This is a genomic window from Leisingera sp. G5_S3_59_S7 (genome assembly GCF_054968485.1).
The window spans coordinates 1-43040 of sequence record NZ_JBQKUH010000039.1 but is presented as its reverse complement, the minus strand read 5'-3'; the positions used below and the strand labels follow the sequence as shown (position 1 = coordinate 43040).

The window sequence follows — 43040 nt, the reverse complement described above, 5'->3', positions numbered from 1 at the left end:
GCCCTGCCTGCCCTCTGGATGTTTGCGGATTCGCAAGCCTTCTGCCGCAAAAACTGGCATTGCTGCCGCCCTCCCGCTGGACGCTGCGGCAATCTGCGGATAGCGATAGGGCTAACAGATTTGAGGAGCCTCACCCATGGAAACCGTTTCCGAGAACCGTGCCTTTGGCGGCACCCAGGGCGTCTACAAACACGCCAGCACCGCCACCGGCGGCGATATGACATTCGGCCTGTTCCTGCCGGAAGAGGCCAAGGACGGCCCGGTGCCGGTGCTGTGGTATCTGTCGGGCCTCACCTGCACCCATGAAAACGCCATGACCAAGGCGGGCGCCCAGGCCTGGTGCGCCGAGCAGGGCCTCGCCATCGTCTTCCCCGACACCTCGCCCCGCGGCGAAGGCGTGGCCGATGACGAGGCCTATGACCTGGGCCAGGGCGCGGGCTTTTACGTGAACGCCACCCAGGACCCCTGGGCACCGCATTTCCGCATGTGGGACTACGTGGCCGAGGAACTGCCCGCGCTGCTGGGCGAAAACTTCGCCATCGACCTGGACCGCCAGGCGATCACCGGCCACTCCATGGGCGGCCACGGCGCGCTGACGCTGGCGATGAACCTGCCGGGCCGCTACAAATCGGTCTCTGCCTTCGCGCCGATCTCCAACCCGACCCAGTCCGACTGGGGCCGCAAACAGCTGAGCGCCTACCTGGGCGATGACGAGGCAAACTGGGCCAAGCACGATGCCACCCTCCTGATGCGCGACAAAGGCTTCGACGGCCCGATCCTGATCGACACCGGCACCTCCGACCAGTTCATCGACCTGCTGAAGCCCGAGGCGCTGGCCCACGCCGTGGCCGAACGCCGCCAGCAGGCCACCCTGCGGATGCAGCCGGGCTATGACCACAGCTATTTCTTCGTGTCGACCTTCATGGAGGAGCATGTCTCCTTCCACGCCGACGCGCTGTACCAGAACTGATAAGACAAGGAACGCGGCCATGAGTGACGAATTTGATTATGACCTGATCATCATCGGTTCCGGCCCCTCGGGCCGCGCCGCCGCCATCCAGGCGGGCAAGCTGCACCGCCGGGTGCTGGTGATCGACCGTAAGGACCGGCTGGGGGGCGTGTCGGTGCACACCGGCACCATCCCGTCAAAGACCCTGCGCGAAACCGTGCTGAACCTCTCCGGCTGGCGCGAGCGGTCGTTCTACGGCCGCTCCTACCGCGTCAAGGACCAGATCGGCGCCGAGGACCTGAAGGCGCGCCTGCACATGACCCTCGATTACGAGGTCGACGTGCTGGAGCACCAGTTCAACCGCAACCATGTCGACACGCTGAACGGTCTGGCAAAATTCATCGGCCCGAATGAGGTGGAGGTCGCGACCGAGGCCGGCGAAACCACCCGGCTGACGGCGGAAAAGTTCCTGATTTCCACCGGCACCAAGACCTACCGCCCGGATTACGTGCCCTTCAACGGCAGGACCGTGGTGGACGGGGACGAGTTCCTGGAGATGGCAGAAATCCCGCGCTCCCTCACCGTGATCGGCGCGGGCGTGATCGGTGTGGAATATGCCACTATGTTCTCTGCCCTGGATGTGCGCGTCACCCTGATCGAACCGCGCGAGACCTTCCTCGACTTCATCGACAAGACTCTGATCCAGGATTTCACCCACCAGATCCGCGAAAACGGCGTCGACCTGCGGCTCGGCTCCGCCGTCGAAAGCATCGAGGACCGCGGCGAGCATGTCGAAGTCATCCTCGAAAACGGCCGCCATGTGCGCTCGGAAATGCTGCTGTTCGCGGCCGGCCGCATGGGCGCCACTTCCGCCCTGAACCTTGAGGCCGTCGGGCTCAAGACTGACCACCGCGGCCGCCTCAGCGTCGACCGCAAGACCTACCAGACCGCGGTGCCGCATATCTATGCCGCGGGCGATGTGATCGGCCACCCGTCGCTGGCCTCCACCTCGCTGCAGCAGGGCCGCGTCGCCGCCTGCCACGCGCTGGAAACCCCGACCCTGCCGGAAAGCCCCTGGTACCCTTACGGCATCTACTCGGTGCCGGAGATGTCCACCTGCGGCATGTCCGAGGAAGAACTGAAAGAGCGCGGCATCCCTTATGAGGTCGGCGTCGCCCGCTTCCGCGAAACCTCCCGCGGGCACATCATGGGGCTGGAGCACGGCATGCTGAAAATGCTGTTCTCGCTGAAAACCCGCCGGGTGCTGGGCGTGCAGATCGTCGGCGAAGGCGCGACAGAGCTGATCCACATCGCCCAGGCGGTGCTGAACCTCAAGGGCACGGTGGACTACTTCGTGCAGAACACCTTCAACTACCCGACCCTGGCCGAGGCGTATAAGATCGCCGGCCTTGACGCCTTCAACCGGATGCCGATCCCGGAGGAATTCAAGGTCAAGAAACCCGCCCGCAAAGCCAAGGCAGAGGCCAAGGCGGAGCTCCCCCCCGCGGCAGATAAAAAGGCGGCAGAGTGACCGCGCTCTACATCGACGCCGACGCCTGCCCGGTCAAGCAGGAGGCCGAGCGGGTCGCCACCCGCCACGGGCTGCGCATGTTCGTGGTCTCAAACGGCGGGTTGCGCCCCTCGCAGAACCCGCTGGTGGAAAATGTGATCGTGTCCGAGGGCGCCGATGTGGCCGACATGTGGATCGCAGAGCGCTGCGGCCCCGGTGATGTGGTGGTGACGGGCGACATCCCGCTGGCGGCCAAATGCATCGAGGCCGGCGCCCGCGTGCTGCGCCACAACGGCGAGCGGTTTACGGAAGGAAACATCGGCCAGCAGCTGGCGATGCGCGACCTGATGGCGGATCTGCGCGCCGCCAACCCGCTGGGCGCAGGCGGCAGCGGCAAGGGCTTCACCAAGGCCGACCGTTCGCGGTTCCTGGACGCGCTGGAGCGCGAGCTGCGCGCCGCCAAACAGGCCTGATACCGGGTCAAGACTCCGCGCAGCGGACCGTGCGCAGCACGGCATGGCCTTGAGGCGGGAACAGGCCGACAAACACTCGGGCAGGCGCGTTCAGGGGCAGCCCTGCCCCTGAACCGCTTCTCAGCAAGAACCCCAAGCTTTCCCCAGCCCCCTCCCTCACTGGTCCGCACCCCAAAATTCCGGCCCGGAATTCTGCCCGGAAAAATTGCATTTTCCGTCCCCCGCCCCATTGCCCGGCTGCACCAAATCCGCCACTGATCAAGGTCAGGGAGCAGGAGGCGGCACAGATGAGCGCAGAGGTCAAAATCAGCGTCCCCGGCCTGTTCGCCGCGGCCGGCGCGGGCATTGCCTTCTCCGTCATCGACATGATCTTCAAGTTCCTGTCCGGCGATTACCCGCTGTACGAGGTGGTCCTGTTCCGCTCCGTCATCGCGGTGGCCATCATGCTGGCCATCATCGTGCCGCTGGAGGGCGGCTACCACCTCCTGCGCACCCACCAGCCCAAGCTGCACCTTGCGCGCTGCCTGGTGGTGTTCTTTGCCAATATCTTCTTCTTCACCGGCGTCGCGATCCTGCCGCTGGCCGAGGCGGTCGCGATCGCCTTTGCCACGCCGCTGATCGTCACCGCCCTGTCGGCCCTGTTCCTGGGCGAGCGCCCCGGCCCCTGGCGCTGGGGCGCGGTGGTGGCCGGTTTCCTCGGCGTGCTGATCATCATGCGCCCCGGCGCGGGCACCTTCCAGCCCGCCGCCCTCCTGCCGTTCCTTGGCGCCTGCGGCTATGCCACCCTGCACGTGCTGACCCGCCGCGCAGGCGGCACAGAGGCCGGCGCCACGCTCGCGTTTTACCCGATGATGGGCTTCCTGATCCTCAGCGCCCTGGCCGGCCTGGCCTTCGGCGACGGGCGTTTCGCCAGCGGCGACAGCCCCGCCTTCGACTTCCTCCTGCGCGCCTGGATCTGGCCGAACCCGCAGGACTGGCCCTACCTGATCGGCGCCGGCCTCGCCGGTTCCATCGGCGGCTATCTGGTCAGCCAGGCCTACCGCATGAACGAGGCGGCGCTGGCCGCGCCGTTTGAATACATCGCCATGCCGATGTCGGTCCTCTGGGGCGTGCTGATCTTCAACGAATGGCCCGGCCTGCCGGTCTGGCTCGGCAGCGCCCTGATCATCGCCTCCGGCCTGGTCTCCGTCTGGCGCGAGACCCGCCGCAGCCGCCCCGCCCCGCGGCCCCGCCCGCGCGCAGAAGGATAACCGCGATGCCCGTTGACGCCGTTGTTTTCGACATTGGCCGCGTGCTGATCGAGTGGGAGCCGGAACGCTTCTATGACAGCCGCATCGGCCCCGCCCGCCGCAAGCAACTGTTCGCCGAGGTCCCCCTGCACGAGATGAACCTCAACGTCGACCGCGGCCATCCCTTCCGCGGCAGCGTCTATGCCCTGGCAAAGCAGCACCCGGACTGGGCTGAGGAAATCCGCTGGTGGCACGATTGCTGGCTGCAGATGGTGCCGCGCGCCATCCCCCGCACGCTCCGCCTGATGCAGGCGCTGCAGGCCAAACACATCCCGGTCTTTGCCCTCAGCAACTTCGGCGCGGAGACGTTTGAGCTGGCCTGCGGGACCTACCCGGCCTTGCGTGGCTTTGACCGCACATTTGTCTCCGCGCATCTGAAATCGGTCAAGCCAGAGCCTGAAATCTATGCCATTCTCGAACGCGAAACCGGGGTGGCGCCGGACAGGCTGCTGTTCACCGACGACCGCCTGGAGAACATCGAAGCCGCCGATGCGCGCGGCTGGCAGACCCACCTGTTCACCAGCCCCGCGCCCTTTGCGGCCCGGCTGGTGCAGGCAGGCCTGCTGACGGAACAAGAGGCCGCCTGAGACGGCCCGCACAGGAGGTAAGACAAGCATATGAGCATCCCATTCATCGGTTTTGAGGAAGGCGAAGCGCTGCTCGATTGGGTCAGCTTCACCGGCGCGCTGGCCGCCAGCCACAGCCTGCCCAAGGCAGAGATCGGCGACACCTTCCTGTACCGCGATCCCGACACCGTGCTCAGCCGCTCCGCCTGGATCGACGGGCTGGGCATCGCGGTGAAGACCGCCAATATCTTCCCGCGCAACCCGGATGCGGGCAAGCCGATGATCAACGGCTCTGTCTGCCTCTACTCCGACACGGACGGCACGCTGGAGGCACTGGTGGACTTCCACCTGGTGACCAAGTGGAAGACCGCCGGCGACAGCCTGCTGGGCGCCCTGCGGCTGGCCAACCCGGACGCGCAAGAGGTTCTGATCGTCGGCGCGGGCACCGTCGGCGCCTCCCTGATCGAGGCCTTCGGCGCCGGTTTCCCGCAGGCTCAGATCCGGGTCTGGAACCGCACCGGATCAAAGGCGGAAGAGCTCTGCGCCCAATACCCCGGCACCAAACCCGCGCCCGATCTGGAACCAGCGGTGCGCGCCGCGGACATCATCGTCACCTGCACCATGTCCTCCGCCCCGGTGATCAAGGGTGAATGGCTCCGCCCCGGCCAGCACCTCAACATGATCGGCGCCTACCGCCCCGACATGCGCGAGGCCGACGACGAGGCGCTGAAGCGCGCGCAGATCTACTGCGACAGCTTCGACACCACCCTCGACCACATCGGCGAATTCAAGATCCCGCTGGCCGCAGGCACCCTCCAGCGCAGCGACGTGCTGGCGGATTTCTACGGCCTGGACAGCTTCCCCGCCTATGATCCGGCCCGGATCACCCTGTTCAAGAACGGCGGCGGCGCCCACCTGGACCTGATGACCAGCCACCACATCCTGCAAAAGTGGCAGGCAAAATCATGATATGGCTGCTGCTCCTTGGTGCAGCCCTACTGGTCCTGATCATCACCCCGCCGCTGCGTGAACGGCTGCGCAAGCCTGTTGATGCCAAGGCCCGGCAAACCGCGCCCGGCGCCTTTGCCCGGCTTTCCGGCGGGCTCACCCATTACCGCTGGACCGGCCCCCTGCGCGGCCCCGTCGCGGTCTGTGTGCACGGCCTCACCACGCCCTCCTTTGTCTGGAACGGCATTGCCAAGGGCCTGGGCGCCATGGGCTACCGGGTGCTGACCTACGACCTCTACGGGCGCGGCTACTCGGACCGGCCCCAAGGCCCGCAGGACCGCGCCTTCTTCCTCACCCAGCTGGAGGAGCTGCTGCAGGACCAGGAGGCCGGGGATGATGTCACGCTGATCGGCTATTCCATGGGCGGCGCCATCGCCACCGCCTTTGCCGCCGCCCATCCTGAACGCCTGCGCGAGCTGATCCTGCTGGCGCCTGCCGGCTTCGGCCGCAGCGAGGGCCGCATGACGCAGATCATCCGCCACGTTCCCCTGCTCGGAGACTGGCTGATGCACGCCATCTACCCGGCCCTGCACATCCGCTCGACCGGACGGGAACGCCAGCTGCCCAGCTCGGTGCCCGGCATCATCGACCTGCAGCAGCAGGAACTGCGCTACCGGGGCTTCATCCCCGCCGTGCTCGCCTCCCTGCGCGGTATCCTGAACGAGGATTTCACCGAAGAGCTCCGCAGCCTCCACAGCAAGGGCGTGCCGGCGCTGGCCATCTGGGGCCAGGAGGATGCGGTGATCCCGCCCGCCTCCGCCGGCCTGCTGGCCGAACGCGCCCGCTCTGTCCGGCAGGAGGACATCCCCGGCGCAGGCCACGGGCTGCCCTATACCCACACCGAAGAGGTGCTGGAGATCATCGCCGCAAACCACCGCCGCGGACTGGCGTGACATCCGCGGCGGGCCGCGTTTCCGCTTCACCTTTGCAGAAATACTACGGGGCAGCCATCGGTGCGCCATCGGTTCAAGCCCGATGGCAGCGGGCAGCGCCCAGGTTCCTCCGCCAGCCGCAAACGCAGCGTGCTGCGTTACGCCGCCACCGCAACCGGAGCCGCCGCCAGCGGCCGCTCCTTCACCGGCAGGTGCACAATCGCGCTGAACGCCCCGACGCCAACGCCGATCCACCAGACCATGGTGTAATCGCCATAGGCGTCATACATCCGCCCGCCCAGCCAGACGCCCAGAAAGCTGCCCAGCTGGTGGCTGAAGAACACGATGCCATAGAGCGTGCCCATATAGCGCAGCCCGTAGATATGCGCGACCAGGCCTGACGTCAGCGGCACCGTCGCCAGCCACAGGGATCCCATCGCAACCGAAAAGATGATGACGCTCAGCGGCGTGACCGGGAACAGGATGAACGCCGCCGCCGCAATGGTCCGCCCGGTATAGATCGCCGCCAGCAGGTATTTCTTGGAATGGCGCTTGCCCAGGTAGCCCGCCAGCAGCGTACCGCCCACATTGGCCGCCCCGATCAGGGAAATCGCCGCCGCCCCCAGCGCCGAGGTTGTGGTGATGCCGATCGCATGCAGCGCCCCGCCCGGCAGGATCGGCCCGCACATCTCGGTCACGAAGGCCGGAAAATGCGCGGTGATAAAGCCCAGCTGATAGCCGCAGCTGAAGAAGCCCAGGAAGATCAGCGTATAGGACGGATCCTTGAACGCCTTCATCAGGATGGTTCCCATGCTCTCTTCCAGCTCTGCCTTGCTGGCCGCCTCCGGCGCCCGCATCAGCGGCAAGGTCAGGATAAGCGCCAGTACCACACCGGCAAAGATCAGGAACACGCTCTGCCAGCTCAGGAACCCCAGCATCCACTCCGCCGTCGGCGCCCCGAAAATCTGCCCCGCGGACCCGGCAGCCGTGACAATCGCCAGCGACATTGAGCGGTTCTCGTCCGAACTCGCCCGCCCGACAACCGCCAGCACCACGCCAAACCCGGTGCCCGCAATGCCAAAGCCGACCAGCCATTCATAGGCCTGCATCTCAAACGGCGTCGTCGACCAGGCGCTCAGCACCAGCCCCGCCGCATAGACGATGGCGCCCATGACAATCGCCTTGCGGTCGCCGATCTTCTCGGCAATGGCGCCGAAGATGGGCTGCCCGATGCCCCAGGCCAGGTTCTGGATGGCAATCGCCAGCGAAAATTCCGACCGCAGCCAGCCGAACTCCTCGGCAATCGGGATCTGGAACACGCCAAAGGACGCGCGCACCGCAAAGCTCACCATGATAATGATGCAGCCCACGATCAGAACGGGGGTAAACAGCGGCGCAGAACGGTCCATCGGGTCTCTCCTGAGAAGCCTGGCGACCCTCGGTGAAATCCCGCCACCGGTCAAATCAGGAATTTTGCGCACACCATTAAGAATTTTTGATGTGACCCTCCCAAGATCATCTGCGGCCTGCATTGTTTCAATCTTGGCTGCCCGCGCTTCCCATCCTCCGCGCCCCGCGCTATCCCTTTCCCATGACCCATTTGAGCACGCTTTACCGGCAGAAGATTGATGCAGGCGACCTGAAGCCGGACCCGGCGCAGGAAGCTGTCCTCCCCCATTTCGACCGCATCGCCGAGGGCCTACAGGCGCCGCCGGTCAAGCGCGGCTTCTTCCGCAAGGCGCAGTATGAGCCGGTCAAGGGCCTCTACCTCTGGGGCGGCGTCGGGCGCGGCAAGTCGATGCTTATGGACCTGTTTGTCGACAGCCTGGACGGCATCCCGTCGCGCCGGGTGCATTTCCACGCCTTCATGCAGGAAATCCACGCCAAGATGCATGAGGCCCGCCGGAACGGGGTGGAGGACGCGCTGGCGCCGGTGGCGGCCGAGGTCGCGGAGTCGGTGCGGCTCCTGGCCTTTGACGAGATGCAGATCACCGACATCACCGACGCGATGATCGTCGGCCGCCTGTTCGAGGCGCTGTTCAGCGCCGGCGTCACCGTGATCACCACCTCCAACCGGGTGCCGGACGACCTTTATAAGAACGGCCTGAACCGGCAGCTGTTCCTGCCCTTCATCGACCTGATCAAGGCGCAGATGGAGGTGCACGAGATGGCCAGCGCCACCGATTACCGCCAGGACCGGCTGACCGGCGCGCAAGTCTATTTCGCGCCGGCCGACGCAGAGGCCCGCGCCCAGATCCGCGCGATCTGGGAGGATCTGTCGGGCGGCCCGGCGCAGCCGCTGACGCTGGAGGTGAAAGGCCGCGAAGTCACCCTGCCCGCCTTCCGCAACGGCGTGGCGCGGGCCACTTTCTATGACCTCTGCGGCAAGATGCTGGGACCGGGCGACTACCTCGCCATTGCCGAAGAGGTAAAGGTGCTGGTGATGGAGGACATCCCCCGCCTGTCGCGCAACAACTTCAATGAAGCCAAGCGGTTTGTGACCCTGATCGACGCGCTGTATGAGGCCAGGGTGCGGCTGATCTGCTCAGCCGCGGCGCAGCCCGAAATGCTCTATGTCGAGGGCGAGGGCACCTTTGAATTCGAACGCACCGCCTCCCGCCTGCGCGAGATGCAGGACAAGGACTGGGGCACGGCGGCGCCATGATCGTCCGCGACACGCCCAGCCGCTGGGAGATCTTCCTGATCCTGAACGGATCGGTGGTGCCGCGCATCCTGCCCAACATCACCGGCGCCGCGCTCTGGGCGCTGCTGGTTCTGGTGCTGGACCGCTATGTGGTTGCGATGCCGCAGATTTCCATCGCCGCGATGGGGGTCTTCGGCCTGTCGCTGTCGCTGTTCCTCAGCTTCCGCAACAACGCCGCATACGACCGCTGGTGGGAGGCGCGGCAGATCTGGGGCCGCATGGTCTCCGACGTGCGCAGCCTGGCGCAGGAGCTGCGGATCTTTGCAGGCAAGGGCCCGGACGAGGAGTTCATCCTGACCCGCATCCTCGCCTTCCACCATCTGCACCGCGCCCAGCTGCGCGGCGACGAGGTGGCAGAGACCGTCCGCCATTGGGTCGGGCCGGAGGACGCGGAGGCGCTGATGCAGAACGCCAACGCCCCGAACGCGGCGCTGCAGGACATCGCCACCCGCCTGCGGCAGATGGCAGAGGACGGCCGCATCGACGGTTTCGGCCCGCGCGCCCTGGCCGAACGCCTCGCCGCCTTCCCCGCCGCCCAGGCCGGGAACGAGCGGCTGCTGACCACGCCGCTGCCCTTCGTCTATTCGCTGCTGGTCTGGCGCACCACGTATCTTTACTGCCTGCTGCTGCCCTTCGCCCTCTTGGACAGCGCCGGCTGGTTCGAGCCGCTGGTGGCCGCGGTCGTGGCCTATGTGTTCTTCGGCCTGGCCGAGGTCACGCATGAGCTGGAGCACCCGTTCCGCAAGCAGGCCAATTCGGTGCCGCTCAGCGCCATGTGCCGGGTGATGGAAATCTCGGTCTGCAACGCCCTGGGCCGCGACGCGCCGCCCCGGCTGGAGCCGGTAAACCACGTCCTCGACTAGGGCCAGACAGCAGGAAGGGGGCGCTGCCCCCTCGGCCCTAGGCCTCACCCCCGGGATATTTACGGCCAGATGAACAGGGGAGGCGCCGCGCCAGCGGCGCCCGGCCCAACGGGATCAGACCGGCAGGTCGAAGCCGGGCGGGAGAGCCTCCCCCGCCGCAACCGCAAGCCTCAGCCGTTTTCGCGCAGGATGTGGCCCGCCAGATACAGCGAGCCGCAGATCAGCACCCGCGCCTGCGGGTCCTCGGCGGTGATCGCTTTCAAAGCCGCCATGGTGCTCTGCGCCGTACCCGCCTTGATGCCGACCGATCTGGCCGCGGCCTCGGTGTCTTCGGCGCTCAGCGTGTTGATCTCATCGGGGATCGAAATCGCCGTCAGGCTCGCCGCATGCGGCGCCAGCGGCGCCATATAGCCGCTCACGTCCTTGGTGTTCAGCATGCCGCAGATCAGATGCGTGGGACGGTGCGGCAGTTTCGCCAGCACATCCGCCAGCGCCGCGCCAGCCGCTGCGTTATGGCCGCCGTCCAGCCACAGCTCGGCCTCCGGCGCCGCCTCGATCAGCGGGCCGGTTTTCAGCTTCTGCATCCGCGCAGGCCATTCAGCGTTCAGCATGGCGGCCTCGCAGGCCGCCTCATCCGCGCCCAGATGGCGCAGCGCCGCCAGTGCGGCACCGGCGTTCTGGATCTGATGCGCCCCCAGCAGGGCGGGCAGCGGCAGGTCCAGCAGGCCGTTTTCATCCTGGAACACCAGCCGCCCGCGCTCCTCAAAGACGTGCCAGTGCTGGCCATAGGCAATCAGCGGCGCGCCGAGGCGGGCGGCGGTGGCCTCGATCACTTCCATCGCCTCCTCCGGCTGCGGTCCAACCACAACCGGCACGCCGCGTTTGATGATACCGGCCTTCTCGGTGGCGATTTTGGTCAGCGTGTCGCCCAGGAACTGCTCATGGTCGATCGAGATCGGGGTGATCACGCTAATTGCGGGTTTATCAATCACGTTGGTGGCGTCCAGGCGCCCGCCCAGGCCTACCTCCAGCAGCGTGTAATCCGCAGGCGTGCGGGAAAACGCCAAGAGGCCGGCCACCGTGGTGATCTCGAAATAGGTGATATTCTCGCCGCCGTTCCTGGCATAGCACTCGTCCAGCACCTCGGTCAGATGCGTCTCGGAGATCAGTTCGCCTGCCAGCCGGATCCGCTCATGGAACCGCGCCAGATGCGGCGAGGTGTAGGCGTGAACGCTCTTGCCCATCCCCTCAAGGCCCGCCCGGATCATCGCCTGGGTGGACCCCTTGCCGTTGGTGCCGGCCAGGTGGATCACCGGCGGCAGCTTGTTCTGCGGGTTGTCCAGTGCTTCCAGCAGCCGCCAGACCCGGTCCAGCGTCAGGTCGATGATCTTGGGGTGCAGCGCCATCATGCGGGCGAGAATCGCGTCGGAGGTCTGGGTCATCAGCCTGGGTCCTGTCAGGTCGGAAAGTCGTGTGTGGCAAAGAACAGCGCCCGCCCTGGGAGGGACGGGCGCTGACCGGCCTTCTCGGCCAGGCGTATCTATTTAAACCGGATCACTCGGCAGCTTCTTCGCTGACTGCGCCATCCGCCGGCGCGTTTGCGGCCTTGGGCGCCTCTTCCTCCGCCGGTGCGGGCAGATCGCCCGCCACCTGCGGCGGCAGCCCCATCAGCATCCGGGTGATGGTGATCAGCTCTTCGCGCATCTCGGTGCGCGGGGTCACCCGGTCCAGCATGCCGTGATCCAGCAGGTACTCGGCGCGCTGGAAGCCCTCGGGCAGCTTCTCGCGGATGGTCTGCTCAATCACCCGGGGACCGGCAAAGCAGATCAGCGCGTTCGGCTCGGCGATATGCACATCGCCCAGCATCGCATACGAGGCCGTGACCCCGCCGGTGGTCGGATGGGTCAGCACCACGATATAGGGCAGCCCCGCCTCTTTCAGCATCTCCACCGCAACAGTGGTGCGCGGCATCTGCATCAGCGACAGGATGCCTTCCTGCATCCGCGCGCCGCCGGCAGCCGAGAACAGCACCAGCGGGCGGCCCAGCTTCACCGCTTCCTCAGCGGCGGCAATGATGGCGTTGCCCACATACATGCCCATCGAACCGCCCATATAGGAGAAGTCCTGCGCAGCCGCGATAATCGGCGTGCGGCCGATCTCGCCCGCGGCCACCAGCATCGCGTCTTTTTCGCCGGTCTTCTTCTGCGCCGCCTTGATCCGCTCGGGGTATTTCTTCTGATCCTTGAACTTCAAGGGGTCGGTCAGCGGCTCCGGCACCGCGACCTCGGTGAAGACACCGCCGTCGAACAGCGCGGTGAAACGGTCGCGCGGGGTGATGTTCATGTGGTGGCCGCAGCTGGTGCAGACATTCTGATTGTCGCTCAGCTCGCGGTGAAACAGCATGGTGCCGCATTCATCGCATTTCTGCCACAGGTTCTCGGGCACTTCGCGGCGCGAAAAGATCGAGTTGATCTTGGGCCGGACGTAGTTGGTGATCCAGTTCATATTGCTTGCCTCTCCGGGGGCGCGGTTTGCCCCCCAGATAAGACGCCTTGGCCGCAATTGCAATCAGCGGCGTATGGCAAGCCGCGCTGTCAGCCAGCTGACCAGCATCAGCGCAAAGTCGACAGCCATCCACGGGCGCAGGTTGCCGGTGTCGGCCATATCAAAGGGGATCAGGTACAGCGCCAGCCCATTGAGGCTGGTGGGCGAGGCAAACAGCAACAGCGCCGCGGCGTTGTTGAAGAAATGCACCGCCATTGCCGGGCCCAGGGTGCCGGCCCGTGCGGTCAGGTCCGCCATCAGCAGCCCGAACAGCCCGGCCCAGGCGGTGATCAGCAGCGCGTTTTCCCCCGCATCAACGGGCAGGTAGTGGCCCAGCGCAAACAGCGCCGAGGGCACCAGCAGCCAGACCGCGGGGCTGCGGAACCGCGCCGCCAGCGCCTGCTGGATATAGCCGCGGAACAGGATCTCCTCCGACCCGGTCTGCACCAGCACCGCGGCCGCCGACAGAGGCAGGATGCCCAGCCAGGTCCAGAACGGCAGGTTCGGGGTCATCGGCGGCCCCATGCTGTAGGGCGGCAGGGCCATCAGCAACAGGCTGAGCCCCAGCAGATACAGGCTCACGCGCCCGAACTGCCAGACCAGCGGCCGCAGATGCCCGGTCACGGTGGCAAAGCTGCGCTGGTGGAACAGCCGGGCCGCCATCGCAACCCCCAGCGACAGAAAGGAAAAGCTGCCCAGCAGCACCAGCATGGCGCCGGGATTGCTGCCATCGGCCAGCCCCTGCAGCCAGGCCCCCGGGAACAGCCCCGCCACCGTCACCTGCAGCGCCGCTGTCATCGCAAAGCTGACCGCCGCCACCAGCATCAGCCCCAGCAGCAGCCGCCACAGCTGCGGCTGCGCCCGCGCAAACCGCACCATGGCCTCATGCGCCCTGTAGCCGTGCCTGTGCTGCATGTGTCCTCCGGGCCGGGTGGCGGCAAATTGCGCCAACGTTATGCATTGCTGCAACGCCAAGGCAAGGCATCGTGCCAGGCGGGCCGTTCACTCTTGCCCGGCTGCGCGCCTGCCCGCTATGGATTTTGCAAAAAACCAGACCGGCAGGGGCAGCAGTGAACAGAACAACCAGCGGAAATCCCGGTGCTTTCCCGCCCGCCGGCGGAAAGGCGCCGCGCTTTGGGCGATTGGCCGGGGCAATTGCGGCGGCGCTGGCTGCCGCGGTGCTGACGGCTTGCAGCCCCGCGCCCCAGGGCCTCTCCTTTGCCGCCCGGGACGCGGGCCTTATTCCCCGGCAGGACGGCCAGGTGATGTCCTTTGCCAACGGCGGCGTGCTGCTGGCCGCGCCGGAGAGCTATTGCTTCGACCGCCGCAGCAGCGCACCGGAGGACGGCGGCGGCTTTGCCCTGATCGCCCATTGCAGCCGCCTGGAGGGCCGCGGCTGGTTCGGCGCCCGCAAGGCGGCGGTGCTGACCGCCTCCATCGGCCCCGCCAGCCAGAATGCCCTGGCACCGCGGGCAAGCGACATCGCCGCCATGTTCCCCGGTGCCAGGCTGCTGGAAAGCCGCGAGGACCAGCTGCTGCCGCTGGTGCGGCTGGAGTTCCCCCAGGCCGTGGCCAAGGGCGCCAGCCCGGTGCACTGGCGCGGCGCCTTTGTGCTCGACCGCCACCTGATCGCGCTGGCGCTTTATGCGCCTGAGGGCAGCCGCGCCCTGGGCAGCCACGGCGCCGCCCTGCTGAACGAGGTGACCCACCGCACGCTGGAGGCCTCCACCCTGCCGCCCCTGGAACAGGCGCAGGCGGCTCCGCCTGCCGCAGCCGCGCCAGCCCTGCGGCCCCGGCCCCGGCCTGCAGCGCCGGAAACCGCCGCCCAATCTGCCGGCCCCCGCAAAATACGCGGGCTGGGCCGGCGGATTGCCGGTTTATTTCAATAGCCCCGCCCGGTTACACTGCCGCCAGTTCCCGCTGCCGGGCGCGCGCGGCACGGGCAGTAACACGGCACATAAGGCAAGAGGAAGCGCGATGGGCAGGATCATGGACCGGCTGATGCACCTGCGCAGCCTGCGCCGCTGGCGCGCAGCGGCAGAGGAATCGGCGCGCGCGCCGCTGGCCGAGCTGCGCCGCCAGCGCAACCAGGCCCGCCAGCTGCGCACCCATCTGGACCGGCTGATCCACACCGCCGACGGCCGCCTGGCGCTGCCGCAGATCGGCTCTTCCTTCTTTCCGCGCCCGCATGGCACCGACTGGTCCTGGCGCCCGGAACTGTGGCGCGGCCCCCTGCCCGAACGCGGCCTGGCCTCGGCGCCGCCCAAGGCCCGGCTGGGCGGTGAGGTGCAGCTGTTTCACGACTGCGCCTTCTCCGAACTGACCCTGCGCCAGCTCCGCAACACCCGCGAGGAGGACCTCGCCCCCTTCGGCCTGCGCATGGACGTGTTCAAATTCGACGGCTCCTTCCTGTCGCTGGTCATAGACCTGCCGCCCGAAGCCGCCGCCGGCATGACCCGCCAGCACCTGTTGCGGGTGGACAGCATCATCGAATCCGAAAAACCGATCGAGATCTTCGCCCGGCTCAACATCCAGAACGGTCCCAACACGGAACAGATCGTGCGCGAACTGCCGATGGGGGAGAAAAACATCGTAGTGGAATTCGACCTGGCCTATTCCCGGCTGAACGAAAAGCGGATCGGGAAAATCTGGCTCGACCTGATCTTCGAGGCGCCGGATCTGAACCAGGTGATCCTGCGCGACCTGACCTTCTCGCGCCACCGCCGCGCGGCGATCTGAGGAACCCTGCCCCATGAGGGACCTGACATGAGCGACCTGACACTGACCAAAATCCGCTTCCGCAACGGCGTCTGGGAAGGCCGGATCGGCAATGCGCCGGCCAGCGGCGCCAGGCCGGACATCACCGTGATGTTCCAGGATCTGCCGGTGCAGGACGTCCGGCTGAGCGAGGGTGAGACCGGCGGCGAATGGACCGTGTCCGTGCCGGTCCCGGCTGAGGCCGTGGCCGACGGGGTGCAGACCTTTGTGATCTTCGATGCCGCCAGCAGCACCCGGCTGGGCGATTTCACCCTGATCGCAGGCGAGGCCGTGGCGGACGATCTGCGCGCCGAGGTGGAACTGCTGCGCGCCGAGCTGGACATGCTCAAGCGCGCCTTCCGCCGCCACTGCCTGGAGACGTCCTGAGCGCAGCCCGCGCAGACAAAGCCAGATCGCCCGTCGCGACGGCGGCGGGCACGCGTCCACCCGCCCCACGGCGGGCGCGTTCCGCACCCGCCCGGGCAGACGCTCACCGCGATAGAGCCGCCGCCTCGCCTTCCAGCCAGCTTACTCCAGCGCCTGGAACTGCTCCGCCAGCACCTGCATCAGTTTCGCGTGCGGGATCGGGCCATAGCTGCAGCGCGCCACACCGGCCTGCCGCGCCGTCTCCAGCGTGATGCCGCGCATCATCGTGTTGACCGGCAGCGCACTCGCCTCGCAGACCCGGGCAATCAGATCGGGATCGCTCAGCCCCGGAACAAAGAACCCATTGGCGCCCGCTTCGGCATAGGCCGCGCCGCGCTCCAGCGCCTCCGACAGCAGCGCTCCGTGTTTGGAGGCATCCTTTTCCTTCAGGAACAGATCGGTGCGGGCATTGACGAACATATCCGCATGGGCCGCCCGCACCGCGGTCACCCGGCGGGCCTGCTCGATGATCCCGTACAGATCATCCGTGCCAACCACCTGGTCCTCGAAATTCAGCCCCACCGCGCCGGTGCCCGCCAGCCGCGTCACATTGACGGTCAGCTGCTCCGGCTCGCTGGCATAACCGCCCTCGAAATCAATGGTCACCGGCAGATCGGTGGCCGCGACGATGCGTTCCGCGTTGCCCAGCACAAACTCCAGCGGGATCTGCTCGCCATCCGGAAACCCCTGTGCCGCCGCCACCGGGTAGCTGCCGGTCGCCAGCGCCTTGGCCCCTGCCCCGGCAACCGCCTTGGCGCTGCCGGTGTCCCAGATGTTGTAAAGCACCACCGGATTGCCCGGCTGATGCAGCGCCGCAAAGGCGCCCGCGCGGTCGGAATATGTCATGCTGAAATCCTCTGTCTGTAGCCTGTCTCAATTTCTATCAGCCGCTGCTTGCGCCACAAGCCGCCGCCATAGCCGGTCAGCGCGCCGTCGGCAGCAATCACCCTATGGCAGGGCACCACCAGCGCCAGCTGGTTGGCGCCATTGGCCCGCGCCACTGCGCGCGTGGCCGACGGCCGGCCCAGCTCCCGCGCGATCTGCGAATAGCTGCGGGTCTCCCCCGCCGGGATGGTCAGCAGACAGCGCCAGACCTCGCGTTCAAACGCGGTGCCATGCAGCGCCAGCGGGGTTTGGAAATGCGCGCGCTCACCGGCAAAAAACCGGCGCAGCTCCTCTGCGATCTGCTCCGTCGGTGCGGGGCGGCCAAAGCCCAGGCCCCCGGGCTGCGCCTTTTGCAGCCTGGCCACCTCCCGCGGCAGCGCCTTGCGGTCGGCAAATTCCAGCAGGTGCAGCTGATGGGCGCAGCTGATCGCAATCATCGCCCCCAAGGGCGTGTCGATCCAGTCCGCCAGCAAAAGCGCATCCTTGCGGAACGCCCCCGGCGCAATCCCCACCAGTTTCGCAAAAGCCGCGCGGAAGGCGCTGGCGCTTTCAAACCCCGCATCAATCTGCGCCGCAATCACCGGCTCGCCGGCCTTCAGCGCGGTGAACCCCTCGCGCAGACGGCGCTGGCGCGCCATCTCCAGAAAGGTCATGCCGAAATGCCGCTTGAAGGCGCGCCGCACGGTCGATGCATCCAGCCCCAGCCGCACCAGATCGCCCTCGCCCCAGCGGTAGGCGGGCCGCGCCTCCAGCCGCGCCAGCAGGTCCTGCACTATCGGATCACCAGCCGCCGCCGCGGCCAGCGGCTTGCAGCGCTTGCAGGCGCGGAAGCCCGCCTCGATGCAGGCGCCGGGGGTGGCGTGGAATTGGCAGTTCTCGAACTTGGGCTTGCGCGCCGGGCAGGTCAGCCGGCAGAAGATGCCGGTGGAGGTCACCCCGACATAGGCGCGCCCCTCATATGCGGCATCGCGGTCCAGCAAGGCTTGATACAGGGTTTTGGAATCAGGCAGGTCAAACATCATGGCCGGAGCATAGCCCAGCCTGCCCGGCCAGTACGCCGGATATCGGGCGTTTATTTTCGCAATGACGCAAGGGCGCGGGCGAGGCCGCCTCAAAAGAAAACACAGCCCCCTTGTTTCCGGTTTCCCGTTTTCCGCAGAGGGCTGCGCACCTTCACCCGGGCAAGGTGTTGCGCCCCCGCCGCACGCCCCCTTCACGTGATCCTCATTCCCCCATGCCAGACTGCCGGATGATCGAGATCACCCGCCATGGCCCCGCGCAAGGGCCATGATACAAGGCGCAGGCATCTGTGTGGCTGCCTGCGTAACACCCGGAGACCGGCCCTGATAAAAAGGGGGTCGCTCAGGAAATCCTGTCCGAGCAGGCCCCGCGGGGTCTGTCCAACTCCACCCGGCGGCGCCGCCACTCTTTATCTACCGGCCCCCCGAGACGGCAAATAAACCAGCCAGACCCCGTCCCCCCGGCGGCAACAGCAGCACAGAAAAAAGGCCGCCCATCCGGACGGCCCCTTTGTGCTGCGGTTTTGCGGTGGGTTTACTTCGGCCCCAGCGCCACCAGCCCCTTGAGGATGTCGATGGCATAGGCCAGCTGGTAATCCTCCTCACGCAGCTCGGCGGCTTTCTCGGCCTTCTCGCGCTCTTCCTCGATCTGGCGGATCTCATCCTCGCTCAGGGAATCATTGTTCAGGCTGCCGCGCAGGTCGGCTTCCGAACGCGAGCGGCGGGCGGGGCTGTCCTCCTCCTCTGCCTCGGCGGTGCGGCGGGGCTGTTCCACAACGATATCGGGCGACACGCCCAGCGCCTGGATCGACCGTCCCGACGGGGTGTAATAGCGCGCGGTGGTCAGGCGCATGGCGCCGTCGCCCTTCAGCGGCATCACCGTCTGCACAGACCCCTTGCCAAAGGATTTTGTGCCCACAACAATCGCCCGGCGGTGGTCCTGCAGCGCACCGGCCACAATTTCCGAGGCCGAGGCCGAACCGCCGTTGATCAGCACCACAATCGGCTTGCCGTCGGCCAGATCGCCCGGGGTCGCATTAAAGCGCTCGCCGTCCTCCGGGTCGCGGCCGCGGGTGGAGACGATCTCACCGGATTCCAGGAAGCTGTCGGCCACCTGGATCGCCTGGTTCAGCAGGCCGCCCGGGTTGTTGCGCAGGTCCAGAACGATGCCGTTCACCTGGTCCAGGCCGCCGGCTTCCTCGATCCGCTTCTTCAGGCCCGATTCCAGGTTCGGCGTGGTCTGGTCGTTAAAGGTGGTGATCCGCATCACCACGGTATTGCCTTCGACACGGCTGCGCACCGCGGTCAGCTTGATGGTGTCGCGGATGATCGACACGTCGAACGGCTCCGCCTCGCCTTCGCGCACCACGGTGATCACGATCTCCGAGCCGACCGGCCCGCGCATCAGGTTGACCGCTTCATCCAGCGACAGGCCCAGCACGCTTTCGCCGTCCACATGGGTGATGAAATCGCCGGCTTCCATGCCGGCCTCATCCGCCGGGGTGCCGTCGATGGGGGAGACAACTTTGACAAAGCCCTCTTCCTGGGTGACTTCGATCCCCAGGCCGCCGAACTCGCCGCGGGTCTGCACCCGCATCCGGCTCGCATCATCGGGCGACAGATAGCTGGAATGCGGGTCCAGCGAGGTCAGCATGCCGCCGATCGCCGCCTCGATCAGCTCCTTCTCGTCGACCTCCTCGACATATTGCGCGCGGATGCGCTCGAAGATGTCGCCGAACAGGTCCAGCTGCTCATAGACATTGGCCTCGCGCGTGCCTTCCTGCGCCAGCAAGGGGCCTGCAACATATGTCGTGGCGACAATCCCTGCCAGCGTGCCGCCAACGGCAGCCATCGCAAATTTTTTCATCAAGCCTTCATCCACCTTTTCCAGTGCGGAACCATGTTTCCGGGTCCACCGGGCTGTTGTCCATTCTCACTTCTATATAGAGCGTTTCTGTCCGGTCAGTTCCACCCCCTTCACCGCTTGTTGACAGAATTGCGTCCGGCCCGGGGTTTTCGCCGCTCATCAGGCCGACAGGGGTGCCTTCGGGGATCACCTGCCCCGCCTCGCCGAACACTTCGGCCAGGCCGGACAGCACAAACAGGGTCTCCGGCTGCGGCTCCAGAATCACCACGTTGCCCAGATCCAGCAGCGGCCCGCGGTAGCGGATGGTGGCGGCAGCAGGCGCGGTCACCAGCGCCCGGGGGCGGGCCGCAACCAGCAGGCCCGGGCGGGCAATGCCTGCCGCATCGCGCTCGCCGTATCCGCGCAGCACCAGCCCTTCGACCGGCAGCGGCAGGGTGCCGCGCAGATCGCTGATGTCGGCGCTGGAGTCGGCGATTTCGCCATCGGCGATTTCGGCCAGCCCGTCGGCAAACCCCGACAGCGTCTCGGTCGAGGAGATCAGGATCGCGGTGCGCACCGGGTCGGCGGTGAACCGCTTGGGCAGGGTGGTGCGGTCGGCAATCGCGGTCGACAGCTGCACCCGCGCGGACTGCACGCCCGCCAGCCCCTCCTCCAGCGTCCTGGCCGCGCGCTGCTGCAGCAGGCGCAGCGATTGCACCTCGTCCAGATCCGTCTTCAGCGACTGCGCCTTGGCGTGCAGCGCCGGGGTCACCTCGGCCAGCATCATGGCGGACCGCGCCGCGCCCAGGGGGCCCGAGGGATGCACCATCAGCACCGGCGGTGGCGAGGTTTCAATGGTCTGGATAATCCCCAAGAGGCCCGAGACCTCCTCCTGCCGCGCCGCCAGCTGGGCGCTCAGCTGCGCCTCGCGCCGCGCCACCCGGCGCAACCCGTCGCGCATCGCCGCCAGCCCGGCCTCATAGGCCTGCACGGTCGAGGTCAGCGCCTTCACCCGGTCGCGGGAACTGGCGGCCTCCTGCAATTGCACCGAGGCGGCCTCCAGCTGCTCCGCCGCGCCGCGCGCAGCGGACGCCGGATTTGCCGCCGCCGGCAGCGGCGCCGCCAGCAGCGCCAGCAGCAACAGGCCCGCCCGCCGGATCATGACAGCAGGCTCTCCCCGGTCATTTCCGCCGGCTTCTCAAGCCCCATCAGCTCCAGGATGGTCGGCGCCAGATCGGCCAGCCGCCCGTCGCGCAAGCGTGCGCCCTCCGGCCCGCCCACCAGCGCCACCGGCACCAGGTTCAGCGTATGGGCGGTATGGGCACCGCCGGTTTCCGGATCCACCATCACCTCGCAGTTGCCGTGATCGGCGGTGACGATCATCGCGCCGCCCGCCTTCTCCAGCGCTTCAACCACCTGCGCCAGGCCGCGGTCCACCGCCTCGCAGGCCAGCATCGCCGCCTTGATGTCACCGGTGTGGCCCACCATGTCGGGGTTGGCATAGTTGGTAACGATCAGATCATACCCCGCCTCAATCGCCTCGACGAATTTCTCCGTCACCTCCGGCGCACTCATCTCCGGCTGCAGGTCATAGGTCGCCACATTCGGCGACTTCGGCATATAGCGGTCCTCGCCCTCTTCCGGCTCTTCCTTGCCGCCGTTCAAAAAGAAGGTGACATGCGGGTATTTCTCGGTCTCGGCCAGGCGGAACTGGCGCTTGCCCTGCTTGGCGACCCATTCGCCCAGCGTGTTGACGATGGCCGCCTTGGGATAGCAGGTGGTCATGTAATCATTGTGACCATCGGAATATTCCACCATGCCCAGCAGGCCCGCCAGCTTCGGCCGCGTGCCGGTTTCGAACTCATCAAAGCCCGGCTCGCCGATGGCGCGCAGGATTTCGCGGGCGCGGTCGGCCCGGAAGTTCAGGCAGAAAAACCCGTCACCGTCCTTCATGCCCTCATAGCCCGCCAGCACGGTGGCCGCGATGAATTCATCGGTTTCCGACTGGTTGTATGCATGGTCCACCGCGCCATGAGCATTCAGCCCCGGCCGCCCCTTGGCATGGATCATCGCATCATAGGCTTCGCTGACCCGGCCCCAGCGGTTGTCGCGGTCCATCGCGAAATAGCGCCCGGTGACGGTGGCGATCCGCGCGCCTTCGGGCAGCTTCTCCTCCAGCTCGCGGAAATAGCCGAACGCCGATTTCGGCGCCACATCGCGGCCGTCGGTGATGGCATGCAGCCAGACCGGCACGCCGGCATCTGTGATTGCCTTCACCGCTGCCAGGATGTGGCTGATATGCCCGTGCACGCCGCCGTCCGAGACCAGCCCCATCAGATGCGCGGCTCCGCCGGTGTCCTTCAGCTTGGCGGTAAAGGCCTGCAGCGCTTCGTTTTCAAAGAAGCTGCCATCCTCGATCGCCAGGTCGATCTGGCCCAGGTCCATCGCCACCACCCGGCCCGCGCCGATGTTGGTGTGGCCCACCTCGGAGTTGCCCATCTGCCCGGTCGGCAAGCCCACATCCGGCCCGTGGGTGATCAGCTTCGCGCTCGGCCCCTTGGCCATGATGGCGTCAAATGTTGGGGTTTTCGCCAGATAAGGCGCGTTCGCCTTGCCCGGCTCCGCACTGCCCCAGCCATCGAGAATGCACAGGACAACGGGTTTGGGTGCGGTCATGGGTCGGCTCCGGGGCAAGGAAAGGTTCGCAAGCCTTCTAACGCCTCGCCGCGCCGGGGTGAACCGCCATTCCTGCCGCAGTTGGCGTTATCAGGCCGCGTGGCGGCGGCAATGCCCCGCCCTGCGCCTTTCATCTTTCCCCAAATACTCAAATCCCCGGTCCGCCCTCCGCACCGCCGCCCGGGTTCTGCGGCGTCAGGAGATGCCGGATCAGCGCCACCGGATGCGCCCGCAAGCTCAGCCGCATGGCGACGTAATCCTCCACCACTTCCTCGCCCAGCCCCATCTGCGGCAGGTTTGCCTCCGGCTCATGGATCGCCTCGCCGTCCAGCTCGCGGGCAAACAGCGGCAGCGGCTTGCGGGCGGAGATCGCCTTGGCGGCCCATAAGGCTTCCCGCCGGTTCATCCCCAGCGCGGCAAAGGCATCCGCCTCCGCCAGCCGCTCGATCACCGGCGGCGCCAGCCCCGCCTTGCGCCAGACGTCCTCCACCTCGTGGTATCCATTGCCGCGCGCGGCCGTCAGCCAGGCGGCATCCTCATCCCGCAGGCCCTTCACCTGCCGGAACCCCAGCCGCAGCGCCAGGCCGCCGTGGCCGTCGGGCTCCATCACGTTGTCCCAATAGGAGTTGTTGATGCAGACCGGCCGCACCTCCACCCGGTGCGCGCGGGCATCCCGCACGATCTGGGCGGGCGCATAAAACCCCATCGGCTGCGCGTTCAAGAGCGCACAGGCAAAGATCCCCGGATGGTGGCACTTGATCCAGGCCGAGGCATAGACCAGCAGAGCAAAAGACGCCGCATGGCTTTCCGGGAAGCCGTAAGAACCGAACCCCTCGATCTGGGAAAAACAGCGTTCGGAGAATTCGGCGTCATAGCCGTTCTTCGCCATGCCGCGCAGGAACAGGGAGCGGAATTCGCTGACGTTGCCGTGTTTCTTGAAGGTCGCCAGAGAGCGCCGCAGCCGGTCGGCCTGTTCCGGCGTGAAGCCGGCGCCAACGATGGCGATCTGCATCGCCTGCTCCTGAAACAGCGGCACGCCGAGGGTCTTGCCCAGCACCTCGCCCAGCGCGTCGGAGGGAAAGTGCACCGGCTCCTCGCCGTTCCTGCGGCGGATATAGGGGTGCACCATATCGCCCTGAATCGGACCGGGACGGACGATGGCGACCTCGATCACCAGGTCATAGAAATTGCGCGGCCGCATCCGCGGCAAAAAGTTCATCTGCGCCCGGCTTTCGACCTGGAAGACGCCGATGCTGTCAGCGCGGCACAGCATGTTGTAGACTGCCGGGTCCTCCGGCGGCAGGGTGGCGAGGCTGTAATCCAGCTGGTGGTGCTGCTGCATCAGGTCGAACGCCTTGCGGATGCAGGTGAGCATGCCGAGCGACAGCACATCGACCTTGAGGATGCCCAGCGTGTCGATGTCGTCCTTGTCCCAGCAGATGACCGTGCGGCCCTCCATGGTGGCATTTTCAATGGGCACCAGCTCATCCAGCCGGCCCTGGGTGATGATGAAACCGCCCACATGCTGGGACAGGTGCCGCGGGAAGCCGATGATCTGCTCCACCAGCTCCATCGTCAGCTGCAGGCGGCGGCTGTTCGGGTCCAGCCCGATCTCGCGCATCCGCTCGGCCTCCACGCCCTTGGTGCTGAAAAACCCCCACAGCTGCGAGGACATGGCGGAGATCGTATCTTCGGTCAGCCCCATGGCGCGGCCCACCTCGCGGATGGCGCGCTTGCCGCGGTAATGGATCACCGTGGCGCAAAGCCCTGCGCGGTGGCGGCCGTAGCGTTCGTAGATCCACTGGATCACCTCCTCGCGCCGCTCGTGCTCGAAATCGACGTCGATGTCGGGCGGCTCGTCGCGGGCCTCGGAGACGAAACGCTCAAACACCATGGTGCCCAGTTCCGGGCTGACCGAGGTGACGCCCAGGCAGTAGCAGACCACCGAGTTCGCCGCCGAGCCGCGGCCCTGGCACAGGATCCCGCGGGAGCGGGCGAAAGCGACGATGTCGCGCACGGTCAGGAAATAGGGGTCGTATTTCAGCTTGGCGATCAGCGCCAGCTCATGCTCCAGCAGGCGGCGCACCTTGTCCGGCGCGCCGCCCGGGTAGCGCCATTGCAGCCCCTCTTCCGCCAGCCGTCTCAGCCTTTGCGGCGGGGTTTCCTGTTCGCTGCCCTCGTCCGGGTAGTCATAGCGCAGCTCATCCAGCGAAAAGCTGAGCCGGTCCGCCAGCCGGGCGGCGTTGTCCACCGCCGTCTCATACCCCCGGAACAGGCGGCGCATCTCCGCCTCAGAGCGCAGGCGCTGTTCCGCGTTGGCCATGGCGGCGCGGCCCAGCTCCTCCACCTTGCAGCGCAGGCGGATGGCACTCAGCACATCGCCCAGGCGGCGGCGGCGGCCATGGTGCATCCTGGGCGCGGCGCTGGCGAGCGGCGGCAGGTTGAGATGTTCCGCCAGCTCCGCCAGCGCGGCAAACCGCGCCCGGTCGCCGCCGTCATAGGCAGGCGCCATCATCAGGTGCATCCGCCCGCCAAAGCGGCGCGTCAGCGCGTCCATATGCGGCCCCCATCCGCCCGCGCCGCCGGGCAGATGTTGCGCCTGCGGCAGCAAGAGCAGATGCAGGCCGTCCGCGAATTCCAAGAGGTCGGCAAGGTGCAGGGTGCAGCTGCCTTTCTCCGCCCTGAGCCGCCCGGCGGAGATCAGCCGGGTCAGGCAGCCCCAGCCGGTGCGGTTCACGGGCAGGGCAATCACCTCTGGCGCGTCGGTGAAGACCAGCCGCGCTGCCGGGATCAGCCGCACGGTTTCATAGACCGGGAACGAGGGAGGCTGCGCAATATCTGCGGGGCGCGGCGGGCCGATCGGGGTGTTGCGGCGGTCCCAGGCCTGCCGCTCCTGCACCCGGCGGCTGATGTCGCGGCATTCCGCATGGGCGCGCACGATGCCCGCCACCGAGTTTTCGTCGGCAATGGCCACCGCCGCGATGCCCAGCTCCAGCGCGCGGGCCGCATACTCCTCGGGGTGGGAGGCCCCGGTGAGGAAGGTGAAGTTGGAGAGGCAGGCGAATTCGGCAAACATGAGTCGCATGATATTCCCGTTTTGTTCTTATGTGGAGTCGCACCGGACGGGCCTGCCGCGACGTGCCCCCGCGCCGCGCGCCAGCGCGGCGCCCGGCCCAACCGCCGCAGGGCATTTTCAATGCCCGCCCGGCGGGCGGGAGCGCCCCCGGCGGTCTGCGGGATGCGCAGGATCCGGGTCGATTGCCGCGCGGCGGATGCGCCAAGGTTCCGTCAGCAAAAGGAGACACCCATGACCAGAATCACCGCCCTGCCCACTGATATTGTCCGCGCGCTGCAAAACGGCGGCCCCGATGCCCACGGCCAGACGCCGGAGCGTGCGGTCTCGGACGGCGGCGCCAACCCTTGCCGCCATTGCCTGAACTACATTCCCGCAGGCGCAGAAATGCTGATCCTGGCCCACCGGCCCTTTCCTGCGGCGCAGCCCTATGCCGAGACCGGGCCGATCTTCCTGTGTGCCGATCACTGCCAGCGGCATCAGGGGGAGGACCTGCCCGAGGTACTGGAACGCGCGCCGGACTATCTGATCAAGGGCTACAGCGCCGGTCACCGGATCGTCTATGGCACCGGCATCGTGATCCCGCAGGCGGAAATGATGGCGCGGGCCGAAGCGATCTTTGCGGATGAGCGGGTGGACTACATCCACATCCGGTCGTCGCGCAACAACTGCTATCAGGCGCGCATTGACCGGGGGTGAATTAGCGTAAAGGACAAAGCCGGCAACGTAGCCGCATAACATTGAGGGCTGCGTCTGCCTGGGCTGGCGCGAATGCGCCTGTCCGTTTTGCCAGAGGCAAACCTTCGGATTGACGTGCAGGCAGGCTCAGTCCGGCCTCGCGGCCGGACGGAACAGGCATTCTAATCACTCAGGCGGATTTCGTCAGCGACAGGAACACATCCTCCAGGTCCGCCTCCTCGGTTTTCACGTCGCGGATGCTGATCCCGGCGGCGCGGACCGCGGCCAGCACGTCCTCGGCGCTGGTCGCCTGGCTGCGGTAGCGCAGCACCACGGCGCCGTCTTCGCGCAGGCTGGCCTCGATCCCCTCGCCCTGCGGCAGCGCCGTGGCGGGCTCTGCCGGATGCACCACCATGGTCTTGGCATCCAGACGGCCCAGCAGGCTGGCCTTGCTGTCGCGCGCGACCACCTCGCCCTGGTTGATGATGGCGATCTCGTCGCACATCTCCTCAGCCTCCTCCAGGTAATGGGTGGTGAGGATGATGGTCATGCCCTGCGCGTTCAGCTTGCGGATGTTCTCCCACAGCATCTGGCGCAGTTCGATATCGACGCCCGCGGTGGGTTCATCCAGCACCAGCACGCTCGGCCGGTGGACCAGTGCCTTGCCCAGCAACAGCCGCCGCCGCATACCGCCGCTAAGCGTCCGTGCATAGGCCTCCGCCTTGTCCTCCAGCCCCACCATGCGCAGGATCTCATCGCTGTGGCGCTCGTTCTTCGGCACGCCGTAAAGGCCTGCCTGCACCTCCAGCGCGCCGCGCGGGGTGAAGAACGGGTCCAGGTTCAGCTCCTGCGGCATGACGCCGATGGCGGCACGGCTCTGGCGCGGGTTCTCGTCCTGGTCGAAGCCCCAGATCGTCACCTTGCCGGAGGTCTTGCGCACCAGCCCCGCCAGGATGTTGATCATCGTCGACTTGCCCGCGCCGTTCGGCCCCAACAGCCCGAAGACCGAGCCGCGCGGCACCGTCAGGTCGACGCCCTTGAGCGCGTGTTTCTCCGGCTGGCCTTTGTAGCCGCCATAGATTTTGCGCAAAGCTTTGAGTTGGATTGCATCTGCACTCATCGCTGCTCTTGCCCCCGGTTTTTGCTTGGCTCATAAATGCGCCTAGCCGAAAACCGAAAGGACTGCCAGCCATGAGCATCGAAGCGCCGGAAACCAAGATCGTGGACAGCCGCAAGGTGGCCTGTGACGGCAGCGAGGGCGCGCTGGGGCATCCGCGGGTTTATCTGCTGATCCCGGAGGACGACAATTTCGTGGAATGCCCCTATTGCGACTGCAAATACGTCTACCGGGACGCGGCCAAGGCGGCGGAGTGATCCGGGCAGCGTGACGTCGCTCAGGCGGAGGCCGGGTCCCGGAAAATTCGAGTTTTCCGGCCAAATTTCTTTGAAGAAATTTGCAGGCGCCCGGTAAGCTGCCGCGGGAGCGCAACAGGCGGGCGGCAGCAATGGCACAGCTCTTGATCGTTTACCACACACGCACCGGCGGCAGCCGCCAGATGGCGGAGGCCGCGGCAGCGGCGGCGCGGGATGAGACCCAGACCGTTCTGAAACGGGCCGAGGACGCCGGGCCGGAGGATCTGCTGGCGGCGGATGGCTATATCTTCTGCGCGCCGGAGAATCTGGCGGCGCTGTCCGGAATGATGAAAGAGTTTTTCGACCGCTGTTATTACCCGGTGCTGGGAAAGATTGAGGGGCGGCCTTATGCGCAGATGGTCTGCGCCGGGTCGGACGGCGAAAACGCCGCCCGCCAGACCGCCCGCATTGCCACCGGCTGGCGCCTGAAGGAGGTGCAGGCGCCGCTGATCGTCTGCACCCATGCGCAGACGCCGGAGGCGATCCTGGCGGAGAAGGTGATCCCCGAAGACGAGCTGGAAGCCTGCCGCGAGCTGGGGCTGGCCTTGGGGGCGGGCCTGGCAATGGGGGTGTTCTAGGCCCCTGCCCCGCGGCGGGCGGCGGCGGTCAGAGCTCGACGCGCACCTCGTGCATCCACAGCTTCGGCGGGCGCGACAGCATGAAGACCACCACATCCGCCAGGTCTTCCGGCTCGGTGAAGATATGGTTGGGGACGTCTTCGCCCGCCTTGGCAAACATGCCGGTGTTGGTGCCGCTTTGATACAGGCCCGCAACGCGCACGCCGGTTTCTGCCTCATCGACCTTCAGCACATCAGTGAAGCCGCGCACGCCGTATTTGGTGGCGGTGTAAACGGACTGCCCCGCCTGCGCCACGACACCGGATTTGGAGGCGACGTTCACAATCGCGGCCTCATCGCGGGTGCGCAGGGCAGGCAGCAGGTGGCGGGTGAGCTGCATCAGGCCGGTCAGGTTGGTCTGCACGGTGGCCATCAGCATCTCCTCGGAAATGCTGTCGAGGGGCCCCGCCTTGTGCCAGATGCCCGCATTGTTAATCAGGATATCCACGCTGCCGAAGTCCTGCAGAATAGCCGACGCAGCAGCCCCGATCGCCGCTGGATCGGTCATGTCCACCCCGTAGCTGCGGGCCTCAGGCGCGCCGAGGCTGCGGGCCGCCTCTGCCACCTGGTCCAGCCGGTCCCGGTTGCGGCCCAGAATGGCCAGCTTGCAGCCCGCGGCGGCCAGTTTCAGGCAGATATGCTTGCCGATGCCATCGCTGCCGCCCGTGACAATGACCGTTTTTCCGTTGAGCTGCATGGGGTTCGATCCTGCTGTGCAATGAAGGGAAGCCGCAGGTCTATCACAGGCGGGCCGCGGCTGGAACATGGGGCAGGCTGAGGCGGCGCCGGACCGCCGCTGCCGGTTCCTGCCGCCGGCGGCAAACGGCAATTGCCCTTCCTGCCCGGATCACCGATAACCGGGAAACAGAACACGAACGGATTTCCAACGGGAGCGCGGCGCACATGAGCGGGACAACATTCGGCAAGGGCTGCCATCTGCATCTGATCGACGGCTCGGCCTTCATCTTCCGCGCCTATCACGCGCTGCCGCCGCTCACGCGCAAATCCGACGGGCTGCCGATCGGGGCCGTGGCGGGCTTCTGCAACATGCTGTTCAAGCAGGTGGAGGACGCCAAGGGCCCGGATGCGCCGACCCATGTGGCGGTGATCTTTGACCATTCCGGCATGTCGTTCCGCAACGAGATGTACGATTTGTACAAGGCCAACCGCCCGCCCGCGCCCGAGGATCTGGTGCCGCAGTTCCCGCTGACCCGCGAGGCGACCAAGGCGTTCAACATCGCCTGCAAGGAGATCGAGGGCTTTGAGGCCGACGACATCATCGCCACGCTGGCGCATCAGGCGCGCGATGCCGGCGGGCGGGTCACGATCATCTCGTCGGACAAGGACCTGATGCAGCTGGTCGGCGGCGGGGTTGAGATGCTGGACGCGATGAAGAACAAGCGCATCGACAGCGACGGCGTGGTGGAGAAGTTTGGCGTCGGCCCGGAGCGGGTGGTGGATGTGCAGGCGCTGGCCGGTGATAGCGTCGACAACGTGCCGGGCGCGCCGGGGATCGGGATCAAGACCGCCGCGCTGCTGATCAACGAATTCGGCTCGCTGGAAGAGCTGCTGGACCGCGCCGAGGAGATCAAGCAGCCCAAGCGCCGGCAGACGCTGATCGAGATGCGGGAGCAGATCGAGCTGTCGAAGAAGCTGGTGCAGCTGGACTGCAATATGGAGCTGGACTTCACCCTGGATGATCTGGAGGTGATGGAGCCGGACGCCGAGACCCTGATGGGCTTCCTGACCGAGATGGAGTTCCGCACCCTGTCCAAGCGCATGGCCGACCGGCTGGGCGTTGAGGCGCCGGCGATCCCGGACGCGCCCGCCGCAGCGCCGGTCTCCGCGGCGGCAGAGGCGCCGGAGGCGGTGCCGTTTGACAAGGACAAATACGAATGCGTCCGCGATGCAGCAGCGCTGCAAGCCTGGGTCGACCGCATCCGCCAGCGCGGCTGGGTGGCGGTGGACACCGAGACCACGGGCCTGGATGAGATGGTGGTGGATCTGGTCGGCATCTCGCTGTGCGTGGAGGCGGGCGAGGCCTGCTATATCCCGCTGGCGCATAAGGCCGGGGGCGATGACCTGTTTGGCGGCGAGGGCCTGTCCGAGGGGCAGATGCCCCTGGAGGAGGCGGTCGCAATGCTGAAGCCGGTTCTGGAAGACCCGGCCATCATGAAAATCGGCCAGAACATGAAATACGACGCCAAGATCCTGCACCGCTACGGGGTGGATGTGGCGCCGGTCGACGACACCATGCTGATGTCCTATGCGCTGCATGCGGGGATGCACGGGCATGGTATGGACACGCTGTCGGAGCGCTATCTGGATCACACGCCGATCCCGATCAAGCCGCTGTTGGGGACCGGCAAATCGGCGATCACCTTTGACCGGGTGCCGATTGACGATGCGGTGCCTTATGCGGCTGAGGATGCCGACATCACCCTGCGCCTGTGGCAGCTGTTCAAGCCGCAGCTGCATCAGGAGCGGGTAACGACGGTCTATGAAACGCTGGAGCGGCCGCTGGTGCCGGTCTTGGCGGATATGGAGCGCAACGGCATCAAGGTGGACCGCGATACGCTCAGCCGGATGTCCAATGCCTTTGCCCAGAAGATGGCGGCGCTGGAGGCGGAGATCCACGAGCTGGCGGGCGAAAGTTTCAACGTCGGCTCGCCCGCGCAGCTGGGCGAGATCCTGTTCGACAAGATGTCCCTGCCCGGCGGCAAGCGCGGCAAGAACGGCAAGTATTCCACCGGCGCCGATATCCTGGAGGATCTGGCGACAGAACACGACCTGCCTGCCCGCGTGCTGGACTGGCGGCAGCTCAGCAAGCTGAAGTCGACCTATACGGACGCTTTGCAGGACCACATCAACCCCGATACGGGCCGGGTGCATACCTCGTATGCCCAGACCGGCGCCAGCACGGGGCGCATGGCCTCGACCGATCCGAACCTGCAGAACATTCCCGTCCGCACCGAGGAAGGCCGCCGCATCCGCGAAGCCTTTGTGGCGGAAGAGGGCAATGTGCTCTTGTCGCTCGACTACAGCCAGATCGAGCTGCGCATTCTGGCGCATATGGCTGGAATCGACACGCTGAAACAGGCCTTTGCCGAGGGGCAGGACATTCACGCGCTGACCGCCTCGGAGATGTTCGAGGTGCCGCTGGAGGAGATGACGCCGGAGATCCGCCGTCAGGCCAAGGCGATCAACTTTGGTGTGATCTACGGCATCTCGGGCTTTGGCCTGGCGCGCAACCTGCGCATCCCGCGCAAGGACGCGCAGGGCTTCATCGACCGCTATTTCGAGCGCTTCCCGGGCATCCGGAAATACATGGACTCGACGGTGGAGTTCGCCAAGGAGCATGGCTATGTGCAGACCCTGTTCGGGCGCAAGATCCACACTGCGGAGATCAACGCCAAGGGGCCGAAGGCCGGCTTTGCCAAACGCGCGGCGATCAACGCGCCGATCCAGGGGACGGCCGCCGACGTGATCCGCCGGGCGATGATCCGGATGCCGGAGGCGATTGCCCATCTGCCCGCGCGGATGCTGTTGCAGGTGCACGATGAACTCTTGTTCGAAGTGCCGGAAGCGGCGGTGGAGGACACCATCGCTGCCGCCCGCGAGGTGATGGAAAACGCCGCCGATCCGGCGGTGCATCTGGATGTGAAACTGGTGGTGGATGCGGGCCGCGGCCAGAACTGGGCCGAGGCGCATTAAGTCAGGTTTCTCAAGGCCGGCGGGGCGCTCCCGCCCGGCTTCGGCCTGCCGGTCTCACCCCGTTGGGCCCAGCGCCGCTGGCGCGGCGTGACGGGACGCGCAGCGGTTCGGCTCCGGGTCAAGGGAGGCGCCAGCCTCCGCGCGTTCAGCGCGGCTTGCCCTTGACGCGGCCTGCCCTGAAAACAATCGGAAACGCCTCTCAAGGGCAGCCCTGCCCTTAGGGGCTTCTCAGCAAGAAACCTGCGACGCGCCAGCGGCGCCCGGCCCAACGGCTGCTGCTGCATCTGCGATGCAGCGTGCAGCGGGCGGGAGCCGCCCTTGCGGTCCTCAGCCCTGCAGCGGCTGCTTGACCAGTTTCGCCACCAGCCGCCGCACCAGCGGCGCGGCGGTGAAGGCGACGGCAAAGGCAATCGGCCAGCTGGCCATCCACGCCTGCATCCAGTCCTGGGCAAAACCCGCGCCAAGCCCCAGCGCCTTCCAGGTCGCCACGCAGGTCACGATGCAGGACATCAGCCCCGACAGGATCAGGCTGAACAGCACAGGCGCAAAACGGGCGGGCAGCATCGGCGGCCTCCTTGGTCAACTCACCCCCGCCTTATGGCGTCCGCCGCATCACATTTCAATTCACGAATGTGTTTCCGCCCTGCGGCGGCTCAGCGCATCCAGGTGAGGCTGTCTTCGGTCCGGCGGGTCGAGGGGGTGTATTCGGCGCTGACCCAGCCGTCATAGCCGCTGGCGTCGATGGCGGCGAACAGCCTTTGGAAATCGACCGGCCCGGTACCCGGCTCGCAGCGCCCGGGGGCGGCGCCGATCTGCACATGCACCGCGCGGCTGCCGAAGGTCTCCCACACTTTGGCGGCGTCGCCGTGGATCAGCTGGGCGTGGTAGGCGTCATACTGGAGGCCGACATTGGGGCGGTCCACCGCGTCCAGCACCTCTACCGCCAGGGTGTAGTCATCGAGGAAATAGCCGGGCTGGTCGCCGCTGTTCAACGGCTCGATGGTGAACTGCTGGCCCGGCGCCCGGTCTGCGGCCCATTGCAGGTTTTCGACAAAGGTCTGCAGCGCGGCGTCGCCCTTGGCATAGCCCGCCATCACGTGGATTTTGCCCGCCTTCAGCGCCTCCGCGTAGCGCAGCACCCGGCGGATGTCGCGCTGGAAGCGGTCCGCCCCGTCCGGCACCGCCGCGTAGCCGGGCATGCCGCCGGTGTAATTCGGCGGCGGCGCGTTGATCAGCAGCAGTTCCAGCCCGTTGGCCAGCAGCGCGCGCTGGGTCTCCTTGGCGGCCAGCTCATAGGGGTTAAGGATCTCCACCGCTTCGAACCCGGCGGCGGCGGCGGCCGGAAACCGGTCGAGATAGGGCAGCTCTGCAAACAGCATCGAAATGTTGGCTGCGAATCTGGGCATGCGGGTCCTCCTGGCTTCACGGTGGTTTAGCTCGCGCGAATCCATGAGGCCAAGACACAGAAAAAGACGCATTGTCGCTTTCCCGCAAGGCAGCGGCCGCAAACCTTGGCTGCCGGCGGCAAAACCGGCAAGTTTTCGCTAAATTTTCGAGGGATAGCGGCCGGGCGTCAGGTCCGGTTTGCGCTCGGGCCTGCCGCTGGCGGCAGGCGGTTTACTCCGCGTCCAGCTCTGCCGAGGGGATCAGGGCAAAAAACTCCCCGTTGGACCAGACGCCGAACCAGCCGTCGTGGTGTTCGCCCAGCTCCGCCAGCCGGTAGAAGCTTTTACGGTCGATCAGCGCCTCAAGGCCTGCGCGGATCATGACATAGGGAGACGGCTCGCCGCTTTCGCCGTCGCGCTCCACCCGGATCGGGTGCTCCGGGCCCGCTGCGGCGGTGTCGCCGAGGCTGGTGGTGAAGGTGATCACCTGCTCGCGCCCCTGCCCCGCCGCGTCGAAATCCACCGCCACAAAGGGCGCGTCATCGACGGTGATGCCGACCTTTTCCACAGGCGTGACAAGGTAATACCTGCCGTCCTCCAGCTTGAGGATGGAGGCGAACAGCTTGACCAGTTCAAACCGGTTGAACGGGGTGCCGAGGTAATGCCAGCTGCCGTCGCGGGCGATGCGGATGTCCAGGTCGCCGCAAAACGGCGGATTCCACAGGTGCACGGGCGGCAATCCCTTCCCTTTTCCGGCCGCTTTGGCCGCCGCGGCGATGCCTTCGGCATCGGGGGTCACAGGTTTTTGTCCGCTCATTGCTTTTGCCATTTCCTGTCAGCACGATAGAGTAACAGCATACATCCGGGAAACGAGGAATGTCATGCCTGAAACGGACGATCTGCTGGCCGGTATCGAAGCGCTGGAAACCAAGCTGCAAGAGGCGCGCGCGTCGATCACCAAGCGCTTCATCGGACAGGAGCGGGTGGTGGACCTCACCCTCTCGGTGCTGCTGTGCGGCGGTCACGGGCTGCTGATCGGCCTGCCGGGGCTGGGCAAGACCCGGCTGGTGGAAACCCTGAGCACGGTGATGGGGCTGGACGGCAACCGGATCCAGTTCACCCCGGACCTGATGCCCGCCGATATTCTGGGCTCCGAGGTGCTGGACACCGCTGCCGACGGGCACCGGTCGTTCCGGTTTGTGCCGGGGCCGGTGTTCTGCCAGCTGTTGATGGCGGATGAGATCAACCGCGCCAGCCCGCGCACCCAGTCGGCGCTGTTGCAGGCGATGCAGGAGCGGGTGGTGACGGTGGCGGGCGAGGACCGCTCCCTGGGGGCGCCGTTCCATGTGCTGGCGACCCAGAACCCGATTGAGCAGGAAGGCACCTATCCGCTGCCGGAAGCGCAGCTGGACCGGTTCCTGCTGCAGATCGACGTGAATTACCCCGACCGCGCGACCGAGCGGGATATCCTGCTGGCCACCACCGGGGCGGAGGAAGCGGAGGCTTATCAGGTGTTTACTGCCGCCGAGCTGATCGAAGCCCAGGCCCTGCTGCGGCGGATGCCGGTGGGCGAATCGGTGGTGGAGATGATCCTGGACCTGGTGCGCGCCTTCCGCCCTGAGGAACCCGGCGTCTCTGAGCATGTGGCGCAGACCGTGGCCTGGGGGCCGGGTCCGCGGGCGGCGCAGGCGCTGATGCTGGCGGTGCGGGCGCGGGCGCTCTTGCAGGGGCGGCTGGCGCCCAATGCAGACGACGTGCTGGACATGGCGAAACCGGTGCTGAGCCACCGGATGCAGCTGAACTTTGCCGCGCGGGCACGGGGTGAAAGCCTGGCGGCGCTGATCGGGGAAACCGCGAGCGAACTGGCCCGGACCGGGGCCGCCGCGTGACCAGGCCCGCCGCCTCTCAGGCAGCAGCAGGACTGCGGCACCGGGCGGAGGCCGAGGCCAGCGCCCTGCCGCCCTTGCTGGTGCAGGCGCGGCATCTGGCGGGGTCCGTGCTGATGGGCGAGCATGGCCGCCGCCGGGCTGGTACAGGGGATGATTTCTGGCAGTACCGCCCGGCGCAGGCCGGCGACAGCCGCCGGATGATCGACCACCGGCGGTCGGCAATGGGCGATGTGCAATATGTGCGCGAGCGGGAATGGCATATCTCGCAGACGGTGCATCTGTGGGTGGATACTGGCGCCTCGATGCGGTTTGCCTCCTCGCCCAAGCTGCCGCAGAAGGTGGATCAGGCCCGGCTGCTGGGCCTGGCCGCCGCTGTTCTGATGGTGCAGGGCGGCGAGCGGGTCGGCCTGACCGGCGGCAGCCTGCCGCCCCGGCGCGGCAATGTGCAGATCCTGCGGCTGGCGGAAGCGCTGTCGGCGGATGATGCGCAAGATTACGCCCCGCCCGGCCACCGCGCGCTGATCCCGCATGCGCGGGCGCTGTTCATCTCTGACTTTCTGGGGCCGTATGAACCGGTGGAGCAGGCCCTGTCCAAGGCCGCCGCGCGCGGAGTGCGCGGCGTGCTGCTGCAGGTGCTGGACCCGGCGGAGGAGGCGTTTCCCTTTTCCGGGCGCACATTGTTTGAAAGCATGGGCGGCGGTGTCACACATGAAACACTGAAGGCCTCTGCCCTGCAGGAGCGCTATCTGGACCGGCTGGCGGAACGGCGGGACGCGCTGGAGCGGCTCTGCCGCGAGGCTGGCTGGCGGTTCGGGCAGCATCACACGGGCGACCCGGCGCAGGCGGCGCTGATGTGGCTTTACCACGCACTGGAGCGGACCGCGCCATGACCATAATTGCAGGCATCGGCTTTACCGCACCCTGGCTTTTGCTGGGGCTTTTGGCGCTGCCGGTGCTGTGGCTGCTGTTGCGGGCGATCCCGCCCGCGCCCAAGCGCCAGCCGTTCCCGGCGGTGACACTGCTGCTGGGCCTGAAGGATGACGAGAGCCTGTCGGACCGCACGCCCTGGTGGCTGTTGCTGCTGCGGCTGCTGGCGGTGGCGGCGGCGATAATCGGGCTGGCGGGGCCGGTGCTGAACCCCTCTACCGAAGACGCGGGCGGCAGCGGGCCGCTGCTGATTGTGATGGACGCCAGCTGGGGCGGCGCGGCGGGCTGGGAACAGACCAGCGCCCAGGCCGGGGTGCAGCTGGAGGAAGCGGGCCGGGCGGAACGCCCGGTGGCGGTCTTGCGCCTGAGCGCACCGGAGGTGTTGCAATTCCGCGCCGCCAGCGACTGGCAGCGGCAGCTGGCGGGGCTGGCGCCCCTGCCCTGGCAGCCGGGGCCGGAGCAGCTGGAGCAGGCTTTGGCGGCGATTGACGGGGCGGAGGGCGGATTTGACACCGTCTGGTTCAGCGACGGGCTGGAGTATCCGGGCCGCGAGGGGCTGATCGAGGCGCTGAGCCGGCGCGGCGGGATTGAGGTCTTTGAGCAGCCCTTGCCGGTGCTGGGCCTGCTGCCCGCGCGCTATACCGGCGGGGCGATTGAACTGACGGTCCAGCGCAGCCGCGCCGGACCCGCGCAGGAGGTTGCGGTGGTGGCGCAGGGCAAGGATCCCGGCGGCACCGAGCGCAGTCTGGCTGCGCTGCCGCTGCGGTTTGCGGATGGCGCCCGCGCGGCCTCGGCTGAGCTGTCGCTGCCCGCCGAACTGCGGGCGCGGCTGTCGCGGTTCGAAATCCGCGGCGAGACATCGGCGGGCGCGGTGGCGCTGACCGACGACAGCCTGCGGCGGCGCGAGGTGGCGCTGGTCTCCTCCGAAAGCGCGGATGAAGGCCTGGCGCTGCTGTCGCCGCTGCATTACCTGCGCCAGGCGCTGGCGCCCTCGGCCGAGCTGCTGGAGGGCGCGCTGCGGGATCTGCTGCCTGCGAACCCGGATGTGATCGTGCTGGCCGACGTGGCGCGGCTGGCGCCCGCGCAGGAAGAGGCGGTGATCGAATGGGTGGAAAACGGCGGCCTGCTGTTGCGCTTTGCCGGGCCGCGGCTGGCGGCCAGCGACACCGCGCGCAGCGGCGAGGAGCCCCTGATGCCGGTGCGCCTGCGCATTGGCGGGCGCAGCATCGGCGGCGCGATGAGCTGGGGCGAGCCGAAGACGCTGGCGCCGTTTGCCGAAGACTCGCCCTTTTACGGGCTGGAGGTGCCGCGGGAGGTGGCGATCAGCTCGCAAGTGGTGGCGCAGCCCGATCCGCAGCTGGCGGACCGCGTCATTGCGGAACTGGCCGACGGCACCCCGCTGGTCACCCGCAAGACGCTGGGCCAGGGCCAGGTGGTATTGTTTCACGTGACGGCGAATGCGGAGTGGAGCAGCCTGCCGCTGTCGGGCCTGTTCGTGGCAATGCTGGAGCGGCTGGCGGTGTCCTCCTCTGCCGCTGCGCCCAAGGCCGAGGATCTGGAAGGCACCACCTGGACCCCGGTGGAGGTGCTGGACGGGTTCGGCCGGCTGGAGGCGGCGGAAACGCTGCCGGGGGTCAAGGGGCCGGATCTGGTGGCGGCGCCCGCGGGGCCGGAACTGCGCCCCGGTGTCTACGACGGCGGGCGGCGGATGCTGGCACGCAACGTGCTGCGCCCCGAAGATGAGCTGCTGGCGGCGCGCTGGCCTGCCTCGGTGGAGGTTAGCGGCTATGACGCGCCGCAGGAGATGCCGCTGGGCGGGGCCTTGCTGACGCTGGCGCTGATGCTTTTGGCGCTGGATGTGCTGGGCACGCTCTTGGTGTCCGGTCTCTTGGGCCGGGCCCGCACCGCCGCGCTGGCGGCGGCGGTTGGGCTGGCGGCGCTGGCGGCGCCCCAGGATGCACGCGCGCAGGAGGGTCCGCCGCAGCAGCAGGCGCAGGCGGATTTCCGGGCGGCAGAGCTGGCCTCGGAACTGGTGCTGGCGCATGTTCTGACCGGCGACGCGGAGATCGACCGCCTCGCCGAGGCCGGCCTGCGCGGGCTGTCGGACACGCTGTTCTTCCGCACCTCGGTGGAGCCGGCCAACCCGGCAGGCGTCGACCTGGAGCGGGATGAGCTGGCGTTTTTCCCGCTGCTGTACTGGCCGGTCACGCGGGACCAGCCGCTGCCCTCCTCCGAGGCTTACTCGAAGCTGAACACCTATCTGCGGGCGGGCGGGATGATCCTGTTCGATACCCGCGACGCCGATCTCGCCTCTGCCGGCGCCAGCAGCCCGGCGGCGCGGCGGCTGCAGCAGATTGCGCTGCCGCTGGACATCCCGCCGCTGGAGGTGGTGCCGGAAGACCATGTGCTGACCCGCGCCTTCTACCTGCTGCAGGATTTCCCCGGCCGCCACAGCCGCGGCCCGGTCTGGGTCGAGGCCGCGTCGCCGGATGCGGAGCAGGCCGAGGGCATCCCCTTCCGCAATCTGAACGACGGGGTGACGCCGGTGGTGATCGGCGGCAACGACTGGGCCGCAGCCTGGGCGGTGGATGAAAACGGGCGGCCCTTGCTGCCGGTCGGGCGCGGCTATGCCGGCGAGCGGCAGCGGGAGCTGGCTTACCGGTTCGGCGTCAACCTGGTGATGCATGTGCTGACCGGCAATTACAAATCCGACCAGGTGCATGTGCCGGCGCTCCTGGACCGGCTGGGGCAATAGGGGTGGTTTCATGACACAGACGATCCTGTTTGACCCTCTGGTGCCCTGGCCCGTGATCTGGGCCGCGGGCGGCGTGACCCTGGCGGCGCTGCTGCTGGGGCTGTGGAACGGGCTGTCGGGCTGGGCCTTGCGGGCCTTGGCGGCACTGGTGCTGCTGGCCGCGCTGTCCGGGCCGGTGCATCAGAGCGAGGACCGCGCGCCGCTGGATGACATCGTGATCGTGGCGGAGGACCAGACCGCCAGCCAGCAGCTGCGCGGCCGGCCGGAGCAGATGGAGCGTGCCCGCAGCCAGCTGAGGGCAGCGCTGGAAAACCGGCCCGGCACCGATGTGCGCTGGGTCACCGTGCCGGATGGCGAGGGCGACGAGGGCACCCGGCTGATGGCGGCCATTGCGCAGGCGCTGGCGGACGAGCCGCGGGCGCGGGTCGCAGGCATCATCGCCCTGTCCGACGGCCAGGTGCATGACGCGGACCAGGCGGTCAGCCTGCCTGCGCCGATGCACCTGCTGCTGACCGGGCGCGAAGACGACTGGGACCGCCGCCTGATCGTCAAGAACGCCCCCGGCTTTGCCATCATCGGCGAGCCGGTCACGCTGACGCTCAGGATCGAGGATCAGGGCGCGGCGCCGGCTGAGGGCAGCTTTGCCGATCTGGACATCTCGGTCGGGGGCGATGAACCGCAGCGCTTTACCCTGCCCGTGGGCGTGGATTTCGAGCTGCCGATGGTGCTGCAGCACGGCGGGCGCAACGTGATCCAGTTCAGCGTGCCGGAAGAGCCGGGCGAGCTGACCGCGCGCAACAACGCCGCGCTGGTGCAGATCAACGGGGTGCGCGACCGGCTGAGGGTGCTGCTGGTGTCGGGCGAGCCGCACGCGGGCGGGCGCACCTGGCGCAACCTTCTGAAATCCGACAGCGCGGTGGACCTGGTGCATTTCACCATCCTGCGCCCGCCGGAAAAGCAGGACGGGGTGCCGGTGGAGGAGCTGTCGCTGATTGCCTTCCCCACCCGCGAGCTGTTCCTGGAGAAAATCGACGATTTCGACCTGATCATCTTTGACCGCTACAAGCGGCGCGGCATCCTGCCTGCGGTCTATCTGGACAACGTGGCCAATTACGCGATGGGCGGCGGCGCGGTGCTGGTGGCGGCCGGCCCGGATTTTGCCAGCGCCGACAGCATCTACCGCTCGCCGCTGTCGCTGATCCTGCCTGCCGAACCCTCGGCCCGGGTGCTGGAGGAGGCGTACCGGCCCGCGGTGACGGATCTGGGCAGGCAGCACCCGGTGACCTCGGGCCTGGAGGGGGCTGCGGACTGGGGCCGCTGGCTGCGCCAGATTGAGCTGAGGACGCCGGAAGGACATGTGCTGATGAGCGGCGCGGGGGAGCGTCCGTTGCTGGTGCTGAACCGGGTCGGCGAGGGCCGGGTCGCCTTGCTGGCCTCGGACCACGCCTGGCTGTGGAGCCGCGGGTACGAGGGCGGCGGGCCGCAGCTGGAGCTGCTGCGGCGGCTGGCGCATTGGATGATGAAGGAGCCGGAGCTGGAGGAAGAGGCGCTGTGGGCCGAGACCTCTGGCCAGCGGATGCGTATCCTGCGCCGCACGCTGGCCGGGCAGGCCGGGCCGGTCACGGTGACCAATCCGGATGGCTCCGCGGTGGAGCTGGATCTGCGCCAAACCGCGCCGGGCCAGTGGGAAACCCGCTATGAGGGGCCGGAGCCGGGTCTGTACCGGCTGCAGGAAGGTGAAGAGAGCACTGTGGTCGGGCTTGGCCCTGCCGCCCCCAAGGAGTTTGAGGAAACCATTGCCACAGGCTCCGTGCTGGCGCCGGTGCTGGAGCCTCTGCGCGGCGGCGTTCTGCGGCTGGAGGACGGGATGCCGTCCTTGCGCAGCGTGCGCGCCGGGCGCCCGGCCTCGGGGCGCGGCTGGATCGGGCTGACGCCGCGGGAGGCTTATGAGACGCTGTCGGTGTCCCAGGGGCCGCTGCTGCCGGCCTGGCTGGCGCTGGTGATGGCGGCGTTTTTTCTGGTGGCCGGCTGGCTGCGCGAGGGGCGGAGGTAGGCGGCTTTCGCACCCCGGGGCTCTCCCGCCCTTCGCAGGTTTTCTTGCGAATCCCGCGAACGTTGGGCCCGGCCCGGTTTCTGGAAAACAGCCCCGCCCCGGCTGATCCGCACCTTAGTCGATCCGCAGATTGACCCGGTCCGAGCGGCCTGCGCCATCCACAATCACCAGCGAGGAGAAGCCGGGGCCGGGGCTGGGGACGGAGAATTCGCGCCGGCGCTGGCCTGACAGCACCGGCCGGCCGTTCGCCAGCACCAGAAACGGCGCGGTGCCGCCGCGCAGTTTGAGCGTCAGGTCTGCGTCGTCCAGTGCCAGCCGGGCGCCTTCGGGCGGGAAAATCAGCTCCGGCGCACCGGCAGGCCGGGAGAAGGCGGCGTCGCGGGGGCGGAAGCGCTGCAGCGGCTGCGGCAGGTCTGCGGAGCTGACGATCAGCGTGGCGGGGGGCGGCGGCGGTAGAGGATCGAGCGCGGGCTTAAGCCGCCCGAAGGCCTCAAACAGTACCGGCGCGGCCAGATCGCCGCCGAAGATGCCGGGAACAGGTGTGCCGTCGGCGCGGCCCATCCAGACGCCGATCACGTGGCGCCCGTCCCAGCCGATCGCCCAGGCGTCGCGGTGGCCGTAGGAGGTGCCGGTCTTGTATGCGATCGTGCCTGCGCGCGCGCCAGCGGGCACCGGCAGGCCGCGCAGGATGTCGGCAACCTGCCAGGCGGCCTCGGGCGAGGTGAGGCGGCCTGCGGGTGCGGGCGCCTCACCCTGCAGCACGCGCAAGGCAGGCCCCTGCCCGCCTGCCGCCAGCCCGGCGTAGAGCTGCACCATATCCTGCAGGCTGATGCCGAGGCCCCCGAGCGACAGCGCCAGGCCCGGCGCGCCGCCGGGGAGTTCCGGTTTGGCGCCGCCTGCGCGCAAGGACGCCATCACCCGCGCCGGTCCCAGTTCCTGCGTCAGCTTCACCACGGGGATGTTGAGGGACAGCTGCAGCGCCTCGCGCAGCTTGATGTCGCCGCGGAATTCACCGTCGAAATTCTGCGGCGCGTAGCCTGCGAAGTTGACCGGGCCGTCGTGGATCAGGGTTTCCGGGTGCGCCAGGCCCTGGTCGAAGGCGAGGCCGTAGATCAGCGGTTTCAGGGTGGAGCCGGGGGAGCGGATCGCCTGGGTCATATCGACAAAGCCGCGCCGCTGCGCATCCGAATAACCGGGCGAGCCAACCAGCGCCAGCACTTCGCCGGTCTGGTGATCGGCGGCGATGAGGGCGGCGGAGAGGCGCGGGCCGGTGCTGCGGGCGGCCTCTGCCAGCAGCTGCTGCATCCGGGATTGCACCGCGCCGTCGAGGGTCAGGCGCAGCTGGCGTTTGCCGGGGTGCTGGTCGGTCACCCGGTCCGCCAGATGCGGGGCGAGGCGCGGGAAGGCGGCCATGCGGTGCGGCAGCGGGGTGCGGCGGGCGGCCTCGGCCTGTTCTGCGGTGACGATGCCTTGGCGCTGCATCCGGGCCAGCACGCGGTTGCGGGCCTCGCTGGCGGCGTCGGGGAAGCGGTCGGGGCGGCGGCGCCCGGGGGATTGCGGCAGGGCCACCAGCAGCGCGGCCTCTGCGGGCGTCAGGCGGTTCGGCTCCTTGCCGAACCAGCTGTAGGTTGCCGCGCGGATGCCCTCTGCCGCGCCGCCATAGGGGGCGTGGGTCAGGTAGAGGGTGAGGATCTGATCCTTGCTGAGCCGGCGTTCGAGCGCCAGCGCGACGCGCATCTGGCGCAGCTTGCCCGCCCAGCGGCCGGTGGTGCCGTCCTCCAAGAGGCGCGCGACCTGCATGGTGAGGGTGGAGCCGCCGGAGACCGCGCGCCCGTTCCGCAGCGCCTGGCCTGCGGCGCGGATCAGGGCGATGGGATCGACGCCGGCGTGGGAGCGGAAGCGCTTGTCCTCGTAGCGCAGGAGCATGTTCAGGAAATGCGGGTCGACGTCCTGGGGCTGGACGGCGAGGCGCCAGAGGCCGTCGCCCACGGGGTAGGCGCGCAGGAGCTTGCCGTTGCGGTCGAGGACCTCGGTGGAGGTTTCTGTCAGGGTGAGGGGGAGGTTCGTGTTCTCGATCCAAGTGTCGAAGCTGCGGTAGGCGGTGACCGTTACCGCAATCAGAAGCGCTAAGGCCAAAGCGCTCCGTTTC

36 protein-coding genes are annotated in these 43040 nt (G+C 67.6%); 20 read left to right on the top strand and 16 right to left on the bottom strand.

The window, feature by feature from the left end; all coding sequences use genetic code 11:
* The first annotated feature begins 136 nt into the window (after positions 1-136).
* From fghA to ACTRWG_RS16180, 7 genes are all read left to right on the top strand, one after another.
* Complete coding sequence (fghA, locus tag ACTRWG_RS16210) at positions 137-970, top strand: S-formylglutathione hydrolase (RefSeq protein WP_462829597.1); 834 nt, start codon at positions 137-139, stop codon at positions 968-970.
* A gap of 19 nt (positions 971-989) precedes the next feature.
* On the top strand, positions 990-2480 hold the full coding sequence (gene sthA, locus ACTRWG_RS16205) for a Si-specific NAD(P)(+) transhydrogenase (RefSeq protein ID WP_259957586.1): 1491 nt from the start codon (positions 990-992) through the stop codon (positions 2478-2480).
* Complete coding sequence (locus tag ACTRWG_RS16200) at positions 2477-2932, top strand: YaiI/YqxD family protein (RefSeq protein WP_462829596.1); 456 nt, start codon at positions 2477-2479, stop codon at positions 2930-2932. Before sthA ends, ACTRWG_RS16200 begins: the two co-directional genes overlap by 4 nt.
* Before the next feature lie 287 nt (positions 2933-3219).
* Complete coding sequence (locus tag ACTRWG_RS16195; RefSeq protein WP_027236143.1) at positions 3220-4182, top strand: DMT family transporter; 963 nt, start codon at positions 3220-3222, stop codon at positions 4180-4182.
* Positions 4183-4187: 5 nt separating this feature from the next.
* Positions 4188-4808, top strand: a complete 621-nt coding sequence (locus ACTRWG_RS16190) for an HAD-IA family hydrolase (protein WP_027236142.1) — start codon at positions 4188-4190, stop codon at positions 4806-4808.
* A gap of 30 nt (positions 4809-4838) precedes the next feature.
* Positions 4839-5756 carry an ornithine cyclodeaminase family protein gene (locus ACTRWG_RS16185; protein WP_027236141.1) on the top strand — a complete coding sequence of 306 codons (918 nt, stop codon included), beginning with the start codon at positions 4839-4841 and terminating at the stop codon, positions 5754-5756.
* Positions 5753-6688, top strand: a complete 936-nt coding sequence (locus ACTRWG_RS16180; protein ID WP_027236140.1) for an alpha/beta fold hydrolase — start codon at positions 5753-5755, stop codon at positions 6686-6688. The genes ACTRWG_RS16185 and ACTRWG_RS16180 overlap by 4 nt, the downstream gene beginning before the upstream one ends.
* Positions 6689-6825: 137 nt before the next feature.
* On the opposite strand, the gene ACTRWG_RS16175 is transcribed toward ACTRWG_RS16180, so the two are convergent.
* Positions 6826-8076 (bottom strand): MFS transporter, encoded by a 1251-nt coding sequence (locus tag ACTRWG_RS16175; RefSeq protein WP_462829595.1) that lies wholly within the window; start codon positions 8074-8076, stop codon positions 6826-6828.
* Positions 8077-8258: 182 nt separating this feature from the next.
* Between ACTRWG_RS16175 and zapE the strand changes: the two genes are divergently transcribed.
* Together zapE and ACTRWG_RS16165 are read left to right on the top strand one after the other, a co-directional pair.
* Positions 8259-9332, top strand: coding sequence for a cell division protein ZapE (gene zapE / locus ACTRWG_RS16170; protein ID WP_027236138.1), 1074 nt, complete (start codon positions 8259-8261; stop codon positions 9330-9332).
* A complete protein-coding gene (locus tag ACTRWG_RS16165; protein WP_462829594.1) occupies positions 9329-10234 on the top strand; it encodes a bestrophin family protein in 906 nt (301 codons plus the stop codon). The genes zapE and ACTRWG_RS16165 overlap by 4 nt, the downstream gene beginning before the upstream one ends.
* 170 nt (positions 10235-10404) lie before the next feature.
* On the opposite strand, the gene ACTRWG_RS16160 is transcribed toward ACTRWG_RS16165, so the two are convergent.
* From ACTRWG_RS16160 to ACTRWG_RS16150, 3 genes are all read right to left on the bottom strand, one after another.
* On the bottom strand, positions 10405-11676 hold the full coding sequence (locus tag ACTRWG_RS16160; RefSeq protein WP_462829593.1) for a bifunctional folylpolyglutamate synthase/dihydrofolate synthase: 1272 nt from the start codon (positions 11674-11676) through the stop codon (positions 10405-10407).
* Positions 11677-11788: 112 nt separating this feature from the next.
* Positions 11789-12739, bottom strand: coding sequence for an acetyl-CoA carboxylase, carboxyltransferase subunit beta (gene accD, locus ACTRWG_RS16155; protein WP_259957597.1), 951 nt, complete (start codon positions 12737-12739; stop codon positions 11789-11791).
* A gap of 63 nt (positions 12740-12802) precedes the next feature.
* Positions 12803-13693, bottom strand: a complete 891-nt coding sequence (locus ACTRWG_RS16150; RefSeq protein ID WP_462829592.1) for a lysostaphin resistance A-like protein — start codon at positions 13691-13693, stop codon at positions 12803-12805.
* A gap of 227 nt (positions 13694-13920) precedes the next feature.
* Between ACTRWG_RS16150 and ACTRWG_RS16145 the strand changes: the two genes are divergently transcribed.
* The 3 genes from ACTRWG_RS16145 (at position 13921) to ACTRWG_RS16135 (ending at position 15922) form a co-directional block, all read left to right on the top strand.
* Positions 13921-14667, top strand: coding sequence for a hypothetical protein (locus tag ACTRWG_RS16145; protein WP_259971156.1), 747 nt, complete (start codon positions 13921-13923; stop codon positions 14665-14667).
* Between the two features lie 88 nt (positions 14668-14755).
* The gene (locus tag ACTRWG_RS16140) at positions 14756-15517 is read left to right on the top strand and encodes a DUF6478 family protein (protein ID WP_259967635.1); all 762 of its coding nucleotides are present in this window, start codon (positions 14756-14758) and stop codon (positions 15515-15517) included.
* A gap of 27 nt (positions 15518-15544) precedes the next feature.
* On the top strand, positions 15545-15922 hold the full coding sequence (locus ACTRWG_RS16135; RefSeq protein WP_259957602.1) for a hypothetical protein: 378 nt from the start codon (positions 15545-15547) through the stop codon (positions 15920-15922).
* Between the two features lie 141 nt (positions 15923-16063).
* On the opposite strand, the gene ACTRWG_RS16130 is transcribed toward ACTRWG_RS16135, so the two are convergent.
* The 6 genes from ACTRWG_RS16130 to ACTRWG_RS16105 all read right to left on the bottom strand — a co-directional run bounded on the left by ACTRWG_RS16130 (position 16064) and on the right by ACTRWG_RS16105 (position 25463).
* Complete coding sequence (locus ACTRWG_RS16130) at positions 16064-16807, bottom strand: isocitrate lyase/PEP mutase family protein (protein WP_027236130.1); 744 nt, start codon at positions 16805-16807, stop codon at positions 16064-16066.
* On the bottom strand, positions 16804-17868 hold the full coding sequence (locus ACTRWG_RS16125; protein WP_259957603.1) for a bifunctional transcriptional activator/DNA repair enzyme AdaA: 1065 nt from the start codon (positions 17866-17868) through the stop codon (positions 16804-16806). Before ACTRWG_RS16125 ends, ACTRWG_RS16130 begins: the two co-directional genes overlap by 4 nt.
* 532 nt (positions 17869-18400) lie before the next feature.
* A complete protein-coding gene (locus tag ACTRWG_RS16120) occupies positions 18401-19732 on the bottom strand; it encodes a S41 family peptidase (protein WP_027236128.1) in 1332 nt (443 codons plus the stop codon).
* Positions 19733-19739: 7 nt separating this feature from the next.
* Positions 19740-20873 carry a murein hydrolase activator EnvC family protein gene (locus ACTRWG_RS16115; protein ID WP_027236127.1) on the bottom strand — a complete coding sequence of 378 codons (1134 nt, stop codon included), beginning with the start codon at positions 20871-20873 and terminating at the stop codon, positions 19740-19742.
* Positions 20870-22387 carry a 2,3-bisphosphoglycerate-independent phosphoglycerate mutase gene (gene gpmI, locus ACTRWG_RS16110; protein ID WP_462829591.1) on the bottom strand — a complete coding sequence of 506 codons (1518 nt, stop codon included), beginning with the start codon at positions 22385-22387 and terminating at the stop codon, positions 20870-20872. The genes ACTRWG_RS16115 and gpmI overlap by 4 nt, the downstream gene beginning before the upstream one ends.
* Before the next feature lie 148 nt (positions 22388-22535).
* A complete protein-coding gene (locus ACTRWG_RS16105; RefSeq protein ID WP_462829598.1) occupies positions 22536-25463 on the bottom strand; it encodes an error-prone DNA polymerase in 2928 nt (975 codons plus the stop codon).
* Positions 25464-25694: 231 nt separating this feature from the next.
* Between ACTRWG_RS16105 and ACTRWG_RS16100 the strand changes: the two genes are divergently transcribed.
* On the top strand, positions 25695-26159 hold the full coding sequence (locus ACTRWG_RS16100) for a DUF1203 domain-containing protein (protein WP_027236124.1): 465 nt from the start codon (positions 25695-25697) through the stop codon (positions 26157-26159).
* A gap of 169 nt (positions 26160-26328) precedes the next feature.
* On the opposite strand, the gene ACTRWG_RS16095 is transcribed toward ACTRWG_RS16100, so the two are convergent.
* Complete coding sequence (locus ACTRWG_RS16095; RefSeq protein WP_027236123.1) at positions 26329-27258, bottom strand: ABC transporter ATP-binding protein; 930 nt, start codon at positions 27256-27258, stop codon at positions 26329-26331.
* Between the two features lie 71 nt (positions 27259-27329).
* On the opposite strand from ACTRWG_RS16095, the gene ACTRWG_RS16090 reads away from it, so the two are divergent.
* Together ACTRWG_RS16090 and ACTRWG_RS16085 are read left to right on the top strand one after the other, a co-directional pair.
* Positions 27330-27512, top strand: a complete 183-nt coding sequence (locus tag ACTRWG_RS16090; RefSeq protein WP_008553918.1) for a zinc-finger domain-containing protein — start codon at positions 27330-27332, stop codon at positions 27510-27512.
* Positions 27513-27643: 131 nt separating this feature from the next.
* Positions 27644-28129, top strand: coding sequence for a flavodoxin family protein (locus tag ACTRWG_RS16085; protein ID WP_462829589.1), 486 nt, complete (start codon positions 27644-27646; stop codon positions 28127-28129).
* Between the two features lie 28 nt (positions 28130-28157).
* Here the strand turns inward: ACTRWG_RS16085 and ACTRWG_RS16080 are convergent, their stop codons facing one another.
* A complete protein-coding gene (locus ACTRWG_RS16080; protein WP_462829587.1) occupies positions 28158-28865 on the bottom strand; it encodes an SDR family NAD(P)-dependent oxidoreductase in 708 nt (235 codons plus the stop codon).
* Positions 28866-29071: 206 nt separating this feature from the next.
* Here ACTRWG_RS16080 and polA point away from each other — a divergent pair, with 206 nt between their 5' ends.
* A complete protein-coding gene (gene polA, locus ACTRWG_RS16075) occupies positions 29072-31882 on the top strand; it encodes a DNA polymerase I (RefSeq protein WP_027236120.1) in 2811 nt (936 codons plus the stop codon).
* A gap of 327 nt (positions 31883-32209) precedes the next feature.
* Here the strand turns inward: polA and ACTRWG_RS16070 are convergent, their stop codons facing one another.
* The 3 genes from ACTRWG_RS16070 to ACTRWG_RS16060 all read right to left on the bottom strand — a co-directional run bounded on the left by ACTRWG_RS16070 (position 32210) and on the right by ACTRWG_RS16060 (position 34084).
* Entirely contained in the window at positions 32210-32446 is a 237-nt protein-coding gene (locus ACTRWG_RS16070; protein WP_027236119.1) for a DUF2798 domain-containing protein, read from the bottom strand.
* An 89-nt stretch (positions 32447-32535) separates the two neighbouring features.
* On the bottom strand, positions 32536-33288 hold the full coding sequence (locus ACTRWG_RS16065) for a hydroxypyruvate isomerase family protein (protein ID WP_027236118.1): 753 nt from the start codon (positions 33286-33288) through the stop codon (positions 32536-32538).
* Positions 33289-33499: 211 nt separating this feature from the next.
* Complete coding sequence (locus ACTRWG_RS16060) at positions 33500-34084, bottom strand: DUF1285 domain-containing protein (RefSeq protein WP_259957615.1); 585 nt, start codon at positions 34082-34084, stop codon at positions 33500-33502.
* Positions 34085-34148: 64 nt separating this feature from the next.
* On the opposite strand from ACTRWG_RS16060, the gene ACTRWG_RS16055 reads away from it, so the two are divergent.
* Genes ACTRWG_RS16055 through ACTRWG_RS16040 form a run of 4 tightly spaced genes read left to right on the top strand, consistent with a single transcriptional unit; the run spans position 34149 to position 40891 of the window.
* Positions 34149-35156: an AAA family ATPase gene (locus tag ACTRWG_RS16055; RefSeq protein WP_462829586.1), complete on the top strand. Its 1008-nt coding sequence runs from the start codon at positions 34149-34151 to the stop codon at positions 35154-35156.
* Positions 35153-36046 carry a DUF58 domain-containing protein gene (locus ACTRWG_RS16050; protein ID WP_259957616.1) on the top strand — a complete coding sequence of 298 codons (894 nt, stop codon included), beginning with the start codon at positions 35153-35155 and terminating at the stop codon, positions 36044-36046. The genes ACTRWG_RS16055 and ACTRWG_RS16050 overlap by 4 nt, the downstream gene beginning before the upstream one ends.
* Entirely contained in the window at positions 36043-38838 is a 2796-nt protein-coding gene (locus tag ACTRWG_RS16045) for a DUF4159 domain-containing protein (RefSeq protein WP_462829585.1), read from the top strand. Before ACTRWG_RS16050 ends, ACTRWG_RS16045 begins: the two co-directional genes overlap by 4 nt.
* Positions 38839-38848: 10 nt before the next feature.
* On the top strand, positions 38849-40891 hold the full coding sequence (locus tag ACTRWG_RS16040) for a membrane protein (protein ID WP_027236113.1): 2043 nt from the start codon (positions 38849-38851) through the stop codon (positions 40889-40891).
* Between the two features lie 114 nt (positions 40892-41005).
* Here ACTRWG_RS16040 and pbpC read toward each other — a convergent pair.
* Positions 41006-43040: penicillin-binding protein 1C (gene pbpC / locus ACTRWG_RS16035; RefSeq protein ID WP_462829584.1), on the bottom strand; the 2035-nt coding region annotated here is incomplete at its 5' end.

What these genes read in the sequence shown, in the direction of transcription:
- ACTRWG_RS16175 (WP_462829595.1), bottom strand. Translation starts at nt 8,076, where the DNA reads ATGGACCGTTCTGCGCCGCTGTTTACCCCCGTTCTGATCGTGGGCTGC.
- ACTRWG_RS16090 (WP_008553918.1), top strand. Translation starts at nt 27,330, where the DNA reads ATGAGCATCGAAGCGCCGGAAACCAAGATCGTGGACAGCCGCAAGGTG.
- ACTRWG_RS16135 (WP_259957602.1), top strand. Translation starts at nt 15,545, where the DNA reads ATGAGCGACCTGACACTGACCAAAATCCGCTTCCGCAACGGCGTCTGG.
- ACTRWG_RS16150 (WP_462829592.1), bottom strand. Translation starts at nt 13,693, where the DNA reads ATGCAGCACAGGCACGGCTACAGGGCGCATGAGGCCATGGTGCGGTTT.
- ACTRWG_RS16120 (WP_027236128.1), bottom strand. Translation starts at nt 19,732, where the DNA reads ATGAAAAAATTTGCGATGGCTGCCGTTGGCGGCACGCTGGCAGGGATT.
- ACTRWG_RS16125 (WP_259957603.1), bottom strand. Translation starts at nt 17,868, where the DNA reads ATGATGTTTGACCTGCCTGATTCCAAAACCCTGTATCAAGCCTTGCTG.
- ACTRWG_RS16040 (WP_027236113.1), top strand. Translation starts at nt 38,849, where the DNA reads ATGACACAGACGATCCTGTTTGACCCTCTGGTGCCCTGGCCCGTGATC.
- accD (WP_259957597.1), bottom strand. Translation starts at nt 12,739, where the DNA reads ATGAACTGGATCACCAACTACGTCCGGCCCAAGATCAACTCGATCTTT.
- ACTRWG_RS16065 (WP_027236118.1), bottom strand. Translation starts at nt 33,288, where the DNA reads ATGCCCAGATTCGCAGCCAACATTTCGATGCTGTTTGCAGAGCTGCCC.
- ACTRWG_RS16080 (WP_462829587.1), bottom strand. Translation starts at nt 28,865, where the DNA reads ATGCAGCTCAACGGAAAAACGGTCATTGTCACGGGCGGCAGCGATGGC.
- ACTRWG_RS16195 (WP_027236143.1), top strand. Translation starts at nt 3,220, where the DNA reads ATGAGCGCAGAGGTCAAAATCAGCGTCCCCGGCCTGTTCGCCGCGGCC.
- ACTRWG_RS16070 (WP_027236119.1), bottom strand. Translation starts at nt 32,446, where the DNA reads ATGCTGCCCGCCCGTTTTGCGCCTGTGCTGTTCAGCCTGATCCTGTCG.
- fghA (WP_462829597.1), top strand. Translation starts at nt 137, where the DNA reads ATGGAAACCGTTTCCGAGAACCGTGCCTTTGGCGGCACCCAGGGCGTC.
- ACTRWG_RS16100 (WP_027236124.1), top strand. Translation starts at nt 25,695, where the DNA reads ATGACCAGAATCACCGCCCTGCCCACTGATATTGTCCGCGCGCTGCAA.
- sthA (WP_259957586.1), top strand. Translation starts at nt 990, where the DNA reads ATGAGTGACGAATTTGATTATGACCTGATCATCATCGGTTCCGGCCCC.
- ACTRWG_RS16180 (WP_027236140.1), top strand. Translation starts at nt 5,753, where the DNA reads ATGATATGGCTGCTGCTCCTTGGTGCAGCCCTACTGGTCCTGATCATC.
- zapE (WP_027236138.1), top strand. Translation starts at nt 8,259, where the DNA reads ATGACCCATTTGAGCACGCTTTACCGGCAGAAGATTGATGCAGGCGAC.
- ACTRWG_RS16055 (WP_462829586.1), top strand. Translation starts at nt 34,149, where the DNA reads ATGCCTGAAACGGACGATCTGCTGGCCGGTATCGAAGCGCTGGAAACC.
- gpmI (WP_462829591.1), bottom strand. Translation starts at nt 22,387, where the DNA reads ATGACCGCACCCAAACCCGTTGTCCTGTGCATTCTCGATGGCTGGGGC.
- ACTRWG_RS16045 (WP_462829585.1), top strand. Translation starts at nt 36,043, where the DNA reads ATGACCATAATTGCAGGCATCGGCTTTACCGCACCCTGGCTTTTGCTG.
- ACTRWG_RS16085 (WP_462829589.1), top strand. Translation starts at nt 27,644, where the DNA reads ATGGCACAGCTCTTGATCGTTTACCACACACGCACCGGCGGCAGCCGC.
- ACTRWG_RS16185 (WP_027236141.1), top strand. Translation starts at nt 4,839, where the DNA reads ATGAGCATCCCATTCATCGGTTTTGAGGAAGGCGAAGCGCTGCTCGAT.
- ACTRWG_RS16115 (WP_027236127.1), bottom strand. Translation starts at nt 20,873, where the DNA reads ATGATCCGGCGGGCGGGCCTGTTGCTGCTGGCGCTGCTGGCGGCGCCG.
- ACTRWG_RS16165 (WP_462829594.1), top strand. Translation starts at nt 9,329, where the DNA reads ATGATCGTCCGCGACACGCCCAGCCGCTGGGAGATCTTCCTGATCCTG.
- ACTRWG_RS16160 (WP_462829593.1), bottom strand. Translation starts at nt 11,676, where the DNA reads ATGACCCAGACCTCCGACGCGATTCTCGCCCGCATGATGGCGCTGCAC.
- ACTRWG_RS16105 (WP_462829598.1), bottom strand. Translation starts at nt 25,463, where the DNA reads ATGTTTGCCGAATTCGCCTGCCTCTCCAACTTCACCTTCCTCACCGGG.
- ACTRWG_RS16095 (WP_027236123.1), bottom strand. Translation starts at nt 27,258, where the DNA reads ATGAGTGCAGATGCAATCCAACTCAAAGCTTTGCGCAAAATCTATGGC.
- ACTRWG_RS16130 (WP_027236130.1), bottom strand. Translation starts at nt 16,807, where the DNA reads ATGACATATTCCGACCGCGCGGGCGCCTTTGCGGCGCTGCATCAGCCG.
- ACTRWG_RS16060 (WP_259957615.1), bottom strand. Translation starts at nt 34,084, where the DNA reads ATGAGCGGACAAAAACCTGTGACCCCCGATGCCGAAGGCATCGCCGCG.
- polA (WP_027236120.1), top strand. Translation starts at nt 29,072, where the DNA reads ATGAGCGGGACAACATTCGGCAAGGGCTGCCATCTGCATCTGATCGAC.
- ACTRWG_RS16190 (WP_027236142.1), top strand. Translation starts at nt 4,188, where the DNA reads ATGCCCGTTGACGCCGTTGTTTTCGACATTGGCCGCGTGCTGATCGAG.
- ACTRWG_RS16140 (WP_259967635.1), top strand. Translation starts at nt 14,756, where the DNA reads ATGGGCAGGATCATGGACCGGCTGATGCACCTGCGCAGCCTGCGCCGC.